The 55,909-nt window shown below is 60.3% G+C and carries 55 protein-coding genes and 2 pseudogenes (1 of these 57 cut by a window edge); 23 read left to right on the forward strand and 34 right to left on the reverse strand.

Translation table 11 applies throughout. From position 1 onward, the window contains the following. Positions 1-526: saccharopine dehydrogenase NADP-binding domain-containing protein (locus V8J63_RS04945; protein WP_336463681.1), on the reverse strand; the 526-nt coding region annotated here is incomplete at its 3' end. Between the two features lie 171 nt (positions 527-697). Between V8J63_RS04945 and V8J63_RS04950 the strand changes: the two genes are divergently transcribed. Beyond that, the gene (locus V8J63_RS04950; protein WP_016774306.1) at positions 698-913 is read left to right on the forward strand and encodes a PLD nuclease N-terminal domain-containing protein; all 216 of its coding nucleotides are present in this window, start codon (positions 698-700) and stop codon (positions 911-913) included. A 255-nt stretch (positions 914-1,168) separates the two neighbouring features. Beyond that, positions 1,169-1,645 carry a hemerythrin domain-containing protein gene (locus tag V8J63_RS04955; protein WP_024012575.1) on the forward strand — a complete coding sequence of 159 codons (477 nt, stop codon included), beginning with the start codon at positions 1,169-1,171 and terminating at the stop codon, positions 1,643-1,645. Between the two features lie 238 nt (positions 1,646-1,883). On the opposite strand, the gene V8J63_RS04960 is transcribed toward V8J63_RS04955, so the two are convergent. The 3 genes from V8J63_RS04960 to V8J63_RS04970 form a co-directional block, all read right to left on the reverse strand. Then, positions 1,884-2,810: a LysR family transcriptional regulator gene (locus V8J63_RS04960; RefSeq protein ID WP_130927621.1), complete on the reverse strand. Its 927-nt coding sequence runs from the start codon at positions 2,808-2,810 to the stop codon at positions 1,884-1,886. Beyond that, complete coding sequence (locus V8J63_RS04965) at positions 2,807-3,781, reverse strand: quinone oxidoreductase family protein (protein WP_336463682.1); 975 nt, start codon at positions 3,779-3,781, stop codon at positions 2,807-2,809. Before V8J63_RS04965 ends, V8J63_RS04960 begins: the two co-directional genes overlap by 4 nt. A gap of 153 nt (positions 3,782-3,934) precedes the next feature. Further along, entirely contained in the window at positions 3,935-4,432 is a 498-nt protein-coding gene (locus V8J63_RS04970; RefSeq protein ID WP_336463683.1) for an anti-virulence regulator CigR family protein, read from the reverse strand. 128 nt (positions 4,433-4,560) lie between these two features. Between V8J63_RS04970 and V8J63_RS04975 the strand changes: the two genes are divergently transcribed. Beyond that, positions 4,561-4,719 (forward strand): DUF2986 domain-containing protein, encoded by a 159-nt coding sequence (locus tag V8J63_RS04975; protein WP_024012572.1) that lies wholly within the window; start codon positions 4,561-4,563, stop codon positions 4,717-4,719. A gap of 1 nt (position 4,720) precedes the next feature. Here V8J63_RS04975 and V8J63_RS04980 read toward each other — a convergent pair whose 3' ends face one another. After that, a complete protein-coding gene (locus V8J63_RS04980; RefSeq protein WP_442963512.1) occupies positions 4,721-5,932 on the reverse strand; it encodes an MFS transporter in 1,212 nt (403 codons plus the stop codon). Positions 5,933-6,063: 131 nt separating this feature from the next. On the opposite strand from V8J63_RS04980, the gene V8J63_RS04985 reads away from it, so the two are divergent. Continuing rightward, positions 6,064-6,957 (forward strand): LysR family transcriptional regulator, encoded by an 894-nt coding sequence (locus V8J63_RS04985; RefSeq protein ID WP_336463684.1) that lies wholly within the window; start codon positions 6,064-6,066, stop codon positions 6,955-6,957. Positions 6,958-7,725: 768 nt separating this feature from the next. Beyond that, positions 7,726-8,832 carry a M20/M25/M40 family metallo-hydrolase gene (locus V8J63_RS04995; RefSeq protein WP_336463685.1) on the forward strand — a complete coding sequence of 369 codons (1,107 nt, stop codon included), beginning with the start codon at positions 7,726-7,728 and terminating at the stop codon, positions 8,830-8,832. Between the two features lie 54 nt (positions 8,833-8,886). Here V8J63_RS04995 and V8J63_RS05000 read toward each other — a convergent pair whose 3' ends face one another. The 3 genes from V8J63_RS05000 to V8J63_RS05010 are packed head-to-tail and all read right to left on the reverse strand — an operon-like array spanning position 8,887 to position 10,774. Then, positions 8,887-9,699 (reverse strand): DUF3618 domain-containing protein, encoded by an 813-nt coding sequence (locus V8J63_RS05000; RefSeq protein ID WP_336463686.1) that lies wholly within the window; start codon positions 9,697-9,699, stop codon positions 8,887-8,889. Then, positions 9,696-10,124 (reverse strand): phage holin family protein, encoded by a 429-nt coding sequence (locus V8J63_RS05005; RefSeq protein ID WP_024012566.1) that lies wholly within the window; start codon positions 10,122-10,124, stop codon positions 9,696-9,698. The genes V8J63_RS05000 and V8J63_RS05005 overlap by 4 nt, the downstream gene beginning before the upstream one ends. Continuing rightward, positions 10,124-10,774 (reverse strand): hypothetical protein, encoded by a 651-nt coding sequence (locus tag V8J63_RS05010; RefSeq protein ID WP_336463687.1) that lies wholly within the window; start codon positions 10,772-10,774, stop codon positions 10,124-10,126. Before V8J63_RS05010 ends, V8J63_RS05005 begins: the two co-directional genes overlap by 1 nt. Before the next feature lie 299 nt (positions 10,775-11,073). Here V8J63_RS05010 and V8J63_RS05015 point away from each other — a divergent pair, with 299 nt between their 5' ends. Then, positions 11,074-12,930 (forward strand): ABC transporter ATP-binding protein, encoded by a 1,857-nt coding sequence (locus V8J63_RS05015; RefSeq protein ID WP_056784851.1) that lies wholly within the window; start codon positions 11,074-11,076, stop codon positions 12,928-12,930. Positions 12,931-12,969: 39 nt separating this feature from the next. Here the strand turns inward: V8J63_RS05015 and V8J63_RS05020 are convergent, their stop codons facing one another. From V8J63_RS05020 to V8J63_RS05055, 8 genes are all read right to left on the reverse strand, one after another. Beyond that, positions 12,970-14,115, reverse strand: coding sequence for a sensor histidine kinase (locus tag V8J63_RS05020; protein ID WP_336463688.1), 1,146 nt, complete (start codon positions 14,113-14,115; stop codon positions 12,970-12,972). 179 nt (positions 14,116-14,294) lie between these two features. Next, complete coding sequence (locus V8J63_RS05025) at positions 14,295-14,636, reverse strand: antibiotic biosynthesis monooxygenase family protein (RefSeq protein WP_016774292.1); 342 nt, start codon at positions 14,634-14,636, stop codon at positions 14,295-14,297. A 28-nt stretch (positions 14,637-14,664) separates the two neighbouring features. Next, positions 14,665-15,639 carry a zinc-dependent alcohol dehydrogenase family protein gene (locus V8J63_RS05030; RefSeq protein ID WP_130889206.1) on the reverse strand — a complete coding sequence of 325 codons (975 nt, stop codon included), beginning with the start codon at positions 15,637-15,639 and terminating at the stop codon, positions 14,665-14,667. A 63-nt stretch (positions 15,640-15,702) separates the two neighbouring features. After that, on the reverse strand, positions 15,703-16,005 hold the full coding sequence (locus tag V8J63_RS05035) for an ArsR/SmtB family transcription factor (protein WP_024012559.1): 303 nt from the start codon (positions 16,003-16,005) through the stop codon (positions 15,703-15,705). Between the two features lie 58 nt (positions 16,006-16,063). Further along, entirely contained in the window at positions 16,064-17,647 is a 1,584-nt protein-coding gene (locus tag V8J63_RS05040; RefSeq protein WP_130903298.1) for an EAL domain-containing protein, read from the reverse strand. 156 nt (positions 17,648-17,803) lie between these two features. Next, on the reverse strand, positions 17,804-19,444 hold the full coding sequence (locus tag V8J63_RS05045) for a sensor domain-containing diguanylate cyclase (RefSeq protein WP_197891963.1): 1,641 nt from the start codon (positions 19,442-19,444) through the stop codon (positions 17,804-17,806). A gap of 187 nt (positions 19,445-19,631) precedes the next feature. Beyond that, complete coding sequence (locus V8J63_RS05050; protein ID WP_206663340.1) at positions 19,632-20,228, reverse strand: NADPH-dependent F420 reductase; 597 nt, start codon at positions 20,226-20,228, stop codon at positions 19,632-19,634. 7 nt (positions 20,229-20,235) lie between these two features. Further along, complete coding sequence (locus V8J63_RS05055) at positions 20,236-20,988, reverse strand: 3-oxoacyl-ACP reductase family protein (protein ID WP_336463689.1); 753 nt, start codon at positions 20,986-20,988, stop codon at positions 20,236-20,238. Between the two features lie 112 nt (positions 20,989-21,100). On the opposite strand from V8J63_RS05055, the gene V8J63_RS05060 reads away from it, so the two are divergent. Both V8J63_RS05060 and V8J63_RS05065 read left to right on the forward strand, forming a co-directional pair. Then, entirely contained in the window at positions 21,101-22,027 is a 927-nt protein-coding gene (locus V8J63_RS05060; RefSeq protein WP_336463690.1) for a LysR family transcriptional regulator, read from the forward strand. 168 nt (positions 22,028-22,195) lie between these two features. Further along, positions 22,196-23,155 (forward strand): EamA family transporter, encoded by a 960-nt coding sequence (locus V8J63_RS05065; RefSeq protein WP_336463691.1) that lies wholly within the window; start codon positions 22,196-22,198, stop codon positions 23,153-23,155. 435 nt (positions 23,156-23,590) lie between these two features. On the opposite strand, the gene V8J63_RS05070 is transcribed toward V8J63_RS05065, so the two are convergent. From V8J63_RS05070 to V8J63_RS05085, 4 genes and pseudogenes are all read right to left on the reverse strand, one after another. Beyond that, the gene (locus V8J63_RS05070) at positions 23,591-24,247 is read right to left on the reverse strand and encodes a DUF2931 family protein (RefSeq protein WP_016774283.1); all 657 of its coding nucleotides are present in this window, start codon (positions 24,245-24,247) and stop codon (positions 23,591-23,593) included. Beyond that, a pseudogene (locus tag V8J63_RS05075) lies at positions 24,247-25,788 on the reverse strand (phospholipase effector Tle1 domain-containing protein). The gene V8J63_RS05070 and the pseudogene V8J63_RS05075 overlap by 1 nt, the downstream one beginning before the upstream one ends. A gap of 139 nt (positions 25,789-25,927) precedes the next feature. Continuing rightward, positions 25,928-26,287 (reverse strand): DUF6124 family protein, encoded by a 360-nt coding sequence (locus V8J63_RS05080; RefSeq protein ID WP_024012551.1) that lies wholly within the window; start codon positions 26,285-26,287, stop codon positions 25,928-25,930. A gap of 437 nt (positions 26,288-26,724) precedes the next feature. Continuing rightward, positions 26,725-27,669, reverse strand: a complete 945-nt coding sequence (locus V8J63_RS05085) for a GlxA family transcriptional regulator (protein WP_016774277.1) — start codon at positions 27,667-27,669, stop codon at positions 26,725-26,727. Between the two features lie 116 nt (positions 27,670-27,785). On the opposite strand from V8J63_RS05085, the gene V8J63_RS05090 reads away from it, so the two are divergent. Then, entirely contained in the window at positions 27,786-28,550 is a 765-nt protein-coding gene (locus V8J63_RS05090; protein WP_071171898.1) for an SDR family oxidoreductase, read from the forward strand. A 57-nt stretch (positions 28,551-28,607) separates the two neighbouring features. Here the strand turns inward: V8J63_RS05090 and V8J63_RS05095 are convergent, their stop codons facing one another. Together V8J63_RS05095 and V8J63_RS05100 are read right to left on the reverse strand one after the other, a co-directional pair. Next, positions 28,608-34,070 carry a trifunctional serine/threonine-protein kinase/ATP-binding protein/sensor histidine kinase gene (locus V8J63_RS05095; RefSeq protein WP_336463692.1) on the reverse strand — a complete coding sequence of 1,821 codons (5,463 nt, stop codon included), beginning with the start codon at positions 34,068-34,070 and terminating at the stop codon, positions 28,608-28,610. 56 nt (positions 34,071-34,126) lie between these two features. Further along, the gene (locus V8J63_RS05100) at positions 34,127-34,798 is read right to left on the reverse strand and encodes a response regulator transcription factor (RefSeq protein ID WP_016774275.1); all 672 of its coding nucleotides are present in this window, start codon (positions 34,796-34,798) and stop codon (positions 34,127-34,129) included. A gap of 198 nt (positions 34,799-34,996) precedes the next feature. Between V8J63_RS05100 and V8J63_RS05105 the strand changes: the two genes are divergently transcribed. The 11 genes and pseudogenes from V8J63_RS05105 to V8J63_RS05155 all read left to right on the forward strand — a co-directional run bounded on the left by V8J63_RS05105 (position 34,997) and on the right by V8J63_RS05155 (position 43,475). Then, a complete protein-coding gene (locus V8J63_RS05105; protein WP_071171896.1) occupies positions 34,997-36,001 on the forward strand; it encodes a GlxA family transcriptional regulator in 1,005 nt (334 codons plus the stop codon). Positions 36,002-36,097: 96 nt separating this feature from the next. Then, the gene (locus V8J63_RS05110) at positions 36,098-36,478 is read left to right on the forward strand and encodes a response regulator transcription factor (protein WP_130927630.1); all 381 of its coding nucleotides are present in this window, start codon (positions 36,098-36,100) and stop codon (positions 36,476-36,478) included. Between the two features lie 311 nt (positions 36,479-36,789). Continuing rightward, positions 36,790-37,989: pseudogene (locus V8J63_RS05115) on the forward strand (S-type pyocin domain-containing protein). A gap of 10 nt (positions 37,990-37,999) precedes the next feature. After that, the gene (locus tag V8J63_RS05120) at positions 38,000-38,353 is read left to right on the forward strand and encodes a DUF6572 domain-containing protein (protein WP_136493632.1); all 354 of its coding nucleotides are present in this window, start codon (positions 38,000-38,002) and stop codon (positions 38,351-38,353) included. A 164-nt stretch (positions 38,354-38,517) separates the two neighbouring features. Next, positions 38,518-38,856 carry a DUF6572 domain-containing protein gene (locus V8J63_RS05125; RefSeq protein ID WP_071171895.1) on the forward strand — a complete coding sequence of 113 codons (339 nt, stop codon included), beginning with the start codon at positions 38,518-38,520 and terminating at the stop codon, positions 38,854-38,856. 579 nt (positions 38,857-39,435) lie between these two features. Continuing rightward, a complete protein-coding gene (locus V8J63_RS05130; protein WP_336463693.1) occupies positions 39,436-39,801 on the forward strand; it encodes a DUF6124 family protein in 366 nt (121 codons plus the stop codon). Between the two features lie 116 nt (positions 39,802-39,917). After that, complete coding sequence (locus tag V8J63_RS05135) at positions 39,918-40,277, forward strand: DUF6124 family protein (RefSeq protein ID WP_336463694.1); 360 nt, start codon at positions 39,918-39,920, stop codon at positions 40,275-40,277. A gap of 304 nt (positions 40,278-40,581) precedes the next feature. Beyond that, complete coding sequence (locus V8J63_RS05140; RefSeq protein WP_336352885.1) at positions 40,582-41,784, forward strand: NAD(P)/FAD-dependent oxidoreductase; 1,203 nt, start codon at positions 40,582-40,584, stop codon at positions 41,782-41,784. Positions 41,785-41,824: 40 nt separating this feature from the next. Beyond that, positions 41,825-42,757: an MBL fold metallo-hydrolase gene (locus V8J63_RS05145; protein WP_130912844.1), complete on the forward strand. Its 933-nt coding sequence runs from the start codon at positions 41,825-41,827 to the stop codon at positions 42,755-42,757. A gap of 178 nt (positions 42,758-42,935) precedes the next feature. Further along, positions 42,936-43,142: a hypothetical protein gene (locus V8J63_RS05150; RefSeq protein ID WP_050977883.1), complete on the forward strand. Its 207-nt coding sequence runs from the start codon at positions 42,936-42,938 to the stop codon at positions 43,140-43,142. An 84-nt stretch (positions 43,143-43,226) separates the two neighbouring features. Next, a complete protein-coding gene (locus tag V8J63_RS05155; protein WP_041480580.1) occupies positions 43,227-43,475 on the forward strand; it encodes a DUF6555 family protein in 249 nt (82 codons plus the stop codon). On the opposite strand, the gene V8J63_RS05160 is transcribed toward V8J63_RS05155, so the two are convergent. The 3 genes from V8J63_RS05160 to V8J63_RS05170 form a co-directional block, all read right to left on the reverse strand. Continuing rightward, positions 43,472-44,206 carry a class I SAM-dependent methyltransferase gene (locus V8J63_RS05160; RefSeq protein ID WP_336463695.1) on the reverse strand — a complete coding sequence of 245 codons (735 nt, stop codon included), beginning with the start codon at positions 44,204-44,206 and terminating at the stop codon, positions 43,472-43,474. The genes V8J63_RS05155 and V8J63_RS05160 overlap by 4 nt on opposite strands. 178 nt (positions 44,207-44,384) lie before the next feature. Continuing rightward, complete coding sequence (locus tag V8J63_RS05165) at positions 44,385-44,894, reverse strand: nucleoside deaminase (protein WP_016774265.1); 510 nt, start codon at positions 44,892-44,894, stop codon at positions 44,385-44,387. Between the two features lie 33 nt (positions 44,895-44,927). After that, the gene (locus V8J63_RS05170; RefSeq protein ID WP_160768886.1) at positions 44,928-46,268 is read right to left on the reverse strand and encodes a nucleobase:cation symporter-2 family protein; all 1,341 of its coding nucleotides are present in this window, start codon (positions 46,266-46,268) and stop codon (positions 44,928-44,930) included. 202 nt (positions 46,269-46,470) lie between these two features. Between V8J63_RS05170 and V8J63_RS05175 the strand changes: the two genes are divergently transcribed. After that, complete coding sequence (locus tag V8J63_RS05175) at positions 46,471-47,385, forward strand: LysR family transcriptional regulator (protein WP_123441644.1); 915 nt, start codon at positions 46,471-46,473, stop codon at positions 47,383-47,385. Here V8J63_RS05175 and V8J63_RS05180 read toward each other — a convergent pair whose 3' ends face one another. Both V8J63_RS05180 and V8J63_RS05185 read right to left on the reverse strand, forming a co-directional pair. Further along, positions 47,386-47,811 carry a VOC family protein gene (locus tag V8J63_RS05180; RefSeq protein WP_073475213.1) on the reverse strand — a complete coding sequence of 142 codons (426 nt, stop codon included), beginning with the start codon at positions 47,809-47,811 and terminating at the stop codon, positions 47,386-47,388. Between the two features lie 158 nt (positions 47,812-47,969). Next, complete coding sequence (locus V8J63_RS05185) at positions 47,970-48,425, reverse strand: winged helix-turn-helix transcriptional regulator (RefSeq protein WP_123441645.1); 456 nt, start codon at positions 48,423-48,425, stop codon at positions 47,970-47,972. A gap of 107 nt (positions 48,426-48,532) precedes the next feature. On the opposite strand from V8J63_RS05185, the gene V8J63_RS05190 reads away from it, so the two are divergent. Continuing rightward, on the forward strand, positions 48,533-49,756 hold the full coding sequence (locus V8J63_RS05190) for an MFS transporter (RefSeq protein ID WP_336463696.1): 1,224 nt from the start codon (positions 48,533-48,535) through the stop codon (positions 49,754-49,756). A gap of 112 nt (positions 49,757-49,868) precedes the next feature. Here V8J63_RS05190 and V8J63_RS05195 read toward each other — a convergent pair whose 3' ends face one another. The 6 genes from V8J63_RS05195 to V8J63_RS05220 form a co-directional block, all read right to left on the reverse strand. Next, positions 49,869-50,015 carry a hypothetical protein gene (locus V8J63_RS05195; protein ID WP_016774259.1) on the reverse strand — a complete coding sequence of 49 codons (147 nt, stop codon included), beginning with the start codon at positions 50,013-50,015 and terminating at the stop codon, positions 49,869-49,871. Next, a complete protein-coding gene (locus V8J63_RS05200; RefSeq protein ID WP_125926062.1) occupies positions 50,012-51,181 on the reverse strand; it encodes a zinc-dependent alcohol dehydrogenase in 1,170 nt (389 codons plus the stop codon). The genes V8J63_RS05195 and V8J63_RS05200 overlap by 4 nt, the downstream gene beginning before the upstream one ends. Before the next feature lie 41 nt (positions 51,182-51,222). Beyond that, positions 51,223-51,450 (reverse strand): PLD nuclease N-terminal domain-containing protein, encoded by a 228-nt coding sequence (locus V8J63_RS05205; RefSeq protein ID WP_024012535.1) that lies wholly within the window; start codon positions 51,448-51,450, stop codon positions 51,223-51,225. 86 nt (positions 51,451-51,536) lie between these two features. Then, entirely contained in the window at positions 51,537-51,992 is a 456-nt protein-coding gene (locus V8J63_RS05210; RefSeq protein WP_024012534.1) for a DUF421 domain-containing protein, read from the reverse strand. 7 nt (positions 51,993-51,999) lie between these two features. Continuing rightward, positions 52,000-52,518 (reverse strand): hypothetical protein, encoded by a 519-nt coding sequence (locus V8J63_RS05215; RefSeq protein WP_336463697.1) that lies wholly within the window; start codon positions 52,516-52,518, stop codon positions 52,000-52,002. After that, positions 52,515-53,024, reverse strand: a complete 510-nt coding sequence (locus tag V8J63_RS05220; RefSeq protein ID WP_110599071.1) for a CinA family protein — start codon at positions 53,022-53,024, stop codon at positions 52,515-52,517. Before V8J63_RS05220 ends, V8J63_RS05215 begins: the two co-directional genes overlap by 4 nt. A 165-nt stretch (positions 53,025-53,189) precedes the next feature. Between V8J63_RS05220 and V8J63_RS05225 the strand changes: the two genes are divergently transcribed. Then, positions 53,190-55,571 (forward strand): DUF3772 domain-containing protein, encoded by a 2,382-nt coding sequence (locus V8J63_RS05225; RefSeq protein ID WP_336463698.1) that lies wholly within the window; start codon positions 53,190-53,192, stop codon positions 55,569-55,571. 5 nt (positions 55,572-55,576) lie between these two features. Here V8J63_RS05225 and V8J63_RS05230 read toward each other — a convergent pair whose 3' ends face one another. Next, a protein-coding gene (locus tag V8J63_RS05230; RefSeq protein WP_264364931.1) for a LacI family DNA-binding transcriptional regulator crosses the window boundary here: on the reverse strand, positions 55,577-55,909 show its end. It continues 681 nt past the right edge of the window; the window shows 333 of its 1,014 coding nt (coding positions 682-1,014); its start codon lies off the right edge, out of view; it ends in the stop codon at positions 55,577-55,579.

Genomic DNA, 55,909 nt, shown 5'->3' on the forward strand with positions numbered 1-55,909 from the left:
CGACTGTGGACAGCCCAGGCATCTTCGCCGAGGAAGAAATGCCATGCTCGATCGAGTCGATTCGCGCAAAACGTGAGCGCTGCTGATCGATGATCGCCGAAGACAAGGTCGGCACCGAACTGCAACCGCTGAGCACGGCCACACCAGCCTCCCTGGCGCGGGCGTCGAGCACATCAATGCCGTTGACGAAGGTGCGGCAGTCAGCCAGATCGCAGTAATTGACCCCGGCATCGATGCAGCTTTCAGCAACTGCGTAGGATTGCCCCTGAAACGGCCCGCCGGTGTGCACCACCAACTGAATATTCAACTCTCGCAACGCCGCTTGAAAACCTGCGCCCATCGCATCACCGCACCAGCCTTCGCAAGCTCGGCCCGACTGCGCTTGCAGCTCAGCGACCTGGCGTTGCAACTTGCGCGCATCGCGGCCCGACAGCAGCAGCTCAATCTCTGGCATCTGCGCCAGATGCCGACAAACGATACTGCCGAAATTGCCATAACCACCGACGACCATCACCCTGAATGCCATTGCCCTGTCCCTGTTCCAGCCTAAACGTGTGGCGCAGAGGATATAGGGCGCAGCGGCGACCAGACATTTATTTTGCAACCGGGTATCACCGCGTCCGCTCGTCCCAGGCAAAAAGAATGAACCCAACGCACCTCTCGCCGCCTAACGCACAGACCATCAGGAGTTAAGCCTATGCAAATCGAAACCGTGTGGATCGTATTGGCGGTCATTCTCGTGCTGATCGAGCTTTGGGCCATCAACCGGGTGCGCAAAAGCGAGGGGAAATCGAGCAATAAAGGCGTGTGGATCGTGCTGATCGTGTTCGTGCCGCTGTTCGGCCTGATCGCCTGGGCGTTGGCGGGGCCCAAGCATATCGGTCGCGGCTCGCCTTCCCAGGCCAGCCGCTAAGCAAGGACGCAGGCCCGTCTCAAGCATCACCCGCAGCCCGGCTTTTGCCGGGCTTGTTATATGCAATGCCCGCCACGCGGATTTCTTGCAGGCTGCACGAAAGCATTGTGCCTGCTTCGATGCCAGCCCTTGATTTAGACGGATTGCGCTCGATCAGCGAGTTGGCATGAGTCCTGCGATAGCCTCTTCCTGAATACACAGCAGCGCGAAAAAAAGAACGCTGTGTTCAATCCGTGAAAAGCAGAGGCCTCAAAAATGAATGCTATCGACCTTCTCAAAGCCGACCATGAAAAAGTCAAAGCCATCCTCAGCCAACTGAGTGAGTCCACCGACCGCGCGCTGAAAAAACGCGTCGAGTTGCTGGGCAAACTGGAAATGGAAATCACCATCCACACCCGCCTCGAAGAAGAGATTCTCTATCCTGCGTTCAAGGAAGCCGGCAGCAAGGAAGAAGACATCATGTATTACGAAGCCAAGGAAGAGCACCGCACCGTGGATTCGCTGGTACTGCCTGATCTGAAAGAAACCGATCCAGGCACCCCGGAATTTGCTGGTCGGGTCAAAGTGGTCAAGGAACTGCTGGAGCACCACATCGAAGAGGAAGAACAGGAAATGTTCCCGAAAGCGCAGAAGCTTCTGGGCAAGGCAAAACTCGAGGAATTGGGCGCACAGATGGAAGCCATGAAAGCCAGTCACAAAAAGGAAATGGCGGCCAACAAGATCGCCGCGTAAAGTGCTGAAGATACCGAGGCCCGGCAGCGATGCCGGGCTTTTTTGTGCGCCCAAATTGGCACTCGCTCTCACATTGGATATTTGGGCGTTCGGGAGTTTCTGAGCAAGCCACGAAACCTGTGGGAGCGAGCCTGCTGGCGAAGGCGTCAGGTCAACCAGATCATCCATGACTGACACTGCGCTTTCGCGAGCAGGCTCGCTCCCACGGGGTCAGTGTCGGTCTTGATGCAGGTTGTGCTCAAACCGCCCAAGGTGGCCCGGTCTCGAATTTCGCTTCGATCCACTCCTTGAACGCCACCACCGCCGCCGCTGGAAACCGCGACGACGATCTGACCAGATAAACGCCGCCCGCCGAATCCAGATGCCAGTCGGGCAGCACGCGAATCAGCCGCCCTGCCGCCAGATCGCGGCTCATCAGCCAGTCGCCGGCACCGAGTATGCCGGCGTCGGCGCGGGCGGCGGCGAGCAGGGATTCGCTGTCGCTGGCGGTCAGGTTGCCGTGTGGCGTAATGGTCTGCACTTCGTTGCCGCGATGCAGTCGCCACAGCGGGAACGACGCCAGCCCGCTGAAGCGCAGGCAATTGTGTTGCAGCAGATCCTGCGCGGTTTGCGGCATGCCGTGGGCCTCGATGTAGGCCGGCGATGCGCAGAGAATCCGACGATGGTCACTGAGCTTTTTTGCAATCAGGCGATTGTCCTCAAGCTCGCCGATGCGAATAGCCGCGTCGAAGCCCTGCTCGATGATGTCGACCAGGCCTTCGCTGTAATCGGCGACCAGCGAGACCTGCGGGTGAGCCTTGAGAAATTCCGGCAGCAGCGGCCCCAGCCATAACCGCCCCATCGCCGCCGGCAAGGCCAGGCGCAGGGTGCCGCGTACTTCGCTGGCAACCTGCACCGCTTGCTGCTGCGCTTCGTTCATCAACTCGACGGCCGCGCGCAGGCGCTGTTCGAGTTGCAGGCCAGCCTCGGTGATACGCACGTGTCGCGTCGAGCGCTCCACCAGCCGCACGCCGAGTCGCTTCTCCATCGCCGCAAGGCGCTTGGAAACGATGGTCGGATGGCGCTGCAACAAACGCCCCGCCGCGACAAACGAGCCTTGCGCGGCGACGGCCAGGAAAGCAGCGATTTCATCGCTGTGCGGGTTGCTCAGAACATCCAGATTCATGGTTTTAAAATGATCGCCCCTGATGATCGGCCCGATTCAAGATCGGCGTGCGCTTGTGCCGCGTCAGCCAATGAATAACGCGCGCGAATTTGCGGCGTGATGATACCGGCGGCAACAGCGGCCAGCACATCTTGCGCGCGCTCCTGATATTCAGCTGTCGTGGCGGTGTGCGCGGCCAGCGACGGACGGGTCAGGAACAGCGAGCCCTTGGCGTTCAGCGTGGCCATTTCCACCGCTGCCGGCGCGCCGGTCTGCGCGCCGAACGAGACCATCAATCCGCGTGGGCGCAAGCTGTCCAGCGAGGCCTGAAAAGACACCCGACCAATCGGGTCATACACCACATCGACCTTGCGCCCCTCGGTGATACGCACCACATCGGCGGCGAGAGTCTCGGCATCGAACACCAGTACTTCGTCACAACCGGACGCGCGAGCCTTGTCGACACTGGCCTGCTTCGACACCACACCGATCACCGTTGCGCCAAGGTGTTTGGCCCATGGCACCATGATTTCCCCCAGGCCTCCCGCGACGCCGTAAACGAGCATTGTCGTGCCCGGCCCGACCGGATAAGTCGCCTTCAGCAGATACTGCGCGGTGATGCCTTTGAACAACACCGCCGCCGCGTCTTCGAACGTCAACTCTTCGGGAATCTTCACCAGCCGCTCTGCCGGAAACAACCGCGCCGAGGCGTAACCGCCCAAGGGGCCAGTGGCGTAAGCGACCCGATCACCGACGCGCACATTGCTCACACCGGCACCGACCGCCGCCACCCGACCCGCGCCTTCCAGCCCCAGCCCCGACGGCAACGCCACCGGCACCGCACCTTTGCGCTGGCTCACATCCAGGTAATTAACGCCCACCGCCGCTTGCTCCAGCCAGACCTCGCCGGACCCGGGGGCTTGTTCGCTGACAGCGTGCAATTGCAGGACGTCCGGTGCGCCCGTTGCGGTGAAGCGGATTGCATTGGCCATGGTCATCTCCATTCATTCGTTAAGCGTTGAGCTCAGTCTGAAAGCGCAGCACTCAACGAACAACCCAGCCTGAATGCAGTTCATTGCTGCAAAGGCTGCAGCAATACCCACATAAAAAAGGAGCGGCACGTGCGGCCGCTCCTTTTTCAACAATCAATCGAACGCGCCGTTGAGCACCTCGTAGATCAGCCCGGTGGCCAGCGCAACGAGAATGAGGTCAGTGCCCGCCTGTCGCCATTCGTAGCCGTCATAACGAGGCAGATGTTCGAGCATTCGCCCGTCCAGCTTCTTGGCGATGCCCGGGGGCAACGGTTTACCCCGCGCCAGATTCTTTTGAATACCCGGCGGCAGCGGCGGCCCCGGATTCCAGTATTGGCCGCGATAGATGCCGACGCTGCTGAGAATATTGCCGCGATCGACGCTCGGCCCGCCGCCATTGCCAGAGTGTTGCTGGCCCTTGTTGCCATTGCCTTGGCCGCCCCCGCCCTGTTTGCCGTGATCCTGCATGTTTTGCGGTTTGCCCTTGCCGTTGCCCTGGCCGCCCTGACCACCCTGCCCCTTGCCATTGCCGGGGTCAGCCAGTGCGGTCGTGCTGCCGATTACCAGCGCGAGGCAAGACAACGCGGTAATCAATCTGCGAGCTTTTCTCATGTGCGATTCCTTCGGTTGGGGGATGCTCTAGAGTATGGGCGAATGTGCTCAGCTTAGTGGATTTCTTCTTGCTGACCACTCGGCCTTGCGTCAGGATTCCCACCCTCTCCACCCCCGATCGAAAAATCATGAATCGCCAAAAGAAGCTGCAGCAGTTGTTCAAGGAAAAAGCCAAGAAGGCCAACGCCAAACTGGCGCCGAAAAAGCCCAAATACATCTGCAAGGCCGACCGCCTGAAGCTGGAAGCCGAAGCGGCGCAGGCGGCGGCCGAAAACAGCGAAAGCTGATTCAGGCTGTCTGCCGCGACGTCAGCCAGGTCATCAGCGCCGCCAGCACCAGCAATGCCGCGCTGGCGAAAAACGTCAGCCGATAACCGCTGCCGTCGAACAGCAGACCACCGATGGTAGAACCCGAGGCAATCGACAACTGCACCACCGCCACCATCAGCCCACCGCCGGCTTCGGCATCGTCGGGCAGCGTGCGCGCCAGCCACGACCACCAGCCCACCGGCGCGGCAGTGGCGATCAATCCCCACAAGCCCAGCAACACGAATGTCGCGACCACTGAACTGCCCATCCCAATGAGCGCCACCGCGATGATCGCCATCAACAGCGGGATGGCGATCACCACGCGATACAGCCCCTTCTTCAACACCGAACCGATGACCACGGTGCCGATAAACCCCGCCACACCAATGACCAGCAGGATGATCGACAGCATCGAAACATCGACTCGGGTCACGGTCTCCAGAAACGGTCGCAGGTAGGTGAACAGAACAAACTGGCCCATGAAGAACAGACCTGCGCCGAGCATGCCCAACGCCACCCGGCGGCTTTTGAACAACGCAAAAACATTGGCTGCGCTGGCTTTGCGTGGCGCGGCCGGGAGCGCGGGCAAGCTGATCCATTGCCAGAGCAGCGCAATCAGCGCCACGGGTATCAGGCAGAAAAACGCCCCGCGCCAGCCAATCACGCTGCCCAGATAACTGCCCAACGGCGCCGCCACGACGGTCGCCAGGGCATTGCCGCCATTAAAAATCGCCAGTGCCTTGGGCACGCTGGCGGCGGGCACGAGACGCATGGCCAACGCCGCTGACATCGACCAGAAGCCGCCAATCACCACACCGATCAATGCGCGGCCAATCATGTACACCGTGTAATTGGGCGCCAGGCCGACCACCAGCCCGGACGCGCACATCAGCGCGGTCAACAGGAGCAACAGGCGCTTGCGATCCATCGAGCCGGCGAGTCTGCTGATCGTCAGGCTGGTCAGCACCGCGAACGCGCCGGAGATGGCAATGCCATAGCCGGCCAAGCCTTCACTGATAAGCAAGTCCGTAGCCATTGGCGTGAGCAGACTGACCGGCATGAACTCTGAGGCGATCAGGGCGAAGACGCACAAGGTCATCGCGAACACACCGCTCCAGTACGCCGGTTGTTCGCCGTCAGTGGACGCTTCCATGGGCTGGGCTGTCGGGGTGTCGATTACTTGAGCCGTCATGCGAAAACCTGTCTTGAAGAAGAAATCATCGAGGCACTTCTGCCCCGTTACTCAGGCTGCAAAGCTTGACGGATCAGGCTTAACTTGATTAGTAGCGGTAATCTTCATGTGCTTTTGAGAAAAATTCAGCAATGAGCAACGCCAAAGTCAACGACCTGCAGGCCTTTCTGGCGGTGGCCCAGGAGCAAAGCTTCACCAAGGCTGCCGCCCGCCTCGGCGTCACGCCGTCTGCGCTGAGTCATACGGTCCGCGCGCTGGAGCAGCGTCTGGGTATCCGCTTGCTCGCTCGTACGACGCGCAATGTCTCGCCGACCGAGGCTGGCGAACGCTTGATGCACTCAATTGCGCCGCTGTTCGAGCAGATCAGCGCCGAGCTCGAAGCCCTCGGCGAATTGCGCGACAAGCCCAGCGGCACGATCCGCGTTTCCTGCACGGACGATCAGATCGAATTGTGCATCCGGCCGATGCTTGCAAAGTTTTTGCAGGACTATCCGGATATCACCTTGGAGTTTTACGTCGATTACGGATTTACCAATGTGGTCAAGGAACGCTTCGATGCCGGCATTCGTCTCGGTGAATCGATCAGCAAAGACATGATCGCCGTGCGCATCGGCCCGGACTGGCGCCTGGCCGTGGTGGCCTCGCCAGGTTACTTCGCTCGCCACCCGGCACTCACCACGCCGCATCAGTTGACGGAGCACACTTGCATCAACATCCGTCACCAACCGGCCGGCGCGATTTACGCCTGGGAGTTTGCGCACAAGGGTCAGGATTTCAGCGTGAAGGTCGATGGGCAACTGGTGTTCAACAGCATCATGCATGTGCTCAACGCCGCCGTGGACGGCATCGGCGTGGCGTACGTGCCCGAGCAATTGGTCGCGCCGTATCTGGCCGACGGGCGATTGGTGGAAGTGCTGGAAGAATGGTGCCCGACGTTTCAGGGCTATCACTTGTATTACCCGAACAGACGCCAGAGCTCCGCAGCGTTTGCAGCGCTTGTCGAAGCGCTGAAATACAACCGCTGACAAACGCAACTCTTCAATCCAACTCAAATCCCTGTGGGAGCGGGCTTGCCCGCGAAGGCGCCAGATCAGATACATCCACATTGAATGACACACCGCTATCGCGAGCAAGCTCGCTCCCACAATAGTCCGGGGCACGGCCACAATCTTCAGCGCAACCCAAACCCCTGTGGGAGCGAGCCTGCTCGCGAAGGCGCCAGATCAGATATATCCATGTTGAATGACACACCGCTTTCGCGAGCAGGCTCGCTCCCACAGTGATCCGGGGCAGATCTACAATCTTTGTCGCACCTCAAACCCCACGTGGGAGCGGGCTTGCCCGCGAAGGCGCCGGCACATTCAAAATCATCATCGCCTGTCACACCGCTTTCGCGAGCAGGCTCGCTCCCACAATGGTCCGGGGCAGATCAGCAATCTTTGTCACACCCCAAATTCCCGTGGGAGCGAGCCTGCTCGCGAAGGCGCCAGATCAGATACATCCACATTGAATGACACACCGCTTTCGCGAGCAGGCTCGCTCCCACAATGGTCCGGGGCAAGGCCACAATCTTCAGCGCAACCAAAATCCCTGTGGGAGCGAGCCTGCTCGCGAAGGCGCCGGCACAGTCAACATCATCATCGCCTGACACTGCGCTTTCGCGAGCAAGCTCGCTCCCACAGGGAATGCAGGTGAATCAGAAGGCTTCAACCCATCTGAATTTTCCCGCCAATCTGCCCCCTAAATTCTGAGCGGTCGATACACGTCCGCCGATGCAAGGAGGGTCAACATGCATGTCGGATAATCAAACGCCTTCGCCGCGCAACACAGAGGAAACCACCCAAACACTATTGAGCCGCTTGCTCATGGCGCGCGGGCCTGGCGGTCAGGAAGACGAAGTTCGGGCGATCTGCCTGGAAGAACTGCGGCGCCATTGCGACGAGGTCTGGACCGATCGGGCCGGCAATGTCATCGGCCTGCTCAAGGGCCGCGAACCCGATCCGGACGGCAAGCACGCTGTGCGCATCATGGGCCACATGGACGAGATCGCCATGCTGGTCAAACGCGTCGAGCCGGACGGTACGTTGCGGGTGGTTGCCCTCGGCGGTGGGAATCCGGTGAATTTCGGTGTCTGTCCGGTGGATATTCTCGGCGATGCGCAAACCCTGCCCGGCGTGCTCTCATTCGGCTCGATGCACGCCACCACAGGCTCGCCGCAGGGCCAGGATGTGATGAGCGGCGCGGTGGAGTGGAAAGACGTGCACATCATCACGCGCCACGACCCGCAAACCTTGCAAGACATGGGCGTGCGCCCCGGCACCCGTGTCGTGCTCAGCCAGCACTGGCGTACGCCGTTCAGAGTGGGCGATGCCACCGCTGCGCACTTTCTCGATGACCGCGCGCCTGTCGTCGCCATGCTCCAGGCCGCCGAGCAACTCAAGCGCAGCCCGACCGAATTGGCGCACGACACCTACTTTGTCTTCACCACCCTTGAGGAAGAAAGCAACGCCGGCGCAATGTACGCCGCTGCGCACCTGCCCGGTGACACCACAATCGCGGTGGAAGTCGGCCCGGTGATGAGCGAGTACGCAACGCGATTGAGCGTCGACCCGATCATCGATACCGGCGACCAGAAAGGCTATTACTCGCGCGGCGTGGTCATGGCCTTGGCCGACGCAGCCAAGCGTTGCGGCTTCGATCCACAGTTCGCCCTGCTGGTGGATTTCGCCTCCGACGCCAGCGCGGTGATGAGCTCAGGCATCAGCGCCCAGGCCGGCTGCATCGCAATCCCGACCGAGAATACCCACGGGTTCGAACTGGTCGTGGATGGCGCGATTGAAGCGTGTGCACAGACGTTGGTCGAATATTTGAAAGGCCTGCAGAATGAGGTATCGACCTGACCCGCAGTCCAATAAAAAGGGAGGCCCATTGCAGGCCTCCCTTGTTTTTCACCATCAAGAAGTACCCAACCCCTGTGACAAATCGGAAGACGAAGGCCGCGCCGTTTCCGGCCTGGTCTCCACTTCGGTTTGTTCAGTGGTTCGAGTCACCGTGTCACGCACGGCTTCGTATCCCTCCTGAGCTTTCTGCTTGGCCTTGTCGACCATGCCAGCGCTGGTACGGCCCATGTAGCGCTGTTCAGTGGAGGTAGTCGGCAACGCCGCGCCGAGCAATGCACCGAGCGCAACCCCGGCGGCAGCCACCATCAGCGGTTGCTCCTTGAGCAGGTGGCTGAATTGCTGGCCGAGCACCTGCGAATTACGCGACAGTCGATCACTGGCGTCATGCATCGCATGGCTGAGGTTTTCCTTCGCCGCACCGACGTTTTCCCCGAGGTGGCTGGCCTTGCCTTTCAGCGACTGGTAGCCGTCCTTCAGCGTGTCAGTAGTCGAGTGCAAATGCGCGCGGGCGCTGTCGATGCCGTCGGCCAAACCGTCGGCCCACTCGCCGGCCTTGTCCTGATCCGGCCCGCTGCGATAGGTCGGTTGCGGCACTGGCGGGCGATTCTGGCTGATCATCAGCCAGAGCAGCCCCACGGAAGTCAGCACCGCAGGTACCGGGTTATTGCGCACGCTGGTGCCGAGGTTGGTGAAGAACGTCGAGCCGTTGCTCTGCATCATTCCCCAGGCCTGATCGATCATCTGTCCGGGGGTGAATTTGCTCTCGAGTTGATCGACGATGTTGCCGATGCTCGCGCGTTGCGCATCGATTTCGCGCTCGATCTGCTCCGGGCTTTTTTCCGCTTCGATATCCAGTTCGCTTTTCATGAGACTTTCCTCCGCAGCGCTTCCTGATCCTTGTTCAAGGCGTCGAGGGTGCGATCAGGTTTGAAGTGAGATGGCTCGAATTGCTTCTTCCCGGATTGCAGCATGGCGAAGCCGATGATCATCACCACCACGCCGACGATCAGCGCGGCCAGCCATGGCGCCATGAACATACTCAGGCCGTACACCGCCGACATCAGCAGAATAATAAAGCCGGCGAGGAACACGATCGCACCACCGGCAACCGCACCGATGCCCGCCTTCAGCGTGCTGAGGCTGTTCTGCAGTTCGGCTTTTGCCAATGCCAGTTCCTTGGTGAACAACGCTGGCACCTCTCGGGACAGTTGTCGCAACAGACCGACCACCGAAGCGTCATCCGTTTGGCCGAGGGGCCTTGCCCCGCTCAGATCAGATTCATCTCTGTTCATCACAGTTCTCCTTTGGCGTCGGGTGCGTGCGGTACGGAAGCCGCGGCAAAATCAGCGGGGTGATCGCTGTCACTGGGCGAGGTCGGGGTGATGCCGGTGGCCAGTCCCGGATTGGCGTGGGCCGATGACGGCACTGACGATTCATAGGGTCGCTGCGCACCGTAATCGGCTGGCGGTGGCGTCGATGTCGTGCCCGCCGCCGGATCATGTTCGGCGCTGACCGTCGCTGCTGCGGCCGTGCCGGCTTTGAGAAACCGCGACAGGCCGAAACCGATAGCAATGCTGCCGGCGATGAACAGGCCCGGATTGCTGCGCGCCAGATCCGCCGCATCGTGCAGCAATTGCTCGGCACTCTTGCCGCGCAGGTTGCCCGCCAGCCCGGTCATGGAATCCGCCATGTCCGTCAGGTAGTCGGACATGCCCAGCGTGTCCTTGTCCTGCAACTCCGAGACGAAGCTCTTTGCCCCTTGGGCCAGTGCTTCTATCTGTTCGGCTGCGGTGTCGCGGTACTGTCCGAATTGCGCGTCGGCCTGTTGCCGCGCGCCGCCAATTGCTTCGTTGACGTCGTCCTTCAAATGTTCAAAAGCCTGTCCAGGCTTGCTGTTCGGATCAGCTGATTCAAAGCCTGCCCTGCTGTCTTGAGTATTCATGTGGCCCCTCGCGTTCTGACTTGAAAACGGAAAAACGGGACTACACGGCAACATTGCCTCGAGCCCCCACATAGAAGATGACGGAGCAGCTTGCGCGAGAGTTCAAAGAGGTTGATGAGCGTGCCGTGTCAGGTCTGGATCAGCGACGAAAGGTTGCGCTTGGCACGATTGCGTTGAGCTTCTGCGCCTGGCTGCGGTCAAGACAAGGCACACGGATTCGTCCTGATGACTACAGTGAACCCCGCAACGCCGCCGATAGATGGCAGAATCCCCACACCCTGATCACTTCGGAGACCGCAATGCTTCGCCTGTTTGAAGAAAGGCTTGACCCCTTCCCGCCCGACGAGGCGCCGCCACCGCCAGTCGGCCTGATGCGCTTCTTGTGGGCCTGCACCCGGGGCGCGCGCGGCTACATTCTGGCCTTCGCCCTGCTCAGCGCCAGCGTGTCGATCTACGAGGCGTGGCTGTTTTCCTTCCTCGGGCAAGTGGTGGATCTGCTCTCGACCTGGCAATCCGGCGGGGCTGCCGGTGATGAGGAAAGCCGCGTGTTGTGGGGCATCGGCATCGTGCTGGTTGTCAGCATCGGCCTGGTGGCGCTGCGCACGATGGTCCAGCACCAGATCCTTGCGATCAATCTGCCGCTGCGCCTGCGCTGGGACTTTCACCGGTTGATGCTGCGGCAAAGTCTGTCGTTCTTCTCCGACGAGTTCTCCGGCCGGGTGACGACCAAGGTCATGCAGACTGCGTTGTCGGTGCGCGAGGTGCTGTTCACCCTGATCGAAATCCTCCCCGGCATTGGCGTGTACTTCATCGCGATCATTGCGCTGGCCGGTGGCTTTGCGCTGAAGCTGATGCTGCCGTTTCTGGCGTGGATCGTTCTGTTCGGGCTGGCGATGGTGTATTTCGTGCCGCGTCTGGGCAAAGTCGGCCAGGAACAGGCCGATGCGCGCTCGTCGATGACCGGGCGGATTGCCGACGCCTACACCAACATCACCACGGTTAAACTGTTCTCGCACTCCAAGCGTGAAGCGCACTTTGCCCGCGCGGCGATGGAAGATTTCAAGCTCACCGGCTTCCGCCAGATGCGTTTGGTGAGCCAGTTCGAAATCGTCAATCAGGCGCTGGTGGTGGCGTTGATTCTCGGTGCCGGTGGTTACGCGTTGTGGCTGTGGCATCAGGGCGAAGTCGGCACCGGCGCCGTCGCGGCGATCACCGCCATGGCGTTGCGCATCAATGGCATGTCGCACTGGATCATGTGGCAGATGACTTCGCTGTTCGAGAACATCGGCACCGTCCAGGACGGCATGGCCACCTTGACCAGCGGCCCGAAAGTCCAGGACGCGCCGGATGCCAAAGTGCTTGAGCCTGCCGGCGGCGAAGTGGTTTTCGACAATGTCAGCTTCAACTACAACGGCGAACGCCAGGTGCTCGACGGCTTGACCCTGCATATTCGCCCCGGCGAAAAAATCGGCCTGGTCGGCCGCTCCGGTGCGGGCAAGTCGACGCTGATCAACCTGCTGCTGCGCTTCTACGACGTTGATCGCGGCGAGATCCGCATCGATGGGCAGAACATCGCCGAGGTCACCCAGGACAGCCTGCGCAGCGTGATCGGCATGGTCACCCAGGACACCTCGCTGTTGCACCGCTCAATCCGCGACAACATCGCCTACGGTCGCCCGGACGCCACCGACGAAGACATCCACCGCGCGGCGGTGAACGCCCAGGCCGATGGTTTCATTAGCCAGTTGAGCGACAAGCAGGGCCACAGCGGTTACGACACGCTGGTCGGCGAACGCGGCATCAAGCTTTCGGGCGGGCAGCGCCAACGCATCGCCATCGCCCGGGTGATGCTGAAAAACGCGCCGATCCTGCTTCTCGACGAAGCCACCAGCGCGCTGGATTCCGAGGTTGAAGTCGCTATTCAGGAAAGCCTCGATGAAATGATGCAGGGCAAAACCGTGATCGCCATCGCCCACCGCTTGTCGACCATTGCGGCCATGGACCGGCTGATCGTCATGGACGAAGGCCGCATCATCGAACAAGGCACCCACGCGCAATTGCTCGAGAAGAACGGCACCTATGCGCGGCTGTGGCAGCACCAGAGCGGCGGGTTCCTCGGTGAGGACCGGGGTTTGGTTGAGGTGATGGAGGAGTGATCAGGCTGGAGGGCCGGGGCCGGCCCTCCATCGATTGGCCTAGATGGTGACGGGGCTTTCGGCATCCACCGGAAGCTTTACGCGAAACACCGTTCCGCCGTCCAGATCAGAGCTGACCTCGATCGAGCCGGCATGCGAGGCGACGATTTCCGAGGCGATAAACAGGCCCAGACCCAGCCCGGCAACGGGCCCGTGATCAACTACGGAGCGCTGCGAGAAGCGCCCCATAGGATTGAAGATGAACGGCAACACGTCTTCTGGAATCGGCTCGCCGCCGTTGTGCACCGTGAACACCGCGCAATCCTCCCGAGCTTCCAGTGCAACCGTAACCGGAAACTGATTATCGCCGTGGGTCACCGCATTGCTGATGATGTTGGAAAAGACCTGTTCCATCCTGGCGCCATCGAACGCTCCCATCACCGCTTCCGTCGCATCGAACCGCACGTTGGCCTGCGGATGAAAGGCGCGGATTTCCTCGATCACCCGCTCGCACACAGGGCTGAGATCGATCAGGGCTTTTTTCACCGGAATCCCCGGCCCCATCTGGCAGCGCGTCAGATCCAGCAGGTCGCCCACGATCTGGCTGGCGCGCTGCACGCTGGCGTAGATCTGCCTGGCCACTTTGCTGGTGCGCGGGTCGATGGCTTCGGTACGACGCAACATATCCGCACCGAGCAGAATCGCCCCCAGCGGCGTGCGCAAGTCATGGCCGAGAATCCCCAGAAACACATTGCGCGACGCCTCAACGGCGCGCGAGTAGCTGGCAATCGACTCGGCCAGCGCCTGATCGATCGCTTCGTGGAAGCGCGTCATGTCGTCGACATTCACTGATTTGCCATCCTTGACCTGACGCAGCCATTGGGTCAGCACACTGGTGCGCAGCGCGCGGTATTCCGACACCATCTGATCGATGGTAAAACCGGCCATCAGCCGCGTCACCGCGTGGGTTTCCGCAGCTGTTTCTTCATCGTCGCGCGGCGCTTGGCCCTGGGCTTTGGCGATTTGTTCGCTCATGGTCTGCTTGGTCCGCAGATCGATCACGATGGCGCGCAACATCTGCTCGGCGTGATCGCGCAGCGCGACGTTATCGAGCTCCACCCCCGGCGTCTCGATGGTGCGGGCGAAATCTTCCCAGGCCTGCAGGATCGGCTCTAGGTTTTCGAGAATGAAATCTGGCAGGCGCATGGCTGTAATCCATAGAGGAAATCCATCTGCGCCGACAGGCGCGCCGGCGCAGACAGTAAAAGAACGAACTCAGGAGTACAGAAGGTACGGCTGACCTCGTGCAGCCTACCATCATTGCAGTGGTTCAACGCGGGGGGAAAATCGGCAGCAGCCGCTTGTGACGAAAGCTATCAGAACACTCAACTCCCTGTGCTTGAGCTGCTGCCCGCAACGCTCAAGTCGCCCCCCGGAAAAGCACCACCCTCAATGTGATAGACCCTCGGTTCTGCCGAAAAATAATCCTCCAGCCCCAGCATGAACCGCTGGTGGTCTTCGCTTTCTTCAAACCCCGGCGAGTGATCCTCAAGCGATTGCCAGCGCACGATCAAATTGAATTGCTCGGGGGTTTCAATACCTTGCGCCAGCAAGTGGCCGCCATATCCCTTGGCGCGGGTGAGCAACGGTTCGACTTCGGCAAATGCGCGTCGGAAGGCTTCAGTCTGATGCGGGTGAACGGGCAGCACAGCGATCTCGTAAACCATGATGTTTCTCCAAAATCAGTGAGCGGATTCAGACGATGAGTGAAGACTCGACGGCGATGGCGATTTTTCCCAGCAGACCGTTGTTGGCGCTCTCCAGTCGGGCATGGGCGAGCGGGATGTCGGCAAGGGAATAGACCGCGCCAACGTGGGGCCGCAACTGGCCGCGCTCGACCAACGCGCTCAATTCATCGAGCTTGCCGCGATTCTGCCGGGTGAAAACGAAGTGGTAGCTGGCGTTCTTGCCCCAGGCCTGAACGAGGTTTTGTGGCTGCGCGATATCGACGATCGAGACGACGCGGCCAAGCTGGGCGAGCGCGTCGGCACTGCGGGACAGGGTATCGCCGCCGATCGTGTCGAACACCACATCAACGCCATGCCCGGCGGTTTCGCGCATGATTGCTTCGACGTAATCCTCTTGGGTGTAATCGATCACCACGTCGGCGCCCAGGCTGCGGACGAAGTCGGCGTTGGCCTCGCGCACGGTGGTGAACACTCTGGCGCCCATGGCTTTGGCCACCTGAATCGCCACATGGCCGACCCCGCCCGCGCCGCCGTGGATCAGAATGCTTTCGCCAACGCGGAGCACGGCGCGCACGGTCAGCGCTTCCCAAACCGTACCGCCGACCAGACTCAGACTAGCCGCCTCAAGGTGGCTCAGCGATGCAGGCTTTCTGGCGATGATGCTTTCAGCAGCCACGTGGTACTCGGCATAGCTGCCCTGCCCGTCGAATATCTGCGGGGTGTACCAGACTTCGTCGCCCGGCGCGAAAGCGCTGACGCCCGGCCCGATGGCTTCAACCACGCCCGACACGTCGTGACCGGTAATGGCCGGCAGCGGCACCAGATCGGGATAGTCACCGCGCCGAACCTGATAATCCAGCGGATTGATGGAAGTAGCGTGCACTCGGACCAGCACTTGGCCCGCTTGCGGAACCGGTTTTGGAACGTCGCTGAGTTCGAACGAATCAGGACCGCCGAAGGATTTCAAAATCATCGCTTTCATGGCAAAACCTCGTATCGATAAAGAGGGATATCGAGAATTCTCGATATCCTAGAGTAAAAAAATTTACAGCTCTTTCCCTATGATCTCTGCAAGCGCGCTGATAGCAGCCTCATTGCGTTTGTAGTAGGTCCATTGACCGATGCGTCGCACTTCCACCAGCCCCACCCGCTGCAACGTGGCCAGATAACTCGACACCGTCGACTGCGACAGGCCGATACCTTCCTGGATGCTGCTGACGCAGACACCCTCGACGAGAACGTCACCCTCATCCTGCGGGGGGAAATTCTTGACGGGATCCTTCAGGCCTTCAAGGATCTTGAGGCGCGTCGGGTTCGAGAGGGCTTTGAAGATTTCGATCAGTTCCATGCGCCGAGGATATCGAGATTTTTCGATATGTCAATGTGGTTTTTTCGACTCGTTTCTTTCAGGAAACAATCGGGTCCTGAAGAATGCGCGCGTCGGTGCAAGGCCGACCGTCCAGATAGAGCTGTTGGAACTGTGCGCACTCCATGGCTTTCGCAAACAGCCATCCCTGTGCATAGCGCACCTGGTTGGCGCCCAGGAAGTTTAGCTGTGCCGGGGTCTCGACGCCCTCAGCGACAAGTGTCAGGCGCAACGCGTGGCCCATCTGAATGACGTGAGTGACCAGTAAGGTCTGCTCCTCTGCTTCGCTGATCTGCTCAACAAAGGATCGGTCGATCTTGAGCACGTCCAGCGGTAATTGCTGCAGGTATTGCAGACTCGAATAGCCGGTGCCGAAGTCATCCAGCGCGACAACAAACCCGGCGCTTCGCGCGCGCTCCAGTGTTATTTTCGCTGACGCCAGATCGACGAGGCTGCGCTCTGTCACCTCAAGCCATATCTGCGCGGGCTGCACGTCGAGGCGACGGCTTTCATTCAATAAAGTCGGTATCAGTCGTCCGGAGCTCACATCGGCAGCGGCCAGGTTCAAGGCCACGTGCAACGAACGGTCACTGGCGAGCATGCCGCCAAGGTCTGCGAATACGCGGTGAACCACTTGGTCAGTGATCGCTTCGATCAAGCCACTGGATTCGGCCAGCGGGATGAACACGTCTGGGTAGACCAGCGTGCCGTTGGGTTTGCGCCAGCGGATCAAGGCTTCGGCGCCGATGCAGCGCCGGGTCTCAATTTCGATGATCGGCTGATAATGAACCACGAACTCCTGTCGCTGCACCGCGCGCTCCAGTGCCGCCAGCGGGGACAGCTTGCGACGCCACCAGCGCAGGCTCGCAATGACCAGGCCTACGCTGATGACAAGACCGATCGGCAGCAGATAAAGCACGTGTTGCCCGAGGCTGCGCAGCAGTTCCTGTCGCGGGATTGCGGCAATTACGGTGAAGTTGCCCTGGGCCACCAGTGTGTAGAGAAAGCCGTCCTTGAGGCCATGCGTAGGCCCCTCATGCACCAAGGCAAGGAAACTCGCCATGTTCGGGTGCGCCGGGCCGAGCAAGCGGCCCTGACGTGTGCCGACGGCCAGCCTGACGCCTTCATCCAGTACGACTTCGCGAAATTGTTCCGGGTCGACCAGCACGTTGAACGCAGCAAACTGCAAAGCCAGCATCGGTTTGATCAGCTCGTTGTCATCCTGCGCATCGATGGACACCTTCACCCCGTCGTCGGTGACGAAATCCTCCGCCCATTGCTTCGACCGCGGCGGCGTGGCGCCCCATGACGTGCAGGCAAATACATCTTCTTCGTAGCCGACCGTCTCGACCGAAAACGTATTGATGGCAATCATGCGCATCTGCTCGATGCCCTGTGGCGAGCAGGGTTCGAGGTCAGTGACAGCAATGCTTTTCAGCGCCTGGGAGGCCTGCGCAAATGTCTGACTGGCGCGATCGTTGGCAATCGCGGCGAGCGTTTGCAGGCGGTCATGAGCCGCGTAGATCGACAGCATCCAGCCAGCCGCGAGGGTCATGCCCAACGGGACGATCACCGCAAGGGCCGTCAGCAATATTCCCCGCCGCATGATCTTGGAACGCTTCATTTCACCGCCCGAATGATTTGGCCCGTGACGCGTCTTCGCGACTGCTGGACGCGCCGTTTGCGCGGCACCTACCGCTGCTTTTAGCGTGGAATCGAGGCAGAATCAACAACTCTGCCGATTAGTTGAAAGCCCCGTGACATGCATCAATTTGTAGCCTCATTCGGAATCGCTCGAGGCCATCGACAGGTACGACTCCACTCGATTGCGTCCACCCTGTTTGGCGCGGTAGAGGCATTCATCGGCTTTCTTGAGGACGATTTCTGCAGTAGTCGGCAAGTGTTCACACGTTGCCACGCCGATCGAAGCGGTAATGCGCCCCACCGTCGGAATATCACTGGTCGCAACGGCCTGACGAATCCGCTCAGCGATGGCACTGGCTGACTCGACATCGGTTTGCGGCAAAATCAGCAAGAACTCCTCTCCCCCGGCTCGGCACGCCAGGTCGCCGACGCGGGAATAGGTTTGCAGTGTATGCGCGACCTGTTTGATCGCCAGATCGCCCTTGTCGTGGCCAAAGGTGTCGTTAACCTTTTTGAAATTGTCGATGTCCAGCGATAACACCGAATATGTCTGCCCGCTGCGCTCAAGGCGGCGCAACTCCTGATCCATGGCTCTGCGATTGGCCAGTCCGGTCATGGGGTCAGTCAGCACCTGCTGGTTAAGGTGGCCCAGCTTCGCTTGCAACAACTGCACGCCGGCAAGCATCGCCTGGCGGATGGAAAATGCCTCGTGATACCAAGCCTTGACGTGGCGAAGTTGCTCGCTGGCCTGCGGCGCTGACAACTGCCGGGCAATACGCGACAGCTGGTTGAGCGGGCGACAGATCAGCAAGGTGCCGAACCAGATCAGTACGAAGCCGATCAGGGCGGCAGGCAGCATTCCCAGCAGCACATCGCGCATCAAGGTGTTCAGCGGCGCCAGGCTGACCTCGCGCGGCTGCTGCGCGACCACCGCCCAGCCAGCGCCCGGCACCTGAGCGTACCCGGCGAGCATGGGTACGCCTTTGTAATTACGCACGCTCATCGAGCCGCTCTCGCCACGCAACGCCGCATCGACGGTTTTGCTCCAGCCCAGGGTGTCGCCAATGCGCGCCGCCTCAGGGTGAAAAAGCAGTTGGCGATCCTGATCCGCTACAAAAGCAAAGGTGCCTTCGTGGTGAAAATGGCGGCTGATCAGGGTGTGCAGCGCGTTGTCTTCGCGCAGATAAACCGAGCCGCCGATGATGCCCACGTAACGCTCAGCAGAGTCGTAAACGGGTTCGGAGATGAATACGACGAGATTGCCGGCGGCAGACGTATACGCGGAGCTGATGAAGGGCCGCTTCGCATCGATGGCTTTGAGAATGGCATCCGAACGCAGCGTTGAACCGTTGATTTGCAGAGTATCCGGATACGCCTCCAGCACCTTGGCAGTGCTATCGATTATGGCAATCGAGTTGAAATCGGCATCCTGTTTTTGCAGGCGCAGCGCTTCGGCGCGCATGACGCTGGGGTCACCCCAGGCCTTGCCCAATTCACTGGCGCTGTACCGCAGATGGTTCTGTGCTGAATGAATGAATTCAGCGAGACTCGAAGCGACCTTAGCTGCATAAGCACTGTTCGATTGCAGCGCATGATCAACCAAGGCATCGCGCTGCACGCGGTAGGCCGTGACAAGGCTGTTGCCCAACGTCGCCAGAACCGACAGCAGTACCAGGGAGAGAATCAGCCAACGCAAATTCAGCGCAGTTACGGGCTGCGTGGCACCCAGCGCCTCGTCGCTGGCCGATTCATTTGGGGGGTCCGTTCTGTCGATCATCGTCTGCCCTGACAGGTCTCTTTGGGAGTTCGCAGCGAAAGCGCCTCAGCGAGTATATGCGCTTGTGCGTGACACGCCTGAGCGGGCTTGTGTTACTGCAGCGAATCGCCTGCTACGTTTCAGTGTGTCGCGAAGACATTGTGATACCTAGAATGGTGTGTGAAGCCCGGTTGCCCGGGCTCAGCGGTTAGCCATGTTTGACCAGGTTCAAGGCTGGCAGCGGTCCGCCCGGGAACTGCGCAAGCATTCCTTGCTGCACACCGCCCAGATCGATGCCGTAAAAACCCAGTTGAGTAATCAGCTCTGCAACCTTGGTTTTGCTCGTGGCATCTTCACCGGAATAAAACAGCACCCGCTTGCCGCCCTCGGCGGAGGGATCGCTCAGCAGAGCCGCGAGCAAATGGTTGAAGGCCTTGACCACGTGCGCACCGGGCAGCATCTGCGCCACCACTTGCGAAGACGGCTGGCCGCCCAGATCGAACGGCTTGAACAGTGGTGCCTCGATCGGGTTGTTGGCGTCGATCACGATACGTCCATCCCAAGGCCCGAGATCGCGTACCGCGTCGGGGATCTTCGACCAGTTCACCGCCAGAAAAACAATGTCCGCCTGACTGGCTTGCTGAGCCGTCACCGCTTGTGCGAGTGGACCCAATTCGTCGACCAAACCGGCAAGGCTCTGCGGCCCACGGCTGTTGGCCAGACTGACCGGCAGGCCTGCGTTGACGAGCAACCGAGCGATGGCGGTGCCGATGGAGCCTGTACCAATGATGCTGATAGTCATGATGCTCTCCTTACGCTGTGAAGCCGCCGTCGACGATTAATTCTGCACCGGTGACAAACCCGGCGTCCGCACTGGCCAGGTACGCCACCGCACTGGCGACATCCTTGCCCTCGCCGTACCGCCCCATGGCGATGTTCGGGCGTAGGAAGTCCGCAATAGGTCCGTCGGCCGGGTTCATGTCGCTGTCGGTCGGGCCGGGATGGACGGTGTTCACAGTGATGCCGCGCGGCCCCAGATCCCGCACCAGTCCACGACTGAAACCGGTCAGCGCACCTTTGCTCAGGGTGTAGACGTAGGCCGTAGCGAACGCAGCGTATTGCACCATCGAGCTGCCGATGTGAATGATGCGACCGCCCTGCCCCATGTGTTTGAGCGCTTGCTGAGTGGCGACGAAGACGCCGGTCACGTTCACCGCAAGGATGCGTTGAAAGTCCTCAAAGGCGATGTCCTCCGGGGCACCGAGCAGGCTGATACCAGCGTTGTTCACCAGAATGTCGATCTTGCCAAAACGCTGTGCAACCTCGGCAATCGCTGCACGTACAGCCTCGGGATTGCCCGCATCGGCCGCCAGCGCCACAGCCTGGCCGCCCGCCGCGACGATTTCCTGCACGACCGCTGCGGCGCGATCTGGCGATGCGTTGTAGGTGATAGCGACGGTGGCGCCATCTGCCGCGAGGCGCTTGGCGATTGCTGCGCCGATGCTGCGTGAGCCACCGGTCACGATGGCGATTTTGCCGGTCAGTGGAAGCGTGGAAGTGTTCATGGTCGAGCCTCTGGTTGGTTGGAGTTGATGAAGCTATGAGACGCCTTTTGATCTTCCACCAGTAGTGGAAGCCCACTAGAATCACTTTCAATCATTCGTTGAAGGTGCGCAGATGGAAACCTTAGGCAATTTGCTCTCATTCGTGCGCAGCGCCGAGGCAGGAAGCTTCTCTGCGGCGGCGCGGCGCCTGGGCCTGACACCCGCGGCGGTCAGTCGCAATGTCGCGCAACTGGAGGCCAACCTCCGCGTACGCTTGTTTCAGCGCAGCACGCGCAAACTCACGCTGACCGAAGCGGGAGAACGCTTTCTGGCCAACGTCGGTTCGGGACTGGAGAGTGTTCAAGCGGCGATTGCCGACGTGGCCGGCAATGCCGGAGAGCCTTCAGGGCTTTTGCGTCTGAGCGCAGCACCCGGTTTCGCCAGGGATTTTCTGTTGCCGCTGATGCCCGAGTTTCTCAAGCAATACCCCGCCGTGACCCCTGAATGGCACGTCGACAATCGCCAGGTCGATCTCATCGCGGACGGGTTTGATGCGGCTATCGGCGGCGGCATCGAACTCGCGCAAGGTGTGGTGGCCAGGGCCATCGCCCCGGCGCATCTGATTCTGGTGGCATCGAAGGAATACCTCTCGGCACACAAGCGCATCCGGCACATCGAAGAGCTGGCGACGCTGGATCATCTGGCCATGCGCTCGGTGCAGACCGGCAAGGTGCGCAGCTGGATGCTGCAAGGCCCCGACGGGCAACGAGCACCGCTGGAGTTGGCGCCGCGCCTGTTGGTCAACGACCCGCAAGCGCTGTGTCAGTGCGCGCGCGTGGGATTGGGGGTTGCGCTGTTGGCGGTTCCAGACGTGCTGCCATATCTGCAGGACGGCACTCTGGAGCGGGTTTTGCCGGACTGGCATGTCGATGCGGGGCAGATTTATTTGTACTTTTCCAGCCAGAAACTGTTACCAGCCAAAACCCGGGCTTTTGTTGATTTTCTGGTCGGTCAGGCTCGAGAGGATGGGTGGGCAACTCGACTCGATGCTCGGGCTTAGCAAGCAAGTTATACGACCTCTGAAACTCAACCAGCATCACGCCTAAGCGGTCTTTCAAGCCTTTCGAGCTTGCCGCGTCTGCTCGATTACGGTACAAATCGGGCAGTTGTACGACAACATAATAAAAGCCTGAGCCACCCCGAGTGGCTATCATTTTTGAGATCTGCCATGTCCCGTCCTGAGTTTGCGCCTACTGTACCGCCGCCCTTCCCCCGTTATCTCGCCGTGATCATTCTGTTGTGCATGGGTTGTGCGTTCGCCGGCAACCACGTCGCGGCACGGGTCGCTTTTGATGATGGCGCGGGCGTGTTGCTGGCGATTCTGATGCGCTCGGGCGGGACCTTGCTGGTGCTGGCCATTCTCGTCCTGTGGCAGCGACAAAGCCTGCGCCTGCCGACGGGCGCGTGGCGTTGGCAACTGTTGTTGGGCCTGCTGATTACTGCGCAGAGCCTGTGTCTGTACTCCGCTGTCGCGCGGGTCCCGGTCGCTTTGGCGCTGCTGGTGGCCAACGTGTTTCCGATCCTGCTCGCCTTGCTGACCTGGGCGCTGGGCGGCCCACGACCAAGCGCGCGCACCGCGATGTTGATGGGCTTGATTCTCGTCGGGCTGGTGTTCGTGCTGGACGTTCCCGGACGTCTATCAGACAGCGCGAGCGTCGGCCCGGAATGGCTACTGGGCGTCGCACTCGCCTTCTGCGCCGCCAGCGTCTTCGCCTGCGCGCTGTGGATCACCGACCACAAACTGTCGCAAGTGCGCGGCTCGGTGCGCAGCCTGCTGACCATCTTCATCGTCTTCAGCAGCGTCAACCTGGCCGGCCTGACCGGCGCCCTCCCCGGCGGACTCAACCTCCCCGCCACCTCAACCGGCTGGCTGGCCCTTGCCACGCTTGTCGTACTCTATGGGACCGGCTTCATTGTGTTGTTCATTTCCGTGCCCCGACTGGACATGCCACGCAACGCCCCGGTGATGAATATCGAACCACTGGCGACGTTGTTGATGGGCTGGATTGTGCTGGATCAAATGCTCAGCAGAGGGCAGATCGTCGGTGGAGTGATTGTGGTGAGCGGGATTGTTTTGCTGACGTATCGCAAAGTGCCGGTGAAGGTTGGGGTGAAGGCTGAGGCTTGAGGGGGTGTGGTGGCGGGACTCAAGGTTGGCGAGCCCTGCTTATCGCTCCCGGCTCGATACCGGATCAGCAGAATTGCAGGCTCTCTAGGTCTACCTGGGCATAGCTTCCTATTTCACCCTTGTAGAGATAAATCGCAGTTACCTCCAGCTCCGTTCGTAAGAATTCCGCCAGCGTTCTGAGTCTGGTGCTTGTGGTCATGGCAGGGCGTACAACCGTCGCGCTACCGGGTTGGTCATCGTAAGTTCTGACGAGAAACTGATCGACACCATCCAGAATCAGGTAATTGAACCCTCGATACTTATAGCCTGCGTCGTAGTCGACATCATCGAAACGGTCGGCCTTTTCTATTCTCAAGACGCCGCCCCGCTAATTCGACTCAGCGAAATTGAAACGGTCTGGCGCCTGAAAAGTAGATGGCGCTCCATCAGCGTCATTTACCAACTACCGTACGGGATGCCGAACTTATCAATGTAACGCTTGGCCTTCTCACTCACGGGATAGGCATACTGACCCCCGTTCTTGCCCAACTCCGGCCCCAGCGGTTCCAACTCTGCTTGGGTGCGGGCTACTTTGATCGGGCGTCGACACTGATCTCTGACCCAGACTTGGACTATGCCACCTGGTGCGAGTCCCAAATACACAGAAGCCATGAAGCGCGCCGTCCTGTCGGGAGTTTCGGCGCAGCGTTGATGGGTAGATGTCACCATCACTCTTCTGGCTTCCTCAGGGAAATCCACCCAAGCCCGGTAGGTTTTTTGTTCCGGTATAGATTGCCAGCGTACGAAAATTCGCTTGGGCAGATCTGCGCCAATAACCGGTTTCCCCGTACCTCCCACACCTACCCAGCCGCGCGCGGATTCTTTGTCGTCATTTGGTTCAGCGCCGCTGGCGTTTCCTCCCCCGGCTCGCAGAAACGTTCGACCGTTGATGTCTTCCACTGAGCTGTCTTCGACCCAAACGTTCATGAAATTGGGCTTGATAAACGCTAGTTCCCACCAAGGATATTTGGGATCGTTTTCACCTGAATTGGAGCCTGTCGCGTGACAGCCGGTAAAGGCCAAAACGCCCAGTAGAGCCAAGAACATTCTCATTACCAAAGCTTCCAGTTAGCTACATGAGGATGCTGCATGCGAATGCCATCTTCCGTTGGTGAGTTGATATAAACGGCTTTCAGGCCGCTGCCGTCCCGCCTTCCTTGCGGGTGATTCCAGTTGGCAGATGTGTGGATGTATTTCAATTGCAGCAATTTCTCCTCTTCAGCTGTGGTGCTGAAGTCACCGGCGATGAATCTTTCACAAAGCGGTTGCAGCTCTTGAGGAACGGCATACTCGGGTCGTTCGGGAATATCGTGGAGAGGAACACCTTTTTCTTTGGCCAATTGATACATGACTCTCAAATAAACCCTTGAGAGTTTGCCACTGACCGGGCGTTTGAGCTGAAGCCCAGCGTATACACGTTTGCGTTTAGGCCCGAAACGATCTTGCGGATCGGGCGGCAAAGCAAGCGCGGGGGGGGTTACGATTTCCAACAGATCGGCAGGCCATCCTTTGGCGACCCATTGTTTTTTTACCATCGCGGCGTCCTGATAGATCGAAGTTGATTGAACGTCAGTGTTGCTCCATACATCAAGTCTCTGCATAGGGCTGACCAATACGCATTCCTCGACTTCGTCGAGATAGCTACCACCGATATCCGAATGCACACCCGGAAAAACATATTCGGGATAATCGGGATTGACATTGCTGAGGGCGAAATTGGCACGACATTCATCGCGCGCCACCAAGTGGACAACATCCTTGAAGAAGCGAGGGTCGAGATACAGTTTAATGCCCGGAGCAATGGGGCTATGCACTCTACCGAAATTAGTGAAACCGGCAATTGACGGCACGGTGTCGAATAGACCGATGAAGCCCATCCGGATACTGCTGCCGTATTGATCGAGAAAGGTGCGGCTGAAATTATGAGCGTAAGTGCTAAGCAGATCCCTTAACGGCCCCTGCTTGCCTCGTACAATTTCATTGCAGAAATGACGTGCCGCCGCTGCACCTCGACTGAATCCAAAGGTGTCAAAAGTTAGCGAGGCAATTTCACTGTTCGGATTTTCTTGAATGGCGTCTTCAACAACCTGTTTGATGAACGTAAATGAAGTCTGCACCCTACCGGCGACTCCCGTCTCTCCACGTCCCGTGCCTTGACCGACGATAATGTCTTTCTCGTTGGATTGAGTACCGATGCCTTCGATGTATAAGGGGCGTGACACCTGTTTTATAGGCCCTTCTCCATCAGCAATCGGAGCCTCGTAATACAGATCGGCAAGTTTTTTGATATTCGTCGCGCCAGAGCCATAACTGCTATCCGGATCTCGCATATAGGGCTGACAACTGGGAGGAATATCCTCAGGCGCAATCGGATGCTGAGCACCGCACAACAACCCCGCAGCAGAGTTGTTCGCATTGTTGCCTGTGCCATCAAAGAAAACCCCGATCCTCAACGCAATGCCTATCTTCTCAGGCTAGCGCGCGGGCTCTTTCCCGTGTTTCTCATACTCGGCCCAATGCTGGGCGTGTAGGTCGACGGGTTTGGCTTGTTCGTAGCGGTAGTTTTTCGGCGGGTTTGGAACGTAACCACTCAATCCTTGATTCCTTGTTCTGATCCTTGAAGAACGGCCCGAAGGGTGACAGTGGAGGCCGGGGGGGTGCAAGCCGTGGCCGTGTGCCAGCCCTGGCGCGCCCGGGGATTGCGACGAGGTTTTGCGCTCGTCGCATTGCGGGTCATTTGGCTATTTCGACTTTATCCAACGCCTGATTTACCGCGATTTCGCCGAGCATGACGACCTGGGCAATGCCCAGCAGCGTCTTGCGGCGCGGGTTGTCGAGCAGCGCGGCGAAGTCGTAGAGCATGGTGGTGGCCGAGCCGAGGGATTCGCTGGCGTTGGCCAGCAGGGATTCGGTGTCGTATTTCGGGTTGGCGAGGAACATCTGTTCCGGGGTGTTGGTGCTGGCTAGGATGTCTGCCGGGCCGAGGTAGTGATCGAGGGCGCGTTCGGCGGCTTCGTGAAGCTTTTTCGAGGCGCTGGATTCGTAGGGCGATGCGGGGTCGGTGGTTGGGGGATTGGGTGTGACTTTGAACATGGTGAAACTCCTGATTATTCGTCTGGAGCTACCAACATCACTTGCAGATGATGGGTGGCAGCTGTGTGCGGGTCTGCAAGACCGGGAAATCAGGAACCCGGCAGACCCGAAGGTCTCCCGCACAAAGCCGCCATTGAGCGGACACGAACAAGTGTCCTTTGGCAGGGCTATGCGACTGATTTCCGACGGGCTTGCAGACCCGATCACTGATGAGCAGTGACGAGAATCAAGTTACGGAGGGAACGGCAGACGCACAAGCCGGCGGATTCTGGCGTAGTCGTAGGGAATGGCGCAAGGCGTTGTAGCCGTTTGCTTAAGGCTGGAGTTACTGTTTAAACGGGCTGAGGGTTTTCTGTTTATGTAGTGGTGAATGAGCTGACGTCATCTCGAGCAGGCTCGCTCCTTGGTATTGGGACGTTGATTAACCAACACGAGCCTCACACCATCCGCCGCGAATCCCGCCGTACCGCCTGCGGCGGCACGCCAAAGCCGCGCATGAACACCTCGCGCATGTGCCGGCGGTCACGAAACCCGGTTTCCCTGGCGACCACATCCAGACTGTGACTGCTTTGCTCGATCAGCAACCGCGCCGCCTCCAGCCTTAGGCTCTCTATCGCCTTGGCTGGTGACTGGCCGGTTTCGGCGGTGAACACGCGGGTGAATTGCCGCGGACTCAGGTGCACCACTTCGGCCAGTTCTTCGACGCTCAGCGGGCGATTGAGGTGCTTGCGCGCGTAATCCAGCGCACTCTGAATGCGGTCGGATTTGGGCGACAGCGAGAGCAGTTCCGAATGCTGCGACTGGCCTCCGGACCTACGCTGATGCATCACCAGTCGATGGGCGACCGAGCGGGCGATTTCGCTGCCCAGATCCTTCTCGACCATACCCAGCGCCATGTCGACACCAGCGGTCATGCCCGCCGATGTCCACACCGGGCCGTCGATGATGAAGATGCGGTCGTCCTCGACATTCACCGACGGATGCATCCTGCGCAGCGCCGGGGCGAACGCCCAGTGCGTGGTCACGCGGCGGTTATCCAGCACTCCGGCCTGCGCCAGTACGAACGAGCCGGTGCAGATGCCGGCCACGCGGCGTGCGCCGTCGGCGAGCCCGCGCACGCTGTGCAGCACGTCAGCACCGGGCGGCGTCAGCGGTGTCAGCGTGCCAGCCACCAGCCAACTGTCGGCCAGCCCCGCTTGCGTCAGCGGCAACGTATCGACGTGCAAGCCCAGCGAGGAGCTGACGATGCCGCCGGCCTGGGAAAAATTTTGCACCTTGTACACGGCTTTGCCGGTGACGATGTTGGCGAACTCGAACACCGACTGGGTCGCCAGCGCCATGACCTGAAAACCTTCCGAGAGCAGATAGCCGACTCGATGCATGGTCGCGCTCCGTTTGTTGAATGTCCTGAAACACTACCACATACGTCATTCAGGTCGGAGCAGGTTTTCTCCATCATGGCTTGCATACCAATCAATCCACTCGCGGGACGCAGCTCATGAAACTTGAAGCGAACACGATCTTCATCACCGGCGGCACTTCCGGCATCGGCCGCGCACTGGCCGAGGCCCTGCATCAGCGCGGCAACAAGGTCATCATCGCTGGTCGTCGCCAGACCCTGCTGGCAGAGATTGCCCAAGCGAATCCGGGCATCGACACCGTGCAGCTGGACATCAACGATGCGCAGCAGATCAAGGACGTCGCCGCCGAAGTCATCCGCCGCCATCCGTCGTTGAACGTAATCATCAACAACGCCGGGATCATGCCCTTCGACAACGCGGGTTCCGGCGACTTCAACGATGAACAGGCCGTCGGTCTGTTGCAGACCAACCTGCTCGGCCCGGTACGCGTCAGCGCGGCGTTCGTCGAACACCTCAAGCGCCAGCCCGAGGCCTACATCATCAACAACAGCTCGGTGCTGGCCTACCTGCCGCTGGCGACCACGGCGCTGTATTCAGCGACCAAAGCGGCGATCCATTCCTACTCGCTGTCGCAGCGTTTCATGCTGCGCGACACCAGCGTCAAGGTCCTGGAAATCGCGCCACCTTGGGTTGATACCGACCTGATTCACAAGAGCGGCGACGAGCGCGCCATGCCGCTGGGCGAGTTCATCGAGGAAACCCTGATCAAGCTGGAAACCGCCACTACCGAAGTGCTGGTTGACCGAGTCTTGCCGCTGCGAGCCAACCAGGGCGCGAACGAGCACGGGTTGATCGAGCAATTCAACCTGTCGCTGCTGGAAAATCCTATTCCGGTGGCCTGAACTCACCGACAGAAACACCCGGGCTCAATGCCCGGGTAGCCTGGCTGTTGATCATGTTCATTCACAACGCGGCAAGCCAAACACCACCCGCGCCCCGCTCGGCTCATTGCGCTCGGCCCACAATTTGCCGCCGTGTCCTTCAATGATCGTGCGGCAAATCGACAGGCCCATGCCCAGCCCGGTGGATTTGGTCGTGTAGAACGCCGTGAACACTTGCTCCGCCCGCTCGCAGGCAAAGCCCGGCCCTGAATCGCTGACACTGATGTGCACGTTATCACCCAGCGCCTCACTGCGAATCAGCAGACGTCGCTGCCCCTCTGCCATGATCGTCATGGCTTCGAGGCTGTTGATGATCAGGTTAAGCAGCACCTGTTGCAGTTCGACCCGGTCCGCCACTACGAAAGGCAAATCTGCCGCCAGCTCAACGCTGACTTCGGCGCCGTGCTTGAGCGCTTCGCCACGGCTGAAACCGACCATTTCTTCAATCAGCAGATTGAGGCTGACAGGCTGACGCTGCGGTGGCGTTTTGTGAATCAGCGCGCGGATGCGCCCGAGTACGTCGGCGGCGCGGTTGCCGTCGAGAATGATATGCCGCAGGCCCTGCTCGACTTCGTTGATATTTGGTGGCTTTGCACCGAGCCAGCGCAACGCGGCATTGGCATGGGTCACCGTGGCGGCGATCGGCTGATTGACTTCGTGGGCAATCGATGCGGCCAACTGGCCCATGGTTGCCACACGATTGGCGTGGGCCAGTTCCGTTTGCACCTGACGATAACGACGCTCGCCTTCGCGCACTTGCTCTTCAGCCAGCTTGCGTTCACTGATATCCAGCACAAAGGCCAGGCCCTGTTGCCGACTCGCTTCGAAGGCGGCCAGACCGACAATCACCGGCAGCCGACTGCCGTCCTTGCGGATGTACTCCTTTTCGAATGGCTGGGCCCGGCCGGTGTGGATCGCCGTTGCCAGTGCAATATCGCTGTTAGCGCGCATCGCCGGCGGGGTCATGTCACGCCAATGGACATTGCCCGAAAGCAACTCATCACGGGTGTAACCGACCATGCGCAGGAACGCGTCGTTGGCCTCGATGATTTCCCCTTTCACGCCCCAGACGATGATGCCGATGATGTTGGCGTCGACCAGCCGACGGATCTTCGCTTCTCGCTCGGCGAGGTCGCGGTACAGGCGCGCGTTGTCCAGCGAGATCGCTGCCTGCGACGCCACCAGGCGCAACACGGCGAGACGCGTCGGGCTGAACACCCCGGCGGACAGGTTGTTTTCCAGATACAGCGCCCCGGCGACCCGCGCCTGATTCATCAATGCCAGGCAAAGGATCGAGCGCGCGCCTCGTTGCTGAACGTATGGATCAGCGGCGAACAGCGGATCGGCAACCGCGTCGTCCAGGCACAGGTTTTCGCCGGTGCGCAGCGTCTGGTAGAGCACCGACTCTGCCAGCGCCACCGTGTGCAGCGGCGCGTTGCACAACTGCGTGGCACCGTCGCCGATACGGGTTCGCGCAGCGACATAGGGAACGTCGGCGTTCAACAAAATAAGCAGGCCATGCTCGGCCCCGGCCTGTTCGATCGCGGTGCGCATCACCGTTTCGATCAAACGGTCCAGGACGATCTCGCCGGAGACTGCTTGAGAGACCTTGAGCACCGTTGCCAGGTCGAGATGTTCAACTGGCGTAATGAGCGTGGTGACCGGATTCGGTTGCGCCTCTTCGGCACGCAGAAAACGATGACGTCGCTCCAGCTCCCGCACCTTGCCAGCAGCCCCCCAACGCAGATAGGCATAACGTGCGTCGCGCAGGTAGACGCGGGATATCCTGGCCAGACCGCGAGCGCTGTAGAACCGTGCGGCCAGTTCGTTGGCCAGCGCTTGGATATGGAGCAAACCATTGTCCTGAGCCAATTGAATGGCTTGCTCGTACTGCAATTCGGCTTCGAGCAACTGCCCGGTGACGCGCGCCATTTCCGCGCCGACCAGCGCCACCTGACTGGCGAAGGTCTCTGCACACAAGCGCGCCCACGTCTGCAACTGTTCATGATGTTGACCCAGACGCTGCAAAGCACCGGCGTCAGTTTCGCCGTGGGCCGCCAAGGTCAAAGCCGCGTAGAAATGGTATTCGGCCTCCTCGAAAAACGCCGAAACCACCCACAAAAGTCCCTGCGCCTGGGCCGCGCACTCAGCGGCCGCCGCGTAATCCCAGGCCAGATAGCGCGCCTGCAACTTGCGTACCCAGTACTTGCCGCGCGCCAGCGCCAGATCCGCCGAACCGGCCAGATGCGCTTCGACAGCTGTTTCATCGAACCCCTCATCGTCGAAACAGCCGAACGTCGGCGTCTGCCCGCGCAGCATGCGGATCAGCGTCAACTGGCAGCGCATGAAATCCGCCACCAGACCGAAACCGACCTTTTGTGCATAGACCAGCCCTGATTCCGCTTGCGCCTGCACCTCGGCCAGCGGCTCGCCGATAAACAACAGATCGGAAATCAGGCTGTTTCCAGCGAACGCTGCATACGGCAGATCGCCGCTGCGATGGGCCGCGTTGAGCGCACGGCGCAACAGTTCGCGGCACTCGCGCACTGGCCGCATCCAGCGCACCACGAAGATCGAGAAGCACAACCAAGTGCTCGCTTCATAACGCGTGAGCCCGCGCCGATCAACCAGATCGCAGCCCAGACGGCCAAATCGATAACCAGCGGCATAGTCGCCAAAACGCGGCCCCGACACGCGTCCGAAGTTGGCATAGAGCAGGCAGGAGGCGTCGCAGTTGCCATATTGCAGGCTCAGGCTGATCGCTTTGCAAATGGTCAGGCTGGCGAGGTTCAGATCCGACTGCACCGCCGGCGCGAAGAGTTTGCCCAGCGCATCGAGGGTGGCCCGCGCGGCAGGATCCTCCATCAGCGGCAAGTCGATCATCTGCTCGATACTGCGCCCGCGCAGCCTGGTCCAGACCTGCTGATATTCTTCGCGCACCTGAATATCGTCCGGACGCGCTGGCCAATCGATGCCGACCTGACGCAGAAAGGCCAGACACACCGTCACCGCCCGGTCACTGCGATCGAGCAGCAAGTAGACATCCATCTGCATGCACGCCACCGCCGCGCGCTCGACGGTGGTCACGGCGCGCTCGGCCAATGTCGCCAGGCGCGAGTCGGCAAGCTGCAGTTGGCCGGTGAGAAATTCGCACTCGGCACGGTTCAGCTCCAGAGCGAAACCCAGTTCATGCCGACTGTCATAACCCTGCTCGCCCAACAGTTCTGCGCCGGCGCCCAGATAGGTCAGTGCTGAGGTATAAGCGGTCGAGGCCTTCGCTCGCTGGCCGGCGAGCAGGTTGAACTCGGCCAACTGCTCGCGCTCGGCACGCAGGCTGATCAGATGCGCACCGCGATTGAGCTGGCCGACAATCTCGAAGATCGCCTCCTCGCGCCGCTCACCCTGGGTTTGCAGTGCCAGCAGCCGGCCGATGCGCAGGTGCATTTGCGCCCGTTCGGTTTCCGCGATCAGCGAATACGCCGCCTCATGGATGCGATCATGCACAAACCTGTAGGCACCGTCCTGACGCTCGACCAACTCCAGCCGCACCGCCGGCGACAATGCGGAGTGAACGTGAGGCACCGGCACATCAAGGACTGTGGCCAGCGTGTCGAGACGCGCGACGTTGCCCAGGCAGGCCAGTTGTTGCAGCGCCTGGCGGGTTTCCTGGGGCAGCCGCGCCAGTTTGCCGACCATCAAATCGACGACATTGTCGGTGTAGCCCTTGCCGTTGATCAGGTGCACATCCCACCGCCAGCGCTGGCGCGCAGGCTCGTATGTCAGCAGCTTCTCCTCGGCCAGGGCGTGCAGAAACTGGATGACGAAGAACGGATTGCCAGCGGTCTTGTCCAGTACCAGCCGCGCCAGCGCGACAATGCTCGCCGGCGGGCAGCGCAGTGACTCGCTGATCAGTTGTTCGATGTGCGCGCCAGCCAGTGGCGCCAGACGAATTTCGTCAATGTGTACGTCGGCGTGATGCAGGGTCTTGAGTGTGCGGCTGAGTGGGTGATCGCCATCTACCTCGTTGTCGCGATAAGCACCGACCAGCAGCAGATGAGGGGTCTCTGCGCGACTGAGCATATCTTCGAGCAGATCAAGGGTGGCCGCGTCGAGCCATTGCAGGTCGTCAAGGAACAGCGCCAACGGATGCTCGGCCTGAGCGAACACGCCGATAAAACGCTGCAAGACCTGAAGGAACCGCTGCTGCGCCTGTTGCGGCTCCAACTCAGGCACGGGCGGCGGCTCGCCGATGATCAGCTTGAGTTCGGGGATCAGATCGGTGATCAACCGCGCATTCGCTTCCAGTGCCCGCAACAGTGCTTCGCGCCAGCCCGCCAGTACGTCGGTGCGCTTGCCCAATAGCGTCCGCACCAGCCCCTGAAAGGCCTGACCCAGGGTCGAATAAGGCACGTCGCGCTGGTACTGGTCGAACTTGCCGGCGGCGAACAAGCCACGCGACGGCACCAGCACCTTGTGCAGTTCACTGACCACCGACGATTTGCCGATGCCGGAATAGCCGGATACCAGCACCAGTGTCGGCGCGCCTGTCTGCACCACATTGGCGAAGGCATCGATCAACGTTTGCACTTCGTGTTCGCGGCCGTAGAGTTTTTCCGGAATCAGCAAGCGCTCGCAGGCGCCCTGCTCGTTCAACGTGAACGTCTCGATCTGCCGCATACGGCGCCAGTCATCGAGGCAACGGCGCAAGTCATGCTCGACACCGGCTGCGCTCTGATAGCGTTCCTCGGCCGTTTTCGCCAGCAGTTTCATGACCAGTCGCGAGAACATCGGCGGCACCGTCGCCACCCGTTCACACACGGGCATTGGCAGCCGCGCGATATGGCAATGCACCCACTCCGTCGGGTCATTTGCACTGAACGGCAGCGAGCCGGTGAGCATCTGGTAAAGCGTCACGCCAAAGGCATACAGATCACTACGCGAATCAATCGAACGATTCATCCGCCCGGTTTGTTCCGGCGCCATGTAGGCCAGCGTCCCGGCGATAGATTCCGGTGGCGTGGGCGCTTGCCGCTCCCGTGGCAAGCGCGTGGCCAGGCCGAAGCCGGTCAGCCGCGCCTGCCCATCATGACAATGGACAAAAACATGCTGCGGTTTCAGGTCTTTGTGCACCAGACCACGCTGATGCATATGGCCCAGTGCCTTGGCGATGTTCGTGGCCAATTCCAGACAGGTTTCGATATCCAGCGGGGCGACCAGCAACCGCGACAACGGCTCGCCGCCCGGATCGTCGAACAGCAGACGAACTCGGGTGCCCGTACGCTCGAAAGCTGTCGGCTGCAACGCCCAGGCAGGATTGAGGTCGTCCCTGAGGCTGTATTCATGCGCCAGACGCTCCAGGGTGCTCGGCAATGGCTGGCCCATCGCCGGACGCACCGCCAGTAGGCTGCCATCATTCGAACCGCGCTCACGGGACAGCACCCGCTCGCCGTCGTCCCACAAAATCTGTTTTCTGCTGGCCATCTGCGTCAACACTGCTCAGGTTTTTTGCCGCACGGTGAGTTGCACGTCGCCAGCGCTCAGGGGTTGCGCTGGACAGGCTCGATGCCCAGCGCTTCTGCGATACGCACCAGATCGGCCACTGAACGTGCGGCCATTTTGCGCATGACCTGGCCACGGTGGACCTTGACCGTGACCTCGCTGAGGTTGAGCTGTCCGGCAATCTGTTTGTTCATCAGCCCGGCAATGACGAAGCCGAGCACTTCGCGCTCACGTGCGGTCAGGGTTTGGTAAGCCCGACACAAAACGGCGCCGGAGTGTTCGGCTGCCAGCCGCGCACGGTCGCGAGCCAACGCACTGGCCACGGCGTCGAGCATGTCCTGATCACGGAACGGCTTGGCCAGAAAATCCACCGCGCCGGCCTTCATCGCCTTGACGCTCATGGCGATGTCGCCGTGGCCGGTCATGAACACCACGGGGATGCGCAAGCCGTTTTTTTCCATCTGTTCCTGAAACGTCAGGCCACTTTCGCCGCGCAGGCGCACGTCGAGCACCAGGCAACCGGGTACCTCACGTTGCGCTTGCGCGAGAAAATCTCCGGCGCTGTCGAAGGTTTGCACCTGGAGGCCGATCGAGCGCAGCAAGCTGTCGAGCGCCTGGCGCATCGAGGCATCGTCATCGACCACGTACACCACTGGCTCGCCGAGCACGCCGGGACTTTGCGCAGGGCTGGAATGCGACCACAAGGTCATTGTGTCTCCTCGGCGAGATCGCAGCACGCGTTGGGCTGGTCAATAAATCTAGTTCAGGATGGCCACCGCATCCAGACACCTGCCGGACGGTCAGCAATCAGGCTAACAGTCAGCGCCATTGCCGGCCGGCCAGAAACCCCTGAAAATCGGCCAGGCTGAGGCAGTCCGCCGCCAGCGCTGCAAACAGGCAGGCCCGCGATGTCCACTCATCCCGCTTTTACAACGGCTCCGCGCGACGTGGTGTTCATCGCCTACCCACGCCTGAGCCTGCTCGATCTCAGCGGTGCGCAAACCGTGTTCTGGGCCGCGAGCAAGGCCATGGCCGAGCGCGGGCAGTCTGGATATCAACTGCACACCGCCAGCCTCAACGGTGGCTTGATCCAGACCGTCGAAGGGCTGGCCATCGACACCCAAGCGTTAACCACGCTCGACACCGCCGCGCTGGACACGCTGGTCGTGCCCGGCGCCCCTGACATCTGCCAGACCCTTGAGAAGCACCGCGAACTGAGCGACTGGCTGCAGGACCATGCTCACCTCGCCCGCCGCGTGGTCTCGGTGTGCAGTGGTGCGTTTCTGCTGGCTCAGGCCGGATTGCTCGACGCCCGCCGCGCTGCCACTCACTGGGCGATGTGCGACGCTTTGCGCGATCGCTTTCCAGCGGTCGAGGTAGATGCCGACGCGATCTTCATTCAGCAAGGCAAGGTCTGGACCTCGGCCGGAGTCACCGCCGGGATCGATCTGGCGCTGGCGCTGGTCGAGGCCGATTGCGGCCGTGAAGTGACGTTGCAAGTTGCGCGGGAATTGGTGGTGTACATCAAACGCCCCGGCGGCCAGGCGCAATACAGCACGCTGCTGCAATCGCAGGCGCAGGACGCTGCAATGTTCGATGATCTGCACCTTTGGCTCATGGAGCGCCTCGGCGATCCGAATCTGACGGTGGAGCGCCTCGCCGAGCAAGCCGCAATGAGCCTGCGCAACTTCACGCGGGTCTATAAAGCGCGCACCGGGCGCACACCGTCGAAAGCGCTCGAGCTGTTCCGACTCGAAGCGGCCAAACGCCTACTGGAAAACTCCCCGCACAAAATCGAACGAATCGCCCGCATCTGCGGCTTCAACGATGAAGAACGCCTGCGCGCCTGCTTCCAGCGCCACCTGTCGATCTCCCCGCGCGACTACCGCAGTCGCTTCAGCCGCGATGGCTGAACCGCTATACCTACGTATAGTTTTGCCCGCTGGCCATCAGCGTATGGTGCAAGAACGACAGGAGTCACCAGCTCGGCCGCCCGGCCCGGGAGCGTTATGTACAAGACGCATGTCATTGCGGTAGTGGACGACGACGAGGCAATGCGCACATCGCTGAGCAGCCTGCTGCGAGCGTCGGGATATCAGGTGTTCTGCTATGCGGCGCCAGCGGACTACCTTGACTCGGACGGGCCGGCGCAGACTGATTGTTTGATCTCTGATATTCAGATGCCGGGCATGGATGGTTTGCAGATGCTGGATGCACTGCGGGCGCGAGGCTGGCGGATGCCGGTGATTTTTGTGTCGGCGCATGCGGGCGATTTGCCTTGCGACAAGTCCCGAGCGACTGATGTCGTTGCCTGCCTGCGTAAACCCTTTGCGGCGGACGAGCTACTTGCCTGGGTTGAGTTTGCACCGCGTAAATCTGGAAACACTTGATAATGCCCTCATCGCATTGAATTGCGTGTCGCCTGGATTTATAGCCCCCTATCGACTCGGTCGATCAGGCCGATTTCTGACAGAAGACAACACGGTCGGCTCCCTCTCCTCGAGGAGAGGGCTGGGAGCGAGGGGAAGCTCCAGAGATTACGGAGGTAGTTGAGCTACCCCATTTCCTTAAGCGCTGACTTGATCACACGGAAATGAGAGGCGCCTCAGAATCTAGAATCAAAGCGCCACTAATTGCCACTGCAAACTCCGCCTGTCACCCTCCACCCCGTTCAAAAAGGACCAGAACAAGGAACCAAGGATTGAGCGGCTACGTCCCCAACCCACCCAAGGGTTACCGCAACACCGGCGTCGAACCTGTCGACCTAAACGCCCAGCACTGAGCGCAATACAAAGAACTCCCGCCAGCGCCAGACGCGAAACCCGACCTCAAGGATTGCGTCTTCGCCAAAAGCTGCAACCTGCCCGACGGCGAAATCAACCACAGCAACCCGACAGGGTTCGTCCCCGTTGAAAAACTGGCGGACTACGGGCTATGGGCCGTGTTGGCCACTGGCGCAGCGATTACCGCCGAAGGCACGCCCCTCCAGTTTGTCGGCGGCTCCGCAACCGGTAGTGCCGTTGCCCATCGGCTGGGTGGCTCACTCGCGCTAGGCCTACTCGACGGTGCAGGCGCCATGGCAGCAGGCGCGGCCGTGGGCACGGTGGCGCTATTGATGCCCAACACCAGCATCGCCCCGGACAGTGCCTTCTATAAGGACGAGCAATACGCCACGCTTGAAACCGGCCGAACGCGTGTTCGTGTCAACGTAAAAACGTTGCCGGACGGCTCCGTCAACGCCTACGGCTTTTACACCGGAGGCAAGAAGGACTGGGAAAATGTACCGGTCATCAAAGCGCAGAAAGACGGCGAAAAATTCATCGCCGACATCGGCAACGGCATCGGTCTGACCTGGACACCGGGTGCGAGTCCCGACGGAGTGCTGGGGATCCCAGCGCTGGAAGGTGCCCCTCAACTACCTCCCGTCTGGGTCTACCCGCCGACACCACAGTCGGACACGCTGCTGGCCAACCCCGCGCACCCACCTGAGTTCCAGGATGCGATCATCTGGTTCCCGGAGGATGCGGGGATTGAGCCCATCTACATCGTGCTCAGCACGCAGCTAGAGAAGAATAAGCAAAAGGGCAAAGCGTTCGAAGAAGCGTCCTTTGACGAATTCAGTAAGATCAAACCTGAAGCCGCTCGTGAGGTCACCGTCAAAACCGACAGCGGTGTACGCACGCGCATTGATATGATGGGCCGCGATGCGGACGGCAACATCTCCTGCGTCGAATGCAAATCTTCGGAAACAGCGCCACTGACGCGCAATCAGAAATTAGGCTTCCCAGAAATAGAAAAGACCGGCGCAACCGTCGTCGGCAAAGGTAAACCCGGCTTCACCGGAGGCACCCGAATCCCACCCACCAGAGTCGACATCATTCGACCTGACCCGACCCTCTGAGGGAGCAGACATGTCCATCACCGAAACCAAAGTCGTCGATATCATCGCAGTACCCGAGTGGGAGCCCGACAATGTCGTACTCGTCATCACTGATCACTTGGAATGGGGCGACAAAGCCCAACAGGGTGAACACCTGTTGCTGCTACAAGAAAAGATCAACACCTACATCGCCTTCATCGAGAGCGGCGAACTGCTGGAAAGCTATCCGCCAGCCAAGGGCAAGAATCCGAAAATTCGCATCAATGGTTTATATGAGCTGCCTGAGCAAGGTGAAACCTTTATCGACCGCGTGACCGAGGTACTCAAAGGCGTAGGCATCGGATTGGAATTTGTGCTTAAGGACGACTTTGCCGTTCGACACTAGGCGTGTGAGCTAGTAGAGCTGAAGCAAAGCAAAGCAAAGCAAAGCAAAGCAAAGCAAAGCAAAGCAAAGCAAAGCAAAGCAAAGCAAAGGGCGGCAAGCCACAGAGCTGTAGCTCGGTTCCCTCAGAGGGATTGAACAAACCGGCTGGAGGCCAAGGATCCGCAGTGTCCTTAACAGACCCGAACATTATCGATATGTGGGGAATCCCCAAATCGGACAGTGGCGCCATCATCCTGGGCATCGCTGACCACCTAGAATGGGGCAATAAGACCCTACAAGCCGAGCACCTGCTCGCGCTACAACGGAAGATAAACGGCTACATCGCTTTCATCGAAAGCGGTGAGATCTATAACAAGATTCCCGCTGCACTCGGCAAGTCACTTGTAATCCGTGTTTACGGCAAGTACGAGGTTTCGGAGCAGGGGGAATTGTTCTTCGAGCGCGTGGCCGAGCTCCTGAGAAAAATGGGAATCGGTTTTGAGTTCGTTTTCAAAGCAGACTAAGCGCTATGTCATTTGTGATCCCAGTGTTGACAAGTAATTTTTTCACCTGCCAGCCGAGGCGTTTTTCTGCTGATCTACGGCCAACAGTGGAAGAGCTAAAAAGCCCGTCTACGACGCGACTTGCTTGAAACTCTCCGCCCCACGGCGCAACGGCCTTGAGATCGGCCTAAACAGATTCGGGTCTCCGATATTCTGAAAAGGTGAGATGAGCAGGCACGTACAGCGCATAAACACGACTTGGCAAGCACGTTTAAATTACACCGATTTCTCCTCCAAAAAGCCTACAACGCCTTGCGCCGCTGCCTACGGGTACTTCAGAATCCGCCGGCTTGTGCGTCTAGGCTGCGGGTCCTATCGTTTGTCGGTCACTGAAATAGGTGATCGGGTTTGGTAGCCCGCAGTGTTAGATATACAGATCTGCCGTCGAGATTTCTGTCTCGGATTTGCGGTGGCCATGTATAGGGCGTCCTAGGACGCGCCGGATCCTAACACCCGGTCTACCAACCTGTGCATGGCCGCCACCCTTCGTTTGGTAGCGAAAGGGTGAAGCCTCCCTTAAATGTGTTAGGAGCTTCATCAATGTTCAAAGTAACCCCAAACCCGCCGGAAGCGGATTCAATCCCGTACGACCCTGCTCTGGAACCTCAGCGGATAAAAGATGCGGCTGCTCGCGCCATCAACTTTTACCTCGACCCTCAGACGCTCAGAACCACCATTCCCAAGCGCCAGCCAGGCAGGATCTTTCTCATTGACCCGACAGTGGATGAGGAAACGTTGCTCGTCGAAGCCTGTGAATCGCTGGCAGCCGCCAATGACATGGCCCGCGAAATCGGCGGCGTGATTGACCATCCACAGCGTCGATCGCTGCTGATGTTGCAGCAGGTGATCATGTTGAGTGAGCTCATCGTCAATCGCGTGCTCGACAGCCGACGCGTGTCGAACTAGCCGGCCATCGAGGCATGAGGGGGCGTGCTCCCCTCACTGCCAGCGGACGCGCCACAGCCGTGGCGCGTCGTCCTCATAGCCAGACGCTCAAGCGGCGCTCATCGGAGTTTCAGCTGATGTCACAGACACCGTCCCATCCGCCGGTCACCGAATCGGTATCGCCTTATGAATCCTTCCATTCAAAAAAACTTCACGACGCCGCCGAGCGCGTGCTCGACCATTACCTCGCGCCGGCCAAGATCAACGCCACGCCTTACAGTCCCAACACGCTGTTTATGGTCAACCCGGAATCCGACACCGAATCCTTGCTGGTCAATGCGTGCGAATCCCTGGCGTCCGCCACGGTGATGCTCGGTGATTTCGCCGGGATGCTGGAAGGCTCACGGCGCAATACGCTGTTAGGCATTGCACAGGTGGTCATGCTGGGGGAATTGGCCGTCAACAAAGCGTTGGATAACGTAGTGCCCACCGACTGAACAACGGCATCGGCCGTGCAGGCGTGCTGGCGCCCTGCGCGGCGATGTTCGTTTCGAACAACACCTCGCCCGGTATTCCCACCTCGCCCCCCCATACCTTCGTATACCCCTCTTCCACCCATGCGTACCCCACGCACACCGATGGACAACTGCGCTCGCAGCCTCCCCGCCCTAGCATGGCTCTACACAGCGGGCGATTGAGCGCCAGGCAGTACGGCAAGCAGTTGCGGCGGCCACTGATCGTCACGCCAGAGTCCGCGCCGGGCTCGGGTGTCATCCATCCATCAGCGTCAGGGAGCACATTATGAAACAGCAATTATTGGTGATCGGTGCAGGGTTCGGCGGGCTGTGGAGTGCGCTGAGCGCTGCGCGTTTGCTGGATATGCATGCCCGTCAGGATGTCGAGATCACGCTGCTCGCCCCGCAAGCCGAATTGCGTATTCGCCCGCGCTTCTACGAGCCGGACGTGCACAGCATGTACGCGCCGCTCGACGCGCTGTTCGATGCGGTGGGTGTGCGCTTCGTCAAAGGCACCGCTGAAAGCATCGACGCCCGGGCGCGCCGAATCGGTTACCGCGACGAGGCCGGGCGTCCGGGTGAACTGGCCTACGATCGGCTGGTTCTCGCCAGCGGCAGCCAGCTCGCTCGGCCTCCGGTGCCTGGCCTCAAGGAGCATGCGTTCGATGTCGATCAGATCGAATCCTCGGCGCGTCTGGAACGCCATCTCATCGCCCTCGGCAACCAACCGCCCAGTGTTGCGCGCAACACCGTGGTGGTCGCCGGTGGCGGTTTCACCGGGATTGAAACTGCGACGGAAATGCCGGCGCGCCTGCGTGCGATCATCGGTGAGGATCAAGACCTGCGCGTGATCATTGTCGATCGCAGCAAGGACATCGCCGCGACCATGGGTGATGGCATTCGCCCGTCGATCATCGAGGCGTCAAATGACCTGGGTATCGAATGGATCGTCGATGCCAGCGTTGCCGCTGTGGATGCCAATGGCGTCACCCTCGCCGATGGCCGCCACATCGAAAGCCAGACCGTGATCTGGACCGTAGGTTTCCGCGCCAGCCCGCTCACCGAACAACTCGACGCCGAACGCGATGGCCAGGGCCGCCTGCACGTCGATGGCAACCTCAAGGTGCAAGGCATCGATCACGTCTTTGCCGCTGGTGATGTCGCTCGCGCCGCCACAGACGACCTCGGCAACTATGCCGCGATGTCTTGCCAGCACGCGATCAGCTTGGGTCGCTACGCCGGCAACAACGCCGCCGCCGATCTCCTCGGCGTCGCTCCGACAATGTATCGCCAGCCCAAGTACGTGACTTGCCTGGATCTGGGCGCCTGGGGCGCGGTGTACACGGAAGGCTGGGATCGTCAGCTGAAACTGGTGAAGGCCGAAGCCAAAGAGCTGAAGACGCAGATCAACACGGTGTGGATCTACCCGCCCGCCGCCGATCGTCGCGCTGCCCTCGCGGCCGCCGATCCGCTGATCCCTGTAGCCTGATTTCACCCTCCGCTTTAGCCCTGAAAACAAGGAGAACACCATGACCCTGCATCTGGATTCCTTCACCGCCAACCGCGCGGTGGCCCTGCAAACCCAAAGCGAAGAACTGGTGCCGTCGCGCTACGCCCTGCGCCTGGGCGACATTGACGTGATGGTGATCAGCGACGGCGTGTTGCCGTTGCCGACCCAGACCATGTCAACCAATGCCGACCCCGCCGACCGTGCCGCCTGGTTCAAGGAAATGTATCTGGGCCCTGACGCCTTTGACTGGGCGCTCAACGTGCTGGTGGTGCGTAGCGGCGAACAAGTCATCCTCGTCGACGCCGGCCTCGGTGGCCAATTCCCCGGTTTCCCGCGTGCCGGGCAGTTCCCCAAGCGCCTGGCCGCTGCCGGGGTGGATCTCGCCGACATCACTGATATCGTCATCACGCACATGCACATGGACCATATCGGCGGCCTGCTGGTCGACTCGGTGAAGAGCCGTCTGCGTCAAGACGTACGCATCCACGTCACCGCTGCCGAAGTGAATTTCTGGTCCACGCCAGACTTCACCAGCACCGACATGCCCGCACCAGTACCAGACGTCCTGCGCAGCACCGCCAACGCGTTCATCGACCACTATGAAAGCAAATTGCACATCTTCGAAGACGAATGCCAGGTTGCACCTGGCGTAGTTGCAAAACTCACCGGTGGTCATACGCCAGGGCACTGCGTGGTCTACGTCAACTCCGGTGGCGAGCGCCTGACCTTTGCCGGTGACGCGTTGTTCCCGGTGGCGTTCGATCACCCCGACTGGCACAACGGTTTCGAACACGATCCGGCCAAATCGGTGGAAGTGCGCGTGCGCATGCTCAAGGAAGCCGCCGCCAGCGGCGAGCTGTTCGTCGCCACGCATCTGGCCTTCCCTTCGGTGGGTAGGGTCGCGATCAATGGTGCTGCTTTCCGTTGGATACCTGCGATTTGGGATTACTGATTGCGCGCCTGAAATCTTCGCCCGGCTTCTGCCGGGCGAAACCTTTTTCACCGCCATTGCTACGCAGAGCCGTGCGGGCGGTGACCATCCTTCGGTTGCTGTGTACCCTTTCTGCATCAAACAAATCTGTGCAGAGGACAGAGCGTTGGCATATCTGGATTGGGTGCAATGGCCGGCGATGCTGGTCACCGTTCTGGCCGCGTGGCTGATCGGTTCGCAACGACCGCAACGGCGCATGAGCGGTTTCGTTTGTTTCAGTCTGAGCAATTTGCTGTGGGTGATCTGGGGCGTCCATGCCGGGGCTTACGCGCTGATCGTTCTGCAGCTCTGCCTGTTCCTGATGAACCTGCGCGGCTTCATGAAGAACCGCGTTTTAGAGCGCTGAGTGACGCTGATCATCCGGCCAGAAAATCCTTTGAATTTTTCTTGTCGGACAAAATCATTTACGTATGAGCGTAAGGAGGAACTCATGCGTAGCACCGATATTTTCGTCATCGAATACAAACATCACGACCAGCCAAAATCATTCGTCATCCGCGCCAAGAGTATGCGCAACGCCGACGCTTGGCATTGGGCGAGCTGTGACGCCGGTATTGCGCCGATTCCGAAACCGGGTAAACCACCGTTGAAAGTGGTTTCCAAACCCCAGGCCGAGCGTTATGGGATTACGGAGGTGAAGTGGCGCGAGACGGCTGCGCTGGACTGGACGGAGGCTTAGGCAAATCGGGTCGCTTGGCTGAGCTTGCACGTCAGCCAGGCGCCCCAGAACAGACTGCTGAAAAACCGTGTTGCATCGCCGAACCCGGCACCATGTAACAAGGCCTGCACCGCCGCCTCCGAGTGCGGCGGATCAGCGCCCTGCAAAATCTTCCCGAGTTTCGCCTGCACCTCGTCAGCGGTTGCGCCCTGCTGTCGCCAGCGCTGGCTCCAGGCTTGCAGCAGCAACGGCTGACTGGCGTAAGCGTAATGATTGCCGGCCACGATCAATGGCGCGCCGGGTTTGAGGCGGGCCTGAATGGAGCGCAGTATCTGTTGCTTGGCCTCGTCACCGCCCAGGTGATGGAGTACACCGATCAGGGTGGCGGCGTCGAAAGATGCGTCGGCCGGCAAGTCTTCGACATGACCGAGATGTATCTGGACTCTGTGCAATAGATCATTGGCGCGCAGATGTTCGGTCGCAGCATCGAGCATCGGCCCGGAAGGATCGACCGCAGTGAAGTGCCAATCCGGCTCCAGCGCGGCCATGGCGATGATTTCCTGCGCGGTGCCCCCCGCGCCCACCACCAGCACGTTTGCCGGACGCGACTGCCCAAGGCTGGCGGCGAGCATGCAGGCCGACAGGTCGTGACAGGCATCGTAGCCAGCCAGGGCAATGCGGCTTTGCCGGGCATATTCATTGGCGCGGGAGGTGTCGAATTTGCCGGCGGCGTCAGTGGCGGGTTGGGTCATGGCGATTCTCCTTGTCTTTGCGACACGCTACGCGGTGAGCGTGGAGAAGAAAAATCCAATGATTTCATGGGGGGCATTCCGCTGGGGAATGTGTGGATGTCATCCCGGCGAAGTAAAAGTGATGTAGAGCGTCAGCGGATGCGTCCCCACGCAGGAGCGTGGGAACGATCCATAACAACTAAGACCAGAACCCTTTATGCGGCTCAGCCGCCTCTGCCTCCAGCATCGGCCCGAAGACACTGACCGTGCGCTGCCCTCTGGCAAACACTTCGCGACACGGCAACGAGAACGTCGGGTTCTCCGGATGATCGCCGGTCAGCCCGAGCAAAGCATGTTCCGACAACGCATACACCACTCGCCCGACACCGGTCCAATACACCGCGCCCGCGCACATGCAGCAAGGTTCGGCGCTGGTATACAGCGTGCACGCCTCCAGCTCCGTGGGTGACAACCGCTTCGCCGCCGCAGCGACCGCGACCAGTTCGGCATGCTGGGTGGGATCACCCTCCGGCGGCATCGAATTGTTGCCCGCTTCGGCAATGACCTTGCCGTCGCGGTCCGCCACCAGCGCCGCAAACGGGTGCCGGCCACGTTGTTTCGACGCCTGCGACAGGGCGATGGTCTGGCGCAGCAATGCCAGGTCCAGATCGCTGACGCCGGCCGGGACAAGCTGAGTGAATTGATTCATGGGTAACTCCTGGGCAGTGGGAAAAGACAAAGGTCAGTCAGCCAATTCGGCCGTGGAAGCGCCGACGGCGTCGGTCGATGGTTTTTGTTTGTTGAGCAGCACGTTGAGCAGAATGGCGGTGATCGCACCGAGAAAAATGCCGCTATCGAGCACCAGTTTCAGCGTCGGGCCGACGTGTTCGAACAGGGCCGGAAACGACATTGGCAAGACGCCGACGCTGACCGACACCGCAACAATGATGGCGTTGCGTGTGCCTTCGAACTGCACCCGTGACAATTCCTGAATGCCCGCCACCGTGGTCATGCCGAACATGACGATCGCGCAGCCGCCCAGCACCGGCGTCGGCACCGCCGCAATCAGCGCGCCGAGCTTGGGGAACAAGCCCATCAACACCATGATCGCGCCAGCGGCGGCGACGACGAAGCGGCTCTTGATGCTCGAAAGCGCAATAAGGCCGGTGTTTTGCGTGAAGGCGTTGTAGGGAAAACTGTTGAACAGACCACCGAGCATGGTCGACAAGCCGTCGGCGCGGAAGGCGTTGCCGAGGGTCTGCTGCGTAGTCGGTTTGCCGACCAGTTTGCCGATGGCCAGGCAGTTGCCAGTGGTCTCGGCCATGATCACCAGCATCGCCAGGGTCATGATCAGAATCGGTACCAGAGAAAATTCCGGCGGACCGAACGCCATTGGCGCGCTCAACTCGAACCACGCCGCCTCGCTGACCCGATTGAAGTGCGTCATGCCGCAGGCGGCAGCGATCAGGCTGCCGACAAACAAGCCGATGAGCACGCTGAGGTTACCGATGAAGCCGCTGAATTTCGCATAAATCACCAGCGTCACACTGACCGTGGCCAGGCCCAGCAGCAGATTGGCCGGGCGACCGAAGTCAGGCGAATCGGGATTGCCACCGCCCAGCCAGATCGCCGCCGCCGGCATCAGTGAAATACCGATGATGGTGATCAGGCTGCCAATCACCACGGGTGGAAAGAATCGCAGCAAGCGGCTGAACACCGGCGCCAGTGCGATGGTCAGGAAGCCGGCGGCGATCACCGCCCCAAAGATCTGGCTGAGGCCGAACTCCTTGCCGATCATGATCATCGGCGCCAGCGCAATGAATGAGCAGCCCTGAATCAACGGTAAACGCGCGCCGAACTTCCAGAAGCCGAGGGTCTGAATCAGCGTCGCCACACCGGATGTCAGCAGGTTGGCGTTGATCAATAAAACCACCTGAGCCGACGTCAGCCCCATCGCACTGCCGAGAATCAGCGGCACCGCCACCGCTCCCGCATACATCACCAGAACATGCTGCAGACCGAAGGTGACCAGCTGCCGCAGGGGCAACACCTCGTCGACCGGGTGAACGCGTTGTGTAGTCATGGCACAAGCTCCTGAAGGGGCAGCGTTGGTTGTAATCGCGGGCGCTCAGGGACAGATGCACAGAGAGAATCGGCCCCGGCGTTCGAAGACGCGAGGTCATCCTTGAATGTTTTTAACGATGAAACAAATTGGCAACCATCGCTTTTTTCGATGGCAAAGACGCGGCACAATTGCCGTCTCGCTCAACCTCGGAGTACACCGCGTGCGCTTCTCACTCGATCAGTTGCTGATGTTCGTCCAGGTGGTGAAAAGCGGCTCGTTCTCCGCCGCCGGGCGCAAGCTGGGCAAGACGCAGTCGACCATCAGCGCGGCTATTGCCAATCTGGAAACCGACCTTGGCGTAGAGCTGTTCGACCGCAGCAACCGCAGCCCTGCCCTCACCGCCAGCGGGCACAAATTGCTGGTGCAGGCAGAGGCGGTACTGGAACGCTGCATGACCTTCGAGGCCCACGCCGATTGCCTTTCCGATAGCGTCGAACCGAGCCTGACCTTGGCGATTGAAACGCCGTACGGCCCGATCATGCCGGTGCTGCAAGCGTTCGAGCAGGCCTTCCCGTTTGTCGATCTGATCATTCGCCACCCGGTCTACGGCGATGTCAGCGAACTGGTCAGCAGTGGCGAGGCGGTGCTGGGGGTGGCGTTTTCGCAGCCGGGCTATCCCCGGGAACTGGCGTTCCAGCAACTGGGCAAACTGATCATGCTGCACGTCTGCCATCCCGATCATCCGCTGGCGCAACTGGACAACGTCACCTTCGACGATTTGCATGTGCACCGGCGCCTGGCGTTCAGTGCGCACGCCAGCAAACTGCCGAGCAGTGAATACCTGCGTTCGACGCAACTGTGGCAAGCGGAAAGCTATCTGGCCCTGCTGGAAATGGTCCGCGCCGGCCTCGGCTGGGCGACCTTGCCGCGCCAACTGATCCAGCGTGAACTGGGCAATGGCGAACTGGTCGAGTTGCAGCTGTCGGCGTACCCGCATACCGACTGGCAAATCGGCGTCGACCTGTTATGGGCACGCCAACGGCCGCTGGGCACGGCCGAGCGTTGGCTGAAGGAAAAGCTGCAGGCCAACAAGGTTTATGAACGCGATCGCAACGGCCAGACCACCACGCTGTGATCACTTGGCAAACACCTGACTCATGTCTTTGAACGCCTTGAATTCCAGCGCATTGCCGCAGGGGTCGAGTAGAAACATGGTCGCCTGTTCGCCGACCTGACCCTTGAATCGAATGTAGGGCTCGATCACGAATTGCGTGCCGAATGACTTCAGTCGCTCGGCCAATGCCTCCCATTGCTCCCACTGCAAAATGATGCCGAAGTGCGGGACCGGTACGTCGTGACCGTCTACCGGGTTGCTATTAACGCTTTGCTGGGCAGCCGTTTTCGGCTGTTCGTGGATCACCAATTGGTGGCCGTAGAAGTTGAAATCGACCCATTGCGCGCTGGACCGGCCCTCCTCCAGGCCGAACACTTCACCGTAAAAACGCCGGCAAGCGGCAAGATCGTAGACCGGGATGGCGAGGTGGAAGGGTGAAAGGCTCATCAGGCACTCCCGTAGTCGCGTTGCTGGAAATATGGCAACGGCGCACCGCTGCTGATCGAGGATCGAAAACAGCCTAGATCAAAAACCCGCCAGACGCCGACCCGACATGTCACGAGAAGGCGCGGCTATCGATACGCGCCACGGCTATCCGCCCAGTTTCACTGCCCGCGCCTGACAACCTGTCGGTGACAATCCTCCGGGCTCAGCACGGCACCGGCTCTGGAGCGTACGACAATGGTTTCAACGGGCTCGGCCCCCTCGTTGTCGAGCAGCACCGAATGCTCCTCGCCTTCCGCGAACAGGAAGCGCTCGCCCCACTGCCGCAGGCTGACGACGATGGGGAACACCGCGCGGCCCATGTCGGTGAGCACGTATTCCTTGTAGGCGCTGCCATCGGACGCGGGCTGAATCTGCAACACGCCGAGCTCGACGAGCATTTTCAGTTTGACCGTGAGGATGTTCTTGGCCAGGCCCAGACGTTTCTGGAATTCGCTGAACCGGCGCACGTCATCGAACGCATCGCGAATGATCATCAAGGCCCAGCGATCGCCAATGGCTTCGAGGGTTCGGGCCACCGGGCATTCGCTCTGCGCCAATGTTTGTTGTCGGGCCATGTGGTTCCTGATGGATCGGCTATTGAATGTGGTTGCATTTAACAACCCGAATGAATAAAGATCAACGCCTCGGTTTCAATTCAAAACCACACTACGAGGAAGCACGGATGCCCTGCCAGACGCGAACCCTGGTCAATGCGCAAGCCGCAACTGACAGCGCAACGACCGGGCTGAGTCGTTTGCAGACTTTGCTTTTTGCAATCACCTGCGCGATGGCGGTGGCCAACGTTTACTTCGCACAGCCATTGCTGGAATCGATGGCCGCCAGCCTCGGGGTTTCATCCGGTGCAATCGGCGTAGTGGTCACGGCCACGCAAGCCGGGTATGCGGTCGGGCTGCTGTTCATTGTGCCGCTGGGTGATCTGCTCGATCGAAAGAAACTCATCGTCAGCCAACTGCTGTTGTCTGCAACGGCGCTATGTGCCGTGGGCCTGTCCGAGAGCTGGGGAGTGCTGCTCGGCGCCATGATGCTGGTGGGTCTGCTGGCGGTGGTGGTGCAAGTGGTGGTCGCCTACACCGCCAGCCTTGCTCGCCCGCAGCAGCGCGGCGCCGCCGTAGGCACCGTCACCAGTGGCGTGGTACTGGGCATTTTGCTGGCGCGTTTCGTTTCCGGCGTAGTGGCTGATCTGGCCGGCTGGCGCGGCGTTTATTTTGTCTCGGCAGTCATGATGATCGGCTTGGCCCTGCTGTTATGGCGCACCCTGCCCGCCTCGGCAAAACCGCCCGCACAGGGCAGTTACTGGCGACTGCTGCGCTCGGTATTGGAATTGTTTTTGACTGAGCGGGTACTGCGCGTGCGCGGCATCTTCGCCCTGCTGATCTTCGCCGCCTTCAGTGTGTTGTGGACGTCGCTGGTGCTGCCGCTCAGCGCGCCGCCATTGTCGCTGTCGCATACGCAGATCGGCCTGTTTGGTCTGGCCGGAGTGGCGGGCGCGCTCGCCGCCGCACGGGCTGGGCGCCTGGCCGATCGCGGCTTGGGCAATCGCACCACCGGCATCGCCCTGGCGCTGCTGACGCTGTCCTGGCTACCCATCGCATTTGTCGACAGTTCGCTGCTGGCGATGGCCGTCGGGGTGATCTTGCTCGACTTCGCCGTGCAAGCAGTGCACGTGACCAATCAAAGCCTGATCTTCGCCGCACGGCCCGATGCGCAGAGTCGACTGGTCGGTGCGTATATGTGCTTTTACTCGGTGGGCAGTGGTTTGGGCGCGATCGCGGCGACGTATACCTATGCGCAATATGGCTGGGTGGCGGTGTGTTTTCTCGGAGGCGGGATCAGTGCTGTGGCTTTACTGTATTGGGCATGGCTGGAATACCGCTACTCGAACTGAACCAATGCGGGAGCGAGCCTGCTCGCGAAGACGGAGCATCAGTCAGCACAGAGTTGTCCGACCTGACGCCTTCGCGAGCAGGCTCGCTCCCACAGGGATTATTTGCCAGCAGTTACTTGCCCTCCTCAGGCTTCTCGGTCTGCATTTGCACCGACGGTTTGCTTTTGTCACCGTCCTTGTTGGGTGCATCGTTGGAATCGAAGCAGCCGCTCAACAGAAACATCGAGCAGAACCCCAGACATACACAGATTTTTTTCATGACGATCTCCTGTCAGCAGTGGTATCGCTACCCGGTTCAAGCTTGACCTTGATCCAGCCGGATTGATGTTGATCAAACGCCTTGAACGCCGAAATCGCGTCGGTCAAAGGCTCGTCCTGAGTCAGCACGTTCGCTGGGTCGACGCGCCCGGCGAGGGTCATTTCGATCAGCTTGGGAATGTATTTGCGGTGATGACAGTTGCCCATATTGATGCGCACGTTCTTGTTCATTGCCTCACCGATCGGGAAGCTGTCGAACCCGGCAGGATAGACGCCGATGATGGAAATCGTGCCGGCCTTGGCCACAGCCTTGACCGCCCACTCCAGCGCCTGCGCCGGCGCATCGCCCGGTTGCCACTGCGCAGGATGATGATGGCCGTGATGGGAATGGTTGGCGTCGATGCCCACGGCTTCGATCACCCGATCCACGCCAATTTCCGCAGTCAGGCGCGCAATGGTTTCAACTGGATCTTCTTTCTCGAGGTTGATGCACTCGGCACCCAATGCCTGCGCGCGAGCGAGGCGATCTTCCAGGCCATCAATGGCGAACACCCGGCCGGCGCCCATCAGCTTCGCACTGATAATCGCAAACAGCCCGACCGGTCCGCAGCCGAACACCGCCACCGTGTCGCCGTCCTTGATCCGGGCCATGTCGGCGCCGAACCAGGCAGTGGGAAAAATATCCGACATGGCAATCGCCTGATCGTCGGTGATGGCGTCCGGCAGTTTGATCAGACCAATGTTGGCGAAAGGGATGCGCGCTTTCTCGGCTTGCAGGCCATCGAACGGCCCGGTGGTTTTCGGCCCGCCAAAAAATGACGTGCCAGCGGTTTTACCGTTGGGGTTGGCCACATCACACTGGGCGAAATAGCCGGCGCGGCAGTACGAGCAATTGCCGCAGGCAATGGTCGAGGGAATCAGCACGCGATCGCCGACCTTAAGGTTGCGCACGTCTTCGCCAAGTGCTTCGACGATCCCCACACCTTCATGCCCGAGGATCGTACCGGCCTGCATGTCCGGCGCACTGCCGCGAATGAAATGCAGATCGGTGCCGCAAATGGCCGACGCGGTCAGCCTGACGATGGCATCGGTCGGCGCTTGAATGGTTGGCTCGGGAACATCGTCCAGGCGGATATCGCCGACGCCATGAAATACAACAGCTTTCATCGTTCACCTCCAATTTTCCGGATGTGCGCAAATCAGGGTTCTTAACCCTTACTGTGCTCCGGCGACGAAGGCCCTTCCTTGACGCCGCGCGGGCCGGCGATGCCCCACACGATCAGGCCGAGCACCGGGAATACGATCAAACCGATCGCCCAGGCGGCTTTAACGCCGACGCTTTTGTTGCTGCGAAACACACTGACAATCGCCCACAGGTCGACCAGCAGAATGATCACCGCCACGGCGATGGAGAAGTAACTCGCTGCCTCGTTCATTTCGCAATCCTCCGATGACTTGTAAGCATTGGGCTGTGAGGCTTTTTCAGCGTTCAAAAAAATTGCGGCCCTGCGGCGCCAAAGGTTCAGCCGCCTTCAGGATCCTGGCGGATTACGGAAATCTTGCCGTTGCGCTCGATGATTGCGAATTTGATCTGGTCGATGGTTTCAATGCCCTGACTGGAGCGCGCCGCCTCCATGACATCCGCCTCGACCAGCCGCGCATGGCGCAGGCGTCGGTGCAACAGCTTGCCATTCTCGACAATGATCGTCGGTTCGCCATCGATCAGCCGCGACACCCAACTGGAACGTTGTTTGAGCAGGGAAAAACCGACATCCACAGCGATCAGCGTAATGATCACCAGAAACGCATTGGTCAGAGAAAAATCATCACCGAGCAGCGCTTGCTGGGTGGCTTCACCGATGATCATCAGCAGAACGAAATCAAACGTCGTCAACTCGGCCAGCGAACGCCGGCCGGCAATTTTGAACAGCACCATCAGTGCCAGATACATCGCGAGTGCGCGCAACACCGAGTCCATGGGTCACCTATGGATAAATGAATTGAGTAAGCTTCACATCGCTCGAGCCCGGCACGCGGATATGGCTGCGAAACAGGCCCAATCCGTCACCGCGCAGCGTCACATAGAGCGTCGCCTGGCCTTGGGCATCCGCCTGCAACCACAAGCGCATGCCCTGTTTTGAGCTGCGCATACGCACCGGGGCCGGTTGCATGGTTTCGACGCTGAAGCCATCGAGCATCTCGCCACCGATGTCGAGTTCGACAGTGGCTTCAGGCGCCGTGTGCACGCTGAGTTTCAGCGGGTTGGTCGAGCCGTTGCGGTGGAACATCTCGTACTCGACCTGGACTTTGCCATCGGCGCTGCGGGCGTCCTGCGAACTGAGCACGCCACGGGAAAACAGCCCCAACAGACCCAGCAGCATGCACAGCACCAGCAGATACCAACCAATGTGCTCGAAGCGCCAGACCTTCAACTGATAGGCCATGTCCTCCTGCACCGGGAACTGCCGACTGCGCAGATCGGGATGCTCAGCGTCGTGCTTCATCGGCGCCACCCTCCTTCGCCGCGCAACGCGCGACGGTGATAGTCCGGCAACTGCTGCAGGGCGAATTCAGAAGCGAGGGTCTGCACTTCACTGCGCGATCCGGCAAACCATTGCTGGGTGCTGAACAGAAAATGTTTGTCATCGAACTGGAATGCCCAGGCGAAACACACCGTACCGGCCTTGATGCCATCCATATCGTCGGGTCCGAGAATGCCGGTGGTGGCGACGGCAACGTTGGCGGTGCTGTCGCGCAACGCGCCGATGGCCATTTCACTGGCCACTTCCACGCTGGTCAGATTGAAGGTGTCCATGGTCGCCGGGCTGACGTGCAGCAGGCGCTGCTTGGCTTGCGGCGAATAGACCACATAGCCGCACTCGATCAACTCGCCGCTGCCGGGGACTTCCGACAGCAACATGACGATTTCCCCGGCCGTGCAGGATTCGGCGGTGGTGATGATCAATGAATGTTGGCGCAGGTATTCAATCGTTTCCTTGGCAATGGACATGGCATGCTCTCGAAGCTGTTATTGCCGGTTGACCGCTCGCGGCGCGGATCATTCCGCCGGATTGGATGAGCGTGTAAGCGCCTCTTGCAGAGAAAGTTTTCCGCCCCGTTCGGCGCGATCACCTACCCTCATAGACTGTGTGATCCACTCGAGCCCGCCGCCCCCATGCGCTGTTCATTCAAGTCGTTGTTTTTCATTTTGTTCCTACTGCTCATGCCGGGCAGCGCTGCACTGTGGGCGGCGGACCTTGGCGCACCGGCAAACACAGGCGCAGCGCCGCTACCAGTGATTTCGCAAAGCGATCTGCAAGCCCTGCAACAACGCCTCGACGGGCTCAAGCAGCAGATTTCGGCGGCCAACAATTACAACCAGCTCGAAGGCCCGCAGGATCGGGTGCAGGCGTTCATTCTCGATGTCGATCGGTTGTCGGCAGCGCTGATGCCGCAACAGGCGCAACTGGCGGTGCAACTGGGCGTGCTCGGCACGGCGCCCGACGCCGAGGTGGCCGCCGAGCAAGCCGATATCGTCGCGCAGCGGGCGACGCTGGCGGAGCAGAAAAGCAAGATCGATGGCACCCTGAAAAGCCTCGCTGCACTGAAACAGAACGCCGCCGACCTGATCACGCAAATCGCCGGCATCCGCCGCACCCTGCTGGAAAGCGAACTGACCCTGAGCACGCGCAGCGTATTGAGCCCGTATTTCTGGACACCGCTGGTCAATCCAAGCGAAGACGACCGCCAGCGCCTGCGACTGTTCGTCGAGCAGGTGGCTGACGTATGGGCGACGGTCTGGGCGCCGGGCGAGCGCTTCTACACCTGCGTGCTGGTGTTGTTGGCGCTGCTGATCTGGACCTTCGGCCGACGTCTGGCTGAGCGCGGGCTGACCTGGTTCTGCATTCATCGCGTGGCGGAGGGCCGACTGCGCAGAAGCGCCTTGGCCTTCGCCTCAGCTATCGCGACGTTCGTCACCACCGCCATCGCCCTGAAGCTGTTGTTCTACGCCTGCACCCGCCACGACGCACTGCCGCCGGTGCTGGAAACCTTCTCCGAAGAATTCGAGAAAGTCGTCTATGCCTGCGTGCTGATCACCGGCCTCAGCCGCGCATTGCTCTCCACCGCGCACCCGTCCTGGCGCCTGCCGGCGATTGCCGATCCAGTGGCGCTGGCCCTCAAGCCTTATCCGCGAATCCTCGCCTGCTCGTTGCTGGTGTTGGTGACGCTGGTGCAAGTCGCCAATGCCACAGGCATGAGCAGCCACATCGTGATGGCCGGGCGCGGCGTGATTTCCATGGTGGTGCTGGCGATCATCGGCACGATGCTGTTGCGCGTCGGCAAAGTGCGCAAGGCCTTGGTCGCAGCCAATGACGCGTCGGCTACGAACAGCGTGTTCGCCGGGCTGATTTACAGCGTCGCCAGTCTCTCGATGTTGGTGACGGCCATCGCCCTGCTTGCCGGCTATGTTTCGCTGGCACGGTTCATCAGCTATGAGCTGGTGTGGGGCTATGTCGTGCTGTCGGGCTTCTACTTGCTGATTCAGCTGGTCAAGGACGCCTGTGAGCACCTGTTTTCGCCGAAACACGCGAGCGGCCAGGCGCTCAAGCAATTGCTCGGCGTCAGCGACCGGCGCCTCGAGCAGACGTCGATCCTGTTGTCCGGCGTCAGCCGCGCCGGCCTGATGCTGATGGCGCTGATTTCGTTGTTTGTCGGCGGCATCGGCACCACGCTTGGCCAACTGGTCACCAACATAATGTCGATTCTTGGCGGCGCCGGTTTGCGCAAGCTGAATATTGTCCCGGCGCATCTGCTCAACGCGCTACTGGCACTGCTGATTGGCATCTGGCTGATCCGTGCATTAAGCCGCTGGCTCGACAACGAATTCCTGCCCAAGACCGACATGGACCCGGGCATGTGCGCATCGCTGAGCACGCTGTTTTCCAACATCGGCTACGCCTTTGTGATTCTGCTGACGCTATCGTCGCTGGGCGTGCAGTGGACCAATCTGGCGTGGATCGTCAGTGCGCTATCCGTGGGTATCGGCTTTGGCTTGCAGGAGATCGTCAAGAACTTCGTCTCCGGCCTGATCCTGCTCACCGAGCGCCCGGTAAAAGTCGGCGACCTGATCAGCATCAGCGGCGTCGAGGGCGACATCCGCCGGATCAACGTGCGTGCCACGGAAATCCAGCTCAGCGACCGCTCGATCGTGATCGTGCCCAACTCGCAACTGATCTCGCAGAACCTGCGCAACGTTACCCTCGGCGGCAGTGCTCAAGGCGTGGCATCGCTGGAGCTGGTGTTCCCGCTGGATATCGATCCTGAGCAGGTCAAACAACTGCTGCTGGATGCGTATCACGAGAACGAAACCATCCTCGATAAACCGGCGCCATTCGTGCGTTTCAGCAAATTGTCGCCGGACGGCATAACCCTCACGGTCACCGGCTATGTCGGCAGCCCGAGGATTGTCGGGCTGACCAAGAGCGATTTGTTGTTTGAGGTGTTGAAGCGGTTGGGCGCGGCGGGGATTGCGCTGGCGAAGCCGCCAGCGGCGTGATTCGGTTAGCGCTTGCCCAAGTTGTCGATGCGGGCCGTGCTGCTGCGTGGCGTCAGCTCGAACGGCAAGACGACATGCCGCTCTGTCAGCGGCTGTTTTTCGATCAGGGCAATCAACATTTCGACCGCCCTGGCCCCGAAGGCCTCGGCTGGTTGCGAGATGGTGGTCAGCGGCGGATCGCAGTACGCAGCCATGGGAATGTCATCGAAACCCACCACTGAAATATCCTCGGGCACACGCAGCCCGGCCTGCCGGATGCGCTTGAGCGCACCAATGGCCATTTCATCGTTTTCGCAGAACAGCGCGCTCGGCCGCTCGGCCAATGCGAGCATCTTTTG

Origin of the sequence: Pseudomonas sp. CCNWLW23, from assembly GCF_037095675.1 — a bacterium.
In the GTDB taxonomy this organism is placed as follows: domain Bacteria; phylum Pseudomonadota; class Gammaproteobacteria; order Pseudomonadales; family Pseudomonadaceae; genus Aquipseudomonas; species Aquipseudomonas atacamensis.

Bases quoted from the DNA above. Each gene is read 5' to 3' on its own strand.
- V8J63_RS04950 (WP_016774306.1), top strand. From the start codon at position 698: ATGCAAATCGAAACCGTGTGGATCGTATTGGCGGTCATTCTCGTGCTG.
- V8J63_RS04955 (WP_024012575.1), top strand. From the start codon at position 1,169: ATGAATGCTATCGACCTTCTCAAAGCCGACCATGAAAAAGTCAAAGCC.
- V8J63_RS04960 (WP_130927621.1), bottom strand. From the start codon at position 2,810: ATGAATCTGGATGTTCTGAGCAACCCGCACAGCGATGAAATCGCTGCT.
- V8J63_RS04965 (WP_336463682.1), bottom strand. From the start codon at position 3,781: ATGGCCAATGCAATCCGCTTCACCGCAACGGGCGCACCGGACGTCCTG.
- V8J63_RS04970 (WP_336463683.1), bottom strand. From the start codon at position 4,432: ATGAGAAAAGCTCGCAGATTGATTACCGCGTTGTCTTGCCTCGCGCTG.
- V8J63_RS04975 (WP_024012572.1), top strand. From the start codon at position 4,561: ATGAATCGCCAAAAGAAGCTGCAGCAGTTGTTCAAGGAAAAAGCCAAG.
- V8J63_RS04980 (WP_442963512.1), bottom strand. From the start codon at position 5,932: ATGACGGCTCAAGTAATCGACACCCCGACAGCCCAGCCCATGGAAGCG.
- V8J63_RS04985 (WP_336463684.1), top strand. From the start codon at position 6,064: ATGAGCAACGCCAAAGTCAACGACCTGCAGGCCTTTCTGGCGGTGGCC.
- V8J63_RS04995 (WP_336463685.1), top strand. From the start codon at position 7,726: ATGTCGGATAATCAAACGCCTTCGCCGCGCAACACAGAGGAAACCACC.
- V8J63_RS05000 (WP_336463686.1), bottom strand. From the start codon at position 9,699: ATGAAAAGCGAACTGGATATCGAAGCGGAAAAAAGCCCGGAGCAGATC.
- V8J63_RS05005 (WP_024012566.1), bottom strand. From the start codon at position 10,124: ATGAACAGAGATGAATCTGATCTGAGCGGGGCAAGGCCCCTCGGCCAA.
- V8J63_RS05010 (WP_336463687.1), bottom strand. From the start codon at position 10,774: ATGAATACTCAAGACAGCAGGGCAGGCTTTGAATCAGCTGATCCGAAC.
- V8J63_RS05015 (WP_056784851.1), top strand. From the start codon at position 11,074: ATGCTTCGCCTGTTTGAAGAAAGGCTTGACCCCTTCCCGCCCGACGAG.
- V8J63_RS05020 (WP_336463688.1), bottom strand. From the start codon at position 14,115: ATGCGCCTGCCAGATTTCATTCTCGAAAACCTAGAGCCGATCCTGCAG.
- V8J63_RS05025 (WP_016774292.1), bottom strand. From the start codon at position 14,636: ATGGTTTACGAGATCGCTGTGCTGCCCGTTCACCCGCATCAGACTGAA.
- V8J63_RS05030 (WP_130889206.1), bottom strand. From the start codon at position 15,639: ATGAAAGCGATGATTTTGAAATCCTTCGGCGGTCCTGATTCGTTCGAA.
- V8J63_RS05035 (WP_024012559.1), bottom strand. From the start codon at position 16,005: ATGGAACTGATCGAAATCTTCAAAGCCCTCTCGAACCCGACGCGCCTC.
- V8J63_RS05040 (WP_130903298.1), bottom strand. From the start codon at position 17,647: ATGAAGCGTTCCAAGATCATGCGGCGGGGAATATTGCTGACGGCCCTT.
- V8J63_RS05045 (WP_197891963.1), bottom strand. From the start codon at position 19,444: ATGATCGACAGAACGGACCCCCCAAATGAATCGGCCAGCGACGAGGCG.
- V8J63_RS05055 (WP_336463689.1), bottom strand. From the start codon at position 20,988: ATGAACACTTCCACGCTTCCACTGACCGGCAAAATCGCCATCGTGACC.
- V8J63_RS05060 (WP_336463690.1), top strand. From the start codon at position 21,101: ATGGAAACCTTAGGCAATTTGCTCTCATTCGTGCGCAGCGCCGAGGCA.
- V8J63_RS05065 (WP_336463691.1), top strand. From the start codon at position 22,196: ATGTCCCGTCCTGAGTTTGCGCCTACTGTACCGCCGCCCTTCCCCCGT.
- V8J63_RS05070 (WP_016774283.1), bottom strand. From the start codon at position 24,247: ATGAGAATGTTCTTGGCTCTACTGGGCGTTTTGGCCTTTACCGGCTGT.
- V8J63_RS05080 (WP_024012551.1), bottom strand. From the start codon at position 26,287: ATGTTCAAAGTCACACCCAATCCCCCAACCACCGACCCCGCATCGCCC.
- V8J63_RS05085 (WP_016774277.1), bottom strand. From the start codon at position 27,669: ATGCATCGAGTCGGCTATCTGCTCTCGGAAGGTTTTCAGGTCATGGCG.
- V8J63_RS05090 (WP_071171898.1), top strand. From the start codon at position 27,786: ATGAAACTTGAAGCGAACACGATCTTCATCACCGGCGGCACTTCCGGC.
- V8J63_RS05095 (WP_336463692.1), bottom strand. From the start codon at position 34,070: ATGGCCAGCAGAAAACAGATTTTGTGGGACGACGGCGAGCGGGTGCTG.
- V8J63_RS05100 (WP_016774275.1), bottom strand. From the start codon at position 34,798: ATGACCTTGTGGTCGCATTCCAGCCCTGCGCAAAGTCCCGGCGTGCTC.
- V8J63_RS05105 (WP_071171896.1), top strand. From the start codon at position 34,997: ATGTCCACTCATCCCGCTTTTACAACGGCTCCGCGCGACGTGGTGTTC.
- V8J63_RS05110 (WP_130927630.1), top strand. From the start codon at position 36,098: ATGTACAAGACGCATGTCATTGCGGTAGTGGACGACGACGAGGCAATG.
- V8J63_RS05120 (WP_136493632.1), top strand. From the start codon at position 38,000: ATGTCCATCACCGAAACCAAAGTCGTCGATATCATCGCAGTACCCGAG.
- V8J63_RS05130 (WP_336463693.1), top strand. From the start codon at position 39,436: ATGTTCAAAGTAACCCCAAACCCGCCGGAAGCGGATTCAATCCCGTAC.
- V8J63_RS05135 (WP_336463694.1), top strand. From the start codon at position 39,918: ATGTCACAGACACCGTCCCATCCGCCGGTCACCGAATCGGTATCGCCT.
- V8J63_RS05140 (WP_336352885.1), top strand. From the start codon at position 40,582: ATGAAACAGCAATTATTGGTGATCGGTGCAGGGTTCGGCGGGCTGTGG.
- V8J63_RS05145 (WP_130912844.1), top strand. From the start codon at position 41,825: ATGACCCTGCATCTGGATTCCTTCACCGCCAACCGCGCGGTGGCCCTG.
- V8J63_RS05150 (WP_050977883.1), top strand. From the start codon at position 42,936: ATGCTGGTCACCGTTCTGGCCGCGTGGCTGATCGGTTCGCAACGACCG.
- V8J63_RS05155 (WP_041480580.1), top strand. From the start codon at position 43,227: ATGCGTAGCACCGATATTTTCGTCATCGAATACAAACATCACGACCAG.
- V8J63_RS05160 (WP_336463695.1), bottom strand. From the start codon at position 44,206: ATGACCCAACCCGCCACTGACGCCGCCGGCAAATTCGACACCTCCCGC.
- V8J63_RS05165 (WP_016774265.1), bottom strand. From the start codon at position 44,894: ATGAATCAATTCACTCAGCTTGTCCCGGCCGGCGTCAGCGATCTGGAC.
- V8J63_RS05170 (WP_160768886.1), bottom strand. From the start codon at position 46,268: ATGACTACACAACGCGTTCACCCGGTCGACGAGGTGTTGCCCCTGCGG.
- V8J63_RS05180 (WP_073475213.1), bottom strand. From the start codon at position 47,811: ATGAGCCTTTCACCCTTCCACCTCGCCATCCCGGTCTACGATCTTGCC.
- V8J63_RS05185 (WP_123441645.1), bottom strand. From the start codon at position 48,425: ATGGCCCGACAACAAACATTGGCGCAGAGCGAATGCCCGGTGGCCCGA.
- V8J63_RS05190 (WP_336463696.1), top strand. From the start codon at position 48,533: ATGCCCTGCCAGACGCGAACCCTGGTCAATGCGCAAGCCGCAACTGAC.
- V8J63_RS05195 (WP_016774259.1), bottom strand. From the start codon at position 50,015: ATGAAAAAAATCTGTGTATGTCTGGGGTTCTGCTCGATGTTTCTGTTG.
- V8J63_RS05200 (WP_125926062.1), bottom strand. From the start codon at position 51,181: ATGAAAGCTGTTGTATTTCATGGCGTCGGCGATATCCGCCTGGACGAT.
- V8J63_RS05205 (WP_024012535.1), bottom strand. From the start codon at position 51,450: ATGAACGAGGCAGCGAGTTACTTCTCCATCGCCGTGGCGGTGATCATT.
- V8J63_RS05210 (WP_024012534.1), bottom strand. From the start codon at position 51,992: ATGGACTCGGTGTTGCGCGCACTCGCGATGTATCTGGCACTGATGGTG.
- V8J63_RS05215 (WP_336463697.1), bottom strand. From the start codon at position 52,518: ATGAAGCACGACGCTGAGCATCCCGATCTGCGCAGTCGGCAGTTCCCG.
- V8J63_RS05220 (WP_110599071.1), bottom strand. From the start codon at position 53,024: ATGTCCATTGCCAAGGAAACGATTGAATACCTGCGCCAACATTCATTG.
- V8J63_RS05225 (WP_336463698.1), top strand. From the start codon at position 53,190: ATGCGCTGTTCATTCAAGTCGTTGTTTTTCATTTTGTTCCTACTGCTC.